Below are 57,671 nucleotides of genomic sequence, written 5' to 3'. Positions count from 1 at the left end.
TCAAGGAACTCACGTATCTGCACCGGTGTCGGGAGCTTCCCGACAGGTTCCGAATCCTTTTTGGTCCCTTTACGTCCTTTGGGATGGGCTGGCACATCTCCTCCTTCGGGGAAATAATCCTTAAGCAGACCTTCAATCTGAGCTACACAGTCGCTGCATATATACGCATCACCCAATGGACTTGGCACAAGGATGTCAGTATAGGAAGGCTCCTTTCCGCAGAACGAGCACTTCACAGTAGACGATCCTATGCCGCCGTTACCATTGTTGTTACCACTTTTCTTTGCCATTATTTCTTTTCAGGAAGAAGCACATTGTCAATCATACCATACTCCTTGGCTTCCTGGGCTGTCATCCAGTAGTCACGGTCGGCATCAGCCTCTATACGCTCAAGCGACATCCCTGAATGGTCAGCGATTATCCTATAAAGCTCAGCCTTGTACTTGAGTATCTCACGAGCTGTTATCTCGATATCAGATGCCTGACCCTGCACACCGCCGAGAGGCTGATGGATCATCACTCGCGAATGCGGGAGGGCAAGACGCTTGCCCTGGGCACCTGCCACAAGAAGAACCGCCGCCATGGATGCTGCCATGCCGATACATATTGTGGACACATCGCTCTTGATGTGCTGCATTGTATCATAAAGTCCGAGACCGGCTATCACTGATCCGCCAGGTGAGTTCAGGTAGATGGATATGTCCTTGCCTGGATCGACCGAGTCAAGATACAGGAGCTGTCCCTGCACAACGGTAGCAGTATAGTCGTTGACATCAGTGCTAAGGAAGATGATGCGGTCCATCATCAAGCGGGAGAATACATCCATCTGCGCCACATTGAGCTGACGCTCCTCGATGATGGTGGGGGAGATATATGACGATGTGATCTGCTGAGCAGCTGCCGAAGCATACTGGTCGAGAGCAAGACCATTCATGCCGAGATGATGCACGGCATAGTTTCTGAAATCTTTATTCATATATGTCTGGTGTGTTTATTTCGTAATGTAAAATTACAAAAAATCCAACTAAAATACAAATCCTTACGAAAAAAGTTTGTCGAGATGGGTGAAGAAGTGCCATATTGCAATCCCGCCCGACACAGACACATTAAGCGAATGTTTCGTGCCTCTTTGCGGGATCTCAAGACACACGTCACACTGGTTGACGATTTCCTGGTCCACTCCGTTGACTTCATGCCCAAGCACCAGCGCGTAACGCCTACCTGACTGGGGAATGAAATCCTGAAGTTCTATACTGCCTTTTACCTGCTCAAGGCAGCACAATGTATATCCATCGCGCTGCAATGCACCGATGCACTCGCGAGTATCGGAGAAATACCCCCATTCCACAGAATCCTCCGCGCCCAAGGCTGTCTTATGTATCTCAGGCGATGGAGGACAAGCGCTGATGCCGCACAGCAGAATGCGCTCAACGGCAAAAGCGTCGCACGTGCGGAATATCGCACCTATATTATTAAGACTGCGCACATTGTCAAGCACTATGGTCAGGCGCATCTTGGGCTGACGCCTGTAATGCTCTACATCTACACGATTAAGATCCCAAATACTTTTTTTCTCCATTCTTTCAAGCAGTGACTTGACACAAAGTTAATAAAACTTACACTCCCATACAAATACCGGAGCGAAAAAAGCGACCAGCCCTCCCGGATCTAAGCCGCGACAGAGGGTTGGCCGTGTGTGTATAAGGCTACGAGCTTTACGCGCCTATGCCTTATTCTTGATGATCAGCACCTCGATGATAGATACTGCTGTAGCTTCGGGGATCTGAAGTGACTCGGCGAGCTGGTTGATGATCTCCTTCTCCTCATCCTCCACAACACCATCGGCAAGTGCGATATCAACAGCACAAGCGAAAGCGGTAAGCTTCATATCCTCGGGAAGACCCTCTACAGAACATGCCACGAGCGCGCTGGCTCCCTGGTTCTTGAGGATACGGAACAGCTTATCAAACATCTTGTCGAAAGCCGGCCCTGAAAAATTATCATACAGACGCAGACGACGCAGATAGGCGCATATGCCGTCCCATTCTGACTGGGCGATGCTTCCGTCCGCCCCTGCCATAGCAAGAGCTATACCTGCAAACGATTCCTGCTTACTGAGCTTGTCCTCTTCGGGCACAGCTTTGAAAATCTTGTCAAATAGTCCCATTGTAGTATGTTTTTTAGATTGGATTGAATGTAATCTGTACCACAAAGGTAAACACTTTATTCTGAAATACCAATACCGCTCAGAATCAAAAATTCAATTTAACACCGCCAAGGGCAGTGAAGCCAGGCATATCGTAGCCTCGGTTAATTACATAGCGCGAATCGGTGATATTCTCCAACCTCATGAACACACAGGCATAACGGCACGCCTGATATGCCACCTTGAGATTCAGAAGCGCGTAAGATTGCCTGTCAACAGACTCGTGAACATAGAGACCGCCCACTCCTTTCAGGTCGGCACTTATATTGAGCCGGTCACTGGCATGCCAGTCAGCCCCGAGATAGTACTGATTGCGCGGAGCTCCGGTAAGATTTTCGAGCGAAGTGTGCAGATAGCTGTATGTGGCACTGAGCATAAGGCTGGAAAATGGATGGGATGTCAACGACAGTTCAACACCCTTGTTTATGAACCGACCTGTGTTCTGATTCTTCATGTCGAGAGTCTGTATCATATTGTCACCCTTGCAATAGTAGGCTGTCACCGAGGCTCCAAGATATCTCGAAAAACTCTTGCCTACCGATATCTCATAATTCATCATGGTTTCAGGCTCAAGCTCCGGATTAGCCATACGGTACAGATAAAGCTCTCGGAACGACGGATTTCTATAGCCCTTTGAGACTGAAGCCTTGATATTGAATCCGGCTCCGGGATTCACGGAGAATCCCGCCTGAGGTATCCATCGGGTGTCAAACTTGTCACTGCTACATATCCTCAACCCTCCGTTAATCACTATCAGTTCGCCAGATACAGCCTGCGAAATAGTTATATACGGAGAGTATTCAGTGACAGTCTTTCGGTCGATCGTCGTCACCGAGCCTTCCTCGTGAGGCTTTCCACCCGATATGGGTATCTTCCCTGAATAAGTGTTGAAATCAAACCCTCCCGTCATCTGTGCGCCACGCCACGGATGAAAGTTCTGATAAACAAGCACGCCGAGGCGGTCATCACTGCTACGGAAATGACGCGGATCATCGATCACATGATTCCCCCAGCTGTAATAAAGCATCGCGCTGCCGTTGGTCGAACCATGATTGTTAGTCAACGACAAAGACGCTTCGCCCCGCGTCACACTCTGATGATACACATCTTCCGACTCCGGATCGGAGAGCTTAGGATACACAGGGTCATCACCTTTGAAGTTGGTAAGAGTGAAATCGGCTCCCGCCTTCCACGCCTTACTTATGTCATACCCAATCTTACCATAACCGCCTGACTGCCTGAAATCAAACCCTTCCACATTACCGTCGGTACGATCGTATGACAGCGATACGAGCGATGAAAAACGCTCTGCCCTAACAGTGTTGGATATGGACGAAAGCCATGTGTTATAACTTCCGTACTGGGTTGACAGTGTAGTGCTGACACCTTGCCTTTCAGCATTGCGCGTTATCACATTGACAACACCCGCCATGGCATTGGAGCCATACAGCACCGACCCCGGGCCACGGAGCACCTCTACACGCTCAACCCTTTCCTTGTCATAGAAATCGGCTACATGATGGGAATAGATCCCGGCAAACTGAGGCTGACCGTCCACCATCATGAGCACTCCGCTTGCCCTGTCGCCACCGACTCCTCGCATCTTGATATGCCCGGAGCCGCCGTTGCTCACCCCGAAACCTATGATGCTACGCTGGGTGACAAACAGGCTCGGGACCTGTCCGGAAATAGCGGACAGCACCTGAGTCTGACCTGTGGCTTCAAGCTGACGATGGCTGACGACCGAAACCGTATAAGGGGTAAGGTCACGGCTCACAGCCTGATTGGAGCCTGTCACAACCACTTCATTGAGGATAAGGTCCATGGAGTCCGGTGTCTCACTATACGCGGCCGACATTCTTATCGGCAAGGTGATAGCTGACAATGACAACAGGATGATGTGAGATGTTTTCATGGTGGTAAATCTGTAACTGTTATGATAATAGGGTGACAACTTCTTTTTCCTGACACAAAGGTACGGAATAATCACATATTTTCACTAAGTTTGCACTCTCAATGCCATCACACGAGACATCATCTCAAACGTTATGCCTAAGAAACTTCTATCATTGCCACCCAATCTTGTCAACGATTTCCACAACGTCACAAGCCTCTCCGATAAAGAATATTTCTGCACCTCCGACCCGATAAATGCACGCCTCGGAAGCGGAGGAGGCACCTCCTGGCTACTCGAAGAGTGCCACAGAGCATGGGGAGGAGACGCTGATTTCGCAACCTGGCTCGCAGAGGAGAAACGCATACTTCTTCATGCCGGAGGACAGAGCCGACGCCTGCCGGCGTATGCCCCATCAGGCAAAATACTGACTCCTGTGCCAATATTCAGGTGGGAGAGAGGTCAAAAGCTGGGGCAGACTCTGCTCGACTTACAGCTCCCGCTATATGAGCGCATCATGGATGCTGCGCCCGACAGGCTTCACACCATGATAGTGAGCGGAGATGTGTACATACACACCTCCGAGGCGATCCCTCAGGTGCCTGATGCCGACGTAGTATGCTACGGACTATGGCTTGACGCGTCGATAGCACGCAACCATGGGGTGTTCTTCAGCCATCATGACACCCCCACGCGCCTCGAACGCATGCTTCAGAAACCATCGGTGGAAGAACTCAACACACTGCTACAGGAAGGATATTATCTCACGGATATAGGGGTATGGCTACTTAGCGACAGAGCTGTGGAGCTGTTGCGCAAACGCTCAAGGAATGCCGACGGCAATCTTTGCGAATACGACCTCTACAGCCAGTTCGGAGGAGCATTAGGCACTAACCCCACCAACCCCGATCCGGAGCTTGCATCCCTTTTGGTTGAGATTGTGCCATTGCCGGGGGGTAAATTCTACCATTATGGGACCACCCGCGAGATGATCACATCCACGCTGGCAATACAGAACCGAATAAACGATCAACGTGAGATAATCCACCGCGACTGCAAGCCCCACCCTTCAATATTCGTTCAAAACTCACTTTTATCCCGACGCTTCACCGGCGATAACACCAATATATGGATAGAGAACAGCTGCCTGGGTCCAAAATGGCAGTTGACAAAGGACAATGTTGTGACCGGAGTTCCCGACAACAACTGGGACATAACTCTACAAGCGGGACAGTGTGTTGACATTGTCCCTGTGGGGGACGACGGCAGATATGCTGTCAGAGTCTACGGAATAGATGATAAATTTGCTGGAGCAGAACAGCAACGCCGACGCTTCCCTGTGGTATCCACACTTGAGGAAATGGAACAAGCCATCAAGGATCAGCTGCAAGGGATTGAAAGCCTGACGGCTGAACGTATGATGAGCGCGGAGGAGCTGTCCAACGAAGCATCCTTGCCACGACTCGTGGCTCAGCGTCACAGATACCGCAACTCCAACTGGAAAGCCATTGCTGACAATCATGCCCACAGTGTGTTCTATCAACTTGATCTGCACGATGCCGCCAGGCAATTCGCTGAAAACGGCATAGAGCTGCCAGGAGAGCTGTCACAGTCGGAACCGTTGATAAAACTCATGAGCGACTCAATGTTTCGTGCCGAGGTATACCGTCATTGCGGCAAAAAGCATGACAACTATGAGGATAAAGCTTTCGAAATACTCCGTTCCGCACTCACATCCACGGTACTTTTCCGCAAAGAGCTTCCCATAAGAGCCGTATGCTCCGACCAGATCGTATGGAGCCGCTCTCCGGTACGTATAGATATCGCTGGAGGATGGACCGACACACCTCCGTATTGCCTTATGGAAGGAGGCAGTGTGATAAATATGTCAATCGAGCTCAACGGTCAGCCGCCGTTGCAGACCTATATACGTCCATGCAAGGAACCCCATATCGTGTGCCGCAGCATTGACCTTGGAGCAGCAGAGACCATCAGCACTTACGAACAGTTGCTCGATTTCAAGAAGGTGGGTTCACCGTTCTCCATACCCAAAGCGGCTCTCGCTCTTGCCGGGTTCCATCCGCAATTCTGCGCCGAACACTTCCCATCCCTGCGGGATCAGCTGTCCGGCATGGGTGGAGGACTCGAAATCACACTTTTCTCTGCCATTCCGGCAGGGAGCGGACTCGGCACAAGCAGCATCCTCGCATCAACCGTACTCGGGGCCATAAGCGATTTCTGCTCCCTCGCCTGGGACAAGACCGAGATATGCAAACGGACCCTGGTGCTCGAACAGCTCCTCACAACCGGCGGCGGATGGCAGGACCAGTATGGAGGTGTGATGGGAGGCGTGAAACTATTACAATCCGCCAAAGGTCTCGAACAGGACATCCTGTGCCGCAGACTTCCTTCCGATCTCTTCACTGACCCTCAGTACGCGCCTTGCCACCTGCTGTTCTACACAGGACTAACCCGCACAGCCAAGGATATACTTGCCGAGATAGTGCGCCGCATGTTCCTCAATCACGGAGCACAGATACAAATGCTCCGCGACATGAAACATCATGTATCAGACATGTATGACGCAATACAGCGTGACGATTTCAACCGCATGGGACATCTCATCGGACGCACATGGCAACAGAAAAAAGGCATAGATCCCGGCACCAATACACCTGCTGTAGAGGCAATCACACGCCTTGTGGATGATCTTTGCCTCGGGTACAAACTACCCGGAGCAGGTGGAGGCGGATATCTGTATATGGTAGCAAAAGACCCCGATGCGGCATCAAGGATACGTCATATACTATCCACCGCACCCGGGCTGCCTGATAACTCACGCATGGTGGATATGTCACTCTCACTGCGCGGACTCCAGATCACGCGCAGTTAGAAACTGCCTGTATATTTAACGCCATTACATCCGTCATTCCTCCTCAATCCCGACCGGAAGCTTGTTGAGCTGCTCGATATAGTCGAGCAGCTCCTCTTTACCGCGTCCATCCTCGCTTGAGGTAAGGAACACAGGAGGAAGCTCTTCCCAGGATTCGAGTAACTTGTTGCAGTATTTCTGCACCTTACGGCGTCCGGCATCATTGCCGAGCTTGTCAAGCTTTGTGAACACGATGGCGAAAGGCACCCCATTCTCTCCAAGCCAGTTGAAGAATTCAATGTCTATCTTCATCGGCTCATGGCGAGAGTCAATTAGCACAAAAAGATTGGTCATCTGCTCTCTACCGAGGATATAACCCTTTATCATAGTCTCAAGCTGCTCACGCTGTTGCTTGCCACGCATAGCGAACCCATATCCGGGCAGGTCGACTATATACCATTCTCCATTCACAAGGAAATGATTTATCAGAAGGGTCTTTCCAGGCGTGGAGGATGTCTTGGCAAGCTTGCTGTTGCCGGTAAGCATATTTATGAGAGATGATTTCCCCACGTTGCTTCGCCCGATGAAAGCATACTCATGCCTCATACCTTGCGGACATCGCGAGTGAGTGGAATTGGATATCTCAAACCGTGCTGAATTAATAATCATGATCTTTTTTGAAATATAATAATTTAATGATTGGCGGGACGTTCAGTCCAGCATAAGGCTTATCATGGGTCTTACCGATGGGAAACACATTATATCGCCTATCTCCGAGGACGAGAACGCCACATCTCCGAGCACATCTATAGGGACGTCCATGTCAAGACGCCCTGAATAGCTGTCGTCAATCTCACACCTGCCACCTTTGATGATGTAAGTATGAGAATTCACCTGAGGGAGAAGAGGGTCCGTGACGCGTATGCGTGATGCCCATTTCGGATTGGCTTGTGCCACAGTCTCCAGCAGCAAGCCCGCATTCACCACACGCGCCATGCCTCTTGGCATGAGCCTTCCGCCCATGGTGTCACCCGGACGACCGAGAAGAAGGAAAGGCACTCCGGGATGCAACTCCCTGAGCCTGCGTAGCGCGGCTGTGCGTGCCTCATCATCCTCACCCATGACATCCTTCACGAGAAGAAGATCATCAAGCCTCACTGCCCATGCCATAGATACGATGCGCGGACCAGAGTCCTCATCGTCAGCAGCCATAGCCACAAAGTCACCACTATCGCTGTCAAGATCAGCTCGAATGTTGTCCATATCCCTGCGAGTGTGTGTAATGTAGCTTTCGCGCTTGTGCTGGAAGCGGTCAAACGCATCCCACACATCATCGTCGGCTATATCCTCAACCGCATGGTATTCATTTTTTACAGGGAATGAATGAAGCGATGTGAAACGCTGCTCCTTGGTGAAGAACACGGTCGAGAACCCGAAACGCTTATAGTAATAATACAGCGCGCTTCTCGCAGGGATAAGCGAACAAAGCATATCCCCCCTCTGTGCCGAGACTTCAAGAGCCTCGCGCATCAGTTTCGACATATATCCTTTGCCTCGATGAGACCTGCGCGTAGCGGCTCCGGCCAAATAGCTGACAGGCACCTCGGCACCGTGAAAGGTCATACGGAACTGCTGTAGAAGCAGACTGCTGACTGTGACACCGTTATCATCCACATAAGTGAGTGCCTCGTCATCGCGATAAACACGGTCAAAATACATCGACACATATTCACGAGAATCGCTGAAACTCTCACGCCATATTCTTATAATATCATCTCTCTTGCTCATAGTAAATTTATAACAAGGGAGAGTGGAGAAATGTTATTGATTTAAATCCGCCAATTTTTGGAATTCATAATGCCGGACAATCAGGACCGCGGCATGCCGCGGTCCTGATTGTCCGGGCTGACTATATTCGGTGTATCTTGGTTTATCCCTGGTGGGCTGGACGCAGCAGATCGTTTACGGTCTTCACAGGATTGAAAGTGGAGACAGGCACCTCCACAAACACTGTGTTCCAATCGCTCATAGCACCGTTCCACAATCCAGGCAGCTCCATTGCACGAAGCTCCTTACCGTGGCTCGACTTCGAAGAAATAAACCCTGTAGCATGATCGACATACGAGGGCAGGTCAAACTTCTTGCCATGAATGTCCTTGATGTAGCACACAAGGTCGACAGGATTGAAGTGAGTAGCGGTAGCCATCATCTTCATGTACTCCTCGTTGGATGGATCGACCTGATTGCTCTCAAGAATCTGCGGCGATGAAGATCCGTCGGCATTGAATGCAATGAACGGGCCTCCGCCCGGTTCTCCCTCGTTGCGAACCATTCCACACACTCGCAAGGGACGGTTGAGCTTACTCTTAATATACTCTGCCACAGAGTCATCGTCCATATCATCAAGACGAGCGTCATTGACATTCAGCACATTTTTCAGATAGTCGACCATGCCTTTGAGGTCGGATGATGTATAATCCTTCTCTTCAAGGGCTATGAGGTCATCCTCTATCTGGTCGTGAACCTCAAGCAGAAGTCCGCCAAGGATCTCCTTGTACTTAATCGTATCGGCACGGCGTGCATCAGGCACCACATTGTCGATGTTCTTTATGAACACCACCGCGCTTTTTATATCGTTAAGATTCTGTATGAGCGCGCCATGACCTCCGGGACGGAACAGCAGGTGCCCATCCTCCCGGAACGGCGTGTTGTCAGGATTAGCGGCTATGGTATCGGTAGATGGCTTCTGCTCGCTCATTGTCACAAAAAATTTCTTGCCTGTGCGTGCCTCAGCCTGAGGTATCACCTCGTCAAGCTTAGCCTGGAAGAGATCACGATGGCTGGCAGACACAGTGAAATGCAGGTGGACCTCACCCTTTGAGTTGGCGGCTGTCTGCGCCCCCTCTGTGAGATGTTCCTCTACAGGAGTGCGCGACCCTTCGGGATAGCTGTGGAATTTCAATAGCCCCTTTGGCAAACCTCCGTAGTTCATGCCCTCCGCGCTTACTATTGCTGCGATCACATCCCGGTTGCGGCCGGCATCAAGAAGCTCCTTCAAGGCACAGCCATACAGCTTTTCGCAAGCGGCATTAAGCTCAGGAATGAATGGAAGCTTGTCTATATCGGCGATCAGCTTAGCCACAGGGGTCCCCTCAGCCAACTCATCGGTACCGCCGTCAACATACTCAAAAAGAGCCTTGAACATACGAGAAGCAGCCCCTGATGCAGGAACGAACTTGCACACCTCCCCTCCGTGGTCAAGATATTCATGCCATCTGTCCAATGCGGCGTTAACCTCCTCATCCGACAGTCGGAATATGCCGGCGTCAACACGCGCTGCATCTTTTATCTTTAAATATGGGAATCCTGTCACGAACCGGGACAGCTGCGCCTCAGCATCAGACTCGCTGATACCTTTCTGAGCAAGCAGTTCTTTATCTTGAGGTTTTAGCATAAGGTAATAGTGATTAGTTTTATATTGTAATAATTGATTATGCCTCAAATTTAAGAATTATTTTTTAAAATACGGCACGTTTTCACAAAAAAATCCGTATCTTTGCAGTCGCTTTTTAGCATCCCCGTGTGATGGGAAATTAAGGAGCATTCAGAAATCACTTAATTTTGAGTAACACAACCATTTAAACCAACCAAAGAAATGAAAACATTTCAGCTCAACGCCGAAGCCCGCACCGATCTGGGCAAGAAGGCTGCAAAAGAACTCCGTAAGAACAACCTCATCCCCGTTGTGCTCAACGGCGGCAGCATCATCGAGCTCCCCTTCGCAGGAACTCTCAAGCCCGGCGAGAAGATCATTGAAATCAGCAACGGCAAGGGCATCATCACTACTGACCTCGTTGTAAAGGCTGAGGATGTACGCAAGCTCGTGTACACCCCCGACATCTTCGCTATAGAGCTCACTGTCAACGGCGAGAAGCGCAACGCTGTCCTCAAGGACATCCAGTTCCACCCTGTAAAGGACAACATCCTTCACATCGACCTTCTCGAAGTATTCGACAACAAGCCTGTCACCATCGAGGTTCCTGTTAAGCTCGAAGGCCACGCTGAAGGTGTGAAGGCCGGTGGTAAGCTCACACTCTCCATGAAGAAGATCAAAGTAAAGGCTGTATACACCCAGATCCCCGAGCGTGTTGTCATCAACGTTGACTCACTCGGCCTCGGCAAGACAATGCAGATCGGCGACCTCCACTTCGAGGGTCTCGAACTCGTCAATGCCAAGAACGCAGTCGTATGCGCCGTTCAGCTCACACGTGCTGCCCGTGGTGCTCAGGCTAACGCCCAGTAATACGGACATCGCACACAATAGCTGTCAACCTAATTCTTCACAGGCTTTCACCACCACAGGTATGAAAGCCTGTGAATTTATATACATAGCTCCACAACCACAATCCCGCAATATAAATGAAATACCTCATAGTCGGTCTCGGCAACATCGGTTCCGAATATGCCGGCACACGGCACAACGCCGGATTCATGATAGCCGACGCGCTCGCGGCAACTGCCGGAGCGACATTCTCCACCGAGCGTTACGGCGACATTGCACATATGCGCGTGAAGAACGCTCAGATCACCATCCTAAAGCCATCCACCTACATGAACCTCTCAGGCAATGCCGTGAGATACTGGAAAGACAAGGAAGGGATAGAGACCGAAAACATCCTCGTGCTCGTCGACGACTGCGCCCTGCCCTTCGGAGCCATACGCGTCAAGCCATCCGGAAGCGATGCCGGACACAACGGACTTAAGAACATTGCCCAGATGCTCGGCACTCAGGCATATGCACGCCTGCGTTTCGGCATAGGCAACGACTTTCCGCGCGGCGCACAGATCGACTACGTCCTCGGGCACTTCACCCCTGAAGAACTCACAGCCATGACCCCACGCATCGATATCGCTATTGATGCCATAAAGGCATTCTGCCTCGCAGGAATACAGAACGCAATGTGCAACTACAATAACAAGTGATGAACGAAGTACGTATAGACAAATGGATGTGGGCGATGCGCATATTCAAGACACGCACCATAGCTACTGACGCGTGCAAGAAGGGGCGCGTGCTGATGGGAGGAGTTGCCGTGAAACCCTCACGCACCATCAAGGAAGGTGACATAATCAATGTGCGCAAACCGCCGGTCACCTACTCTTTCCGCGTCAAGGCTTTGGCGCAGAACCGTCTTGGAGCCAAACTGGTGCCGGAATATATGGAGAACATCACGCCAAAGAGCGAACTTGATCTCCTCGATGTGGTACGCATATCAGGATTCATCGACCGCCGCAAAGGTCTCGGACGCCCCACCAAGCGTGAAGGCCGTGACCTCGCCGAATTCACCGATTCCCTCTCCGACGGATGGGACATCGACTTCCTCGACGATGACGACGAATAACGCCAAGGGTATTTCCTCTGAATTTCATTATTGCGATTCTGCCGGAAAATGCCTAACTTTGCATCTCTTAATTTCATCCTCAAGATATGGGACTATTTGACCTGTTTTCGCGCAAGAAAGAGAAGAAAGAAACCCTTGACAAAGGGCTTGAAAAGACTCAGCGCGGACTATTTGACCGCATCTCTCATGCCATCGCCGGGAAATCTACTGTCGATGACGATGTGCTCGACAATCTCGAAGAGGTGTTCGTCACCTCCGACGTAGGTGTCGACACCACTCTGCGCATCATCGACCGCCTCCAGGCACGTGTTGCCAAGGACAAGTACGTGGGAGCGTCAGAGCTCAACCGACTCCTGTGTGAAGAGATATCCGAGATGCTTGCCGAGAACGGCGAGACATCATCACTCGATGACTTCTCTCTTCCCGAAGGGAACCGCCCCCATGTAATAATGGTGGTGGGTGTGAACGGTGTGGGAAAGACTACGACCATAGGCAAGATGGCAGCCCAGTTCAAACGGGCCGGCAACAAAGTCGTGCTCGGAGCAGCCGACACTTTCCGTGCCGCCGCAATTGAGCAGCTTGAGGAATGGGGCCGCCGAGCCGATGTGCCTGTAGTGAAACAGAAACTTGGTGCTGACCCTGCATCAGTGGCTTTCGACACACTCCAAAGCGCGATAGCTAACAACGCTGATGTTGTAATAATCGATACCGCAGGCCGTCTGCACAACAAGAAAGGCCTCATGGACGAGCTCACCAAGGTGAGAAACGTAATGCAGAAACTTATCCCGGACGCTCCTCATGAGGTGCTCCTCGTGCTCGACGGCTCAACAGGACAGAACGCCTTCGAGCAAGCCCGGCAGTTTGTGGCTGCAACCCAGGTCAATGAGCTCGCGATCACGAAGCTCGACGGCACAGCCAAGGGCGGAGTGGTAATCGGCATAAGCGACCAGTTCAAGATACCGGTCAAATACATCGGACTCGGCGAGAAGATCGACGATCTGCAAGTGTTCGACAAACGCGCTTTCGTGGAATCACTCTTCGGAGAAAAGAAATGAAAGGCGAAAAGATAGCCATAATATCGCTCGGATGTTCCAAGAATCTCGTCGATTCGGAACGCCTCATGCGTATGCTCGACAGTGTAGGCATAGAAGTAGTGTACCCCGATACCCCCGCCTCGGAAGCATCTTTCATGCGCAGCCGTAAAGGCAAGCACGTGGTCATAAACACATGCGGATTCATTGGCGATGCCAAGGAGGAATCCATAAACGAGATACTGAGATGGTCGAAGCTTCGTAAATCAGGCAGGATTGACGGTCTTTACGTGATGGGATGCCTGTCACAACGCTACATGGAAGAACTTCCCGACGAGATCCCCGAAGTGGACCGATGGTACGGTAAGACCGACTGGCACAAGCTTGTCAGCGACCTTGCCAAGAAACATCCGGGGTCAGTCCCATACGACCGTATCCTCACCACGCCGCGTCACCACGCTTACCTGAAGATAGCCGAGGGGTGCGACCGTTTCTGCGCTTTCTGCGCCATCCCCCTCATCACAGGCCGATACACATCTCGCCCTGTAGAAGAAATTGTCGACGAAGTGAAGATGCTTGTGGACCGTGGTGTGAAGGAGTTCAACGTCATAGCACAGGACCTGACCTCCTACGGCAGCGACCTCTATGGCAAGCCCGATATAGCAAGGCTTGTCGAAGCCATATCCGATGTTGAAGGGGTAGAATGGATACGTCTCCACTACGCCTATCCCAACGAATTCCCTATGGATCTGCTTGATGTAATGGCATCCCGAAAAAATGTGTGCCGTTACCTCGACATAGCCCTGCAACACATATCCGACAAGGTGCTCTCCAACATGAGACGTCACATCACCGGAGCCGAAACCCGATCACTTCTCGCAGAGATACGCCGGCGTGTGCCAGGCATACATCTGCGCACCACACTGATGGTAGGATTCCCAGGTGAGGGGGAAGAGGAGTTCCGCGAGCTCATGGACTTTGTACGCGAACAGCGATTCGAGCGCATGGGGGCATTCGCCTACTGCGAAGAGGACGACACCTATGCGGCGCGTCATTATGACGACTGCATCCCCGAAGATGTGAAGCAGGACCGCCTCTCTCGCCTTATGGCTCTTCAGGAAGAGATCTCAGCCGAGATTCAGGAGAGCAAGACCGGCACCGTTCAGCGTGTCATAATCGACCGTGAAGAGGCTGACTCCTATGTGGGCCGCACACAGTACGACTCCCCCGAAGTAGACCCGGAAGTGTTGATAGAAAAATCCGTCACCCTGAAACCGGGGGACTATTGTAATGTTAAAATCAAGACGGCTTACCCCTTCGAACTCGCAGGGGAAGTCGTGATATGACAATATATGAGCGTGTCAAGAGATATGCTGATAACTCCACTCCAGACAGAAGCTGCCGAAGAATGCCTCAGACGCAACATACCGTTTGTGCTCTATGCCATGCCCGGACAGGACACCTGCCGGTTCATGGCAAGCCTGCCCAACTCCGACGGCGAATGCCGACATTCCCATACTGACAACGCCGACAGCTTCTTCATAAGCAGATTCATTGCCGACGAGCCGTATATGGCAGGCATAAGCCACGACATGGACGAAGGTGGAATTATCGACTTCATTGCCTCCTGTCCCGATGTGAAAGGTGCGCCGTCAGCCGAACTGCCATACCTTACATCGACACGCCGCATAAGTTATAATCAGGCATTCGAAGGCATGACACGCCGTCTTAAGAAAGAGGGCGGCAAGGTGGTGCTTTCTCGTCACGAATCCATCTTCACCACACGCCATCTTCTTGACTCTGCCCTGGATTACTTCTCATCCTCACCATCCACATTCCGCTATCTCACATACACGCCTGAGACCGGTATATGGCTCGGGGCAACACCTGAACTTCTGCTTGAGACCGATCCGCATTCGGGCGAGATCCGCACAATGGCTCTTGCAGGGACCCGTCCGAGCGACACTGAAGAGAGCGAATGGGACACTAAGAACCTTATGGAGCATGGGGTCGTAGTCAACTTCATATCCGATATACTCCGGTCACACCACCTGAAAGTGGATACCGGCGGCACTCAGGAAATCACAGCCGGAGCTGTAACCCATCTGTGCACCCCGATCACAGCAACAGGCACTGTCAACGACATTACTGCTATAATCAACGACCTTAATCCAACACCCGCCGTAGCAGGATTCCCGAGGGACAAAGCCATCAGCGAGATCGATTACTTCGAGACCCATCAGCGCAGATGCTACAGCGGTATAGTAGGCGTACATGAGAGCAATGAATGGCATGTGTTTGTCAATCTCCGTTGTGCATTTACCGCACGAGCCACACTTGACGGAGCAGAGGGATGGCTATTTAACATATATGCCGGAGGAGGACTTATGCCAGATTCCCGTCTTGATGACGAATGGGACGAGACCGACCGCAAAATGTCGGCTCTGCGATCAACCCTTAGCTCCTCATCATCGGCAGTGACCGTCAATCCTACCAAAGCCAAAATCCTGTACTGACCACCATCATTCTGCTATGAAAAAAGGCAATCCCACATTCATAATACTTCTCGCTATAATATTTATAGTGATCCTCTCAGCACTGCCTCTGTCAGAATGGTCCGGCGGCAAAGTAAAGGATTTCTCACTGATAAGCGACATAATAAAAAAGACAGCCGAAATCACACCTGTCACCACCTCAGAGCAGGAACAGATCGATCCTGAACTTCTGAAAGCGATGGAAGAGGACGAGGCACACAAGGAACACAACATCCCCTCGGTTACAGACTCGGTGCCGGAAATCCCAGCCGATACCATAATCATACATCCGGCGAAAGCTCCGCGAGAAGGCGAACTTGTGATCATTGAGGACTATACCATAAGTCAGACAGGACTGGCAAGCCTTAAAAACGCAATCGGCAACGGAAGGATGGCCCGCATAGCTGTTGTGGGCGACAGTTACATCGAAGGTGATATATTTACACAGGACCTCAGGGAGAAGCTACAGACAGCCTACGGCGGAGAAGGTGTGGGATACGTAAGCATGCACACCGACTTCCCAGGATTCCGACGCTCGGTAAGGCAAGGCGGCAAAGGGTGGAAAACACATATGGCAAACAAGAAAGCCGCACGCAAATATCTCGATCTCGCGGAGCAATACGCCACGCCTACAGGGAAAGCCAATTCCTCCTACGAGGGAACAAAAGCCTTTCCGCACACAGGGGAATGGTCTCGGTCACGCTTCCTCTTCATATCTCCTGAAAATTCCATAATCTCTGTTAAATCAGGCAAAGGAGAATGGTCGGAGCGCAATATCACCGCTTCCGATTCCGTTCAGTGCATAGAGATTGCAGGCACCACCTCACGCTTTGAGCTAAAGACGTCATCACCAAGCCTGATAGGGCTGGGCGTATGGCTCGATGGCGATAACGGCATTAGCCTCGACTGCATGTCATCGCGCGGATTCTCAGGAATCACGCTCAGCAGAATCAATCCTGAGCTATGCCGACAGCTTGGAAGTGTGATCGACTACAATCTGATCATCCTTGAGTTCGGCATAAATGCAATGAGCTCATCGCAAAAGAACTATTCCGTATACTCCGACCGTATGGTAGGGGTAATCAACCATGTACGCCAGTGCTACCCACGCGCCGACATCCTCCTGATGGGAGTTGGTGACCGTGGAGAGAAGCGTGGCGGCGTAGTAAGGTCAATGGCTACAGCTCCGGCAATGATCAGCGCGCAGCGTGACGCAGCCCGCAAGGCCCACTGCCTCTTCTGGGACACACGCGAAGCCATGGGCGGAGAAGATGCCGTGGTGGAATGGTGCAACGCCGGACTCATAAACAAGGATTATATCCATATGACCCACAAGGGAGGCGCACGGCTCGCCGACGCCCTCTTTAATGCTTTACAGCACAGCCTCAAATGACACTGCATAACAACTACACGACCAAAACATTACTCATTTCAGCACTTCTCGGAGCCGCATCGTGGATCTCTGTAGGAGCAGCAAACCCTGTTGCCGGACTTGACGCAACAGCCAATAACGAGACACCGATCTCCGACATATCCGATCACCGTACATGCACAGCGGAAATCCCCGACGAAACGGACGACATCGACATCCCGATACCGTCATTCATCCGCACCAACTCCAACCATATAATATACAACGGAGCCGACTGGTCAGGATTACGCAAGGCATTCCTTGAGAGTACCACCTCACCGGTGTCGATAGTGCATATCGGCGATTCCCACATCCAAGCTGACATAAGCACCGGAACCACACGTGAACTACTGCAATACGACTTCGGCAATGCTGGCCGCGGGCTGGTGTCACCGCTTAAGATGAGCGGCACCAACGAGCCTCTCGACTACACATTTCAAAGCCGTAACCCATGGAACCCAGTGAAACTCATGAGCTCCACATGGCGACAGACAGTAGGCTTCACCGGCACATCCATACGCCCTACAAGCAACACATCGGAAATCACAGTCGGTACATCAGGTAAAGACGACTACAACCCTTTCAGCTCCGTGACCATATTTCATAACGGACGCTTCGTAATAAAAGATATAAGCGGAGAGGAGGGAGAGAGGCTACAGTACCGCGCCATACCGTCACGCGACTACACCCAGATAATGCTCCCGGCACCACACACAAAAATCACTATCAACTTCACCTCTGCCGGTGATCTCACTGTGTTCGGAGCCACACTCTCAGGCGACCGTCCAGGTCTATTCTATCACTCCATCGGCAACAACGGAGCTGCCTATGAGACATACAACCGCATAGGGAATGTAGGTGCAGGCATAAGCCCGCTCAAGCCTCATCTCGTGATAATATCACTCGGCACAAACGAGGCTTTCGGACGACTAAACACCGAATCGTTCACACGTTCTGTGGACCGTCTTGTCAAAAACATACGCACTGCCAACCCTGATGCCCTGCTCCTTCTCACAACACCAATGGAATGCCAAAAAAGCATCACAACTAAAAAAAGAGTAAAGGTAAGAGGGAAAAGCCGTAATGGACGCAAAGGCAAACTCCGCACCGTAACACGCTCGTCACGATCCTATACGGTCAACAAAAACATCGCCCCTCTACGTCAGGCAATTCTCGAATACGGAAAGAAGAACGGCGTAGCAATCTACGACTGGTATGAAGTGGCGGGAGGTCAAGGCGCAAGCTCATCCTGGATAAGCAACGGACTATTTGCCAACGACCGGGTGCATCACTCCCACAAAGGATACAATCTCGAAGGGCGCATGCTATACGAAGCTCTCCTGGATGCCCTTCGCACATCCGACTAATTTCCAAACATCAATCATTTCACACACGCATAAACCGTTTCAGAATTGGAACACATAGCTACAAGGCTCACTGAGCTGTACAATTCACTGCTCTCAGACTTAAGTGATATGGGCATAGACATCGCAAGCATAGGCGAACAGCTTGTATACAACAGCCGGCAACCGCTGCTGTTCAACACAGGTCTGTTCATAGTACTGTTTGCCTTCTTCATGCTCATCTACCGTATTCTACGCCCCTGGAGAATAGCGCGGATGATATTCACCATAGCATTCTCTATATACTTCTACTACAAGGCATCAGGTGAATGCTGCCTTATACTGATAGGGGTGGCAGTAAGCGACTACCTGTTAGGTCTCTGTATGCAGAAAGCCAGATCATTCACACGCTGCCGCGGCATATCCATGCGATCCATAGTCGCACTCAATGTGATAGTCAATGTAGGGCTGCTTGCCTACTTCAAGTACTTCGGGCTGCTGATCGACACCATCAACCGGTTCATGACCACACATATCGATCCTATCAATGTAATACTCCCCGCCGGAATCTCCTTCTTCACATTCCGATCCATCAGTTATATAGTCGATATCTACCGCGGACACATACAGGCATGCAGAAATCCGCTTGACTATATGTTCTTCCTCACTTTCTTCCCGCCACTTCTCGCCGGACCCGTGGTCCGCGCCAAGGATATGCTTCCGCAGATCAAGAGCAACCCAGTGCCATCGCGTGACATGACATCCGAAGGGGTATACCTCATCATATCAGGCATAATAAAGAAAATGGTTATCGCCGACTTCATATCCGGCAATTTTGTTGACCGAGTGTTTGACAACCCTGCCCTCTACAGCGGTTTCGAGAACCTCATGGCATCGATAGGATTCACCATCCAGCTATACTGCGATTTTGCAGGATACAGCGATATAGCCATAGGCATAGCCCTGCTTCTTGGCTACAGGTTCAAAGAGAACTTCAACGCACCATTCAAGGCATCCAGCCCCACCGAATTCTGGCACCGATGGCACATATCGCTTTCAACATGGCTAAGGGATTATGTCTACATTCCGTTGGGAGGCAACAGATGCTCCAAGGCAAGGGCATATTTCAACCAGTTCGCAACCATGGTAATCGGAGGTTTCTGGCATGGAGCCTCATGGATGTATGTGATATGGGGAGCTGCCCACGGCGCACTTCTTGTGATACACAAGATGCTGCGCGGTCTTATCCCGGCTCCCTCCACTACGGAGACTGTAGTCACTGAGTCAGGCGAAATAGAGATGGTGACAGTCCCCTCACGTTTCGCTCCTGTGACAAAATGTTTCAACATGGTGTTCACATTCCTCCTCATCGTAGCAGCCTTTATGCTGTTCCGAGCCCGCTCACTTGAGGATGTAGGCATGATGTGGCACCAGATCATCTATGACTTCCATCTGTCCGTCGCTCCTGAATTTGTGTCGAGCTATCTCGCTATAGTAGTTGCAATGGGTGTTGGATACTTTGTGCATATACTGCCGTCAAGAATCACCTCTCCTCTCAAACAAGGTTTCATGGCATCGCCCATACTACTCCAGTCCATCATGCTTGCAATAGCTCTGTTCGTGGCTATCCAGGTACGTTCAAGCGACATCGTACCATTCATCTACCTGCAATATTGACATCGAATTATAACCGGTGACATACCGGTATATTACAACAACGATCGCCCGCAAAGAATGGTCTTTGCGGGCGATCATTTATCTAAGCGTTAGTTGGAAGCGTGTTCGTATATACTTTCACTTATATTTATATACCGTAACAGGATGTTTAGTAATTCCACTGGCAAGCCACCATACGGAGGTTGTTGCAGGCGATTGTACGGAAGTCGATAATCTGGTTGTAACGGCAGTTGACATATGTAAGAGCCTGGTCGAATGATACATCAAGCATTGTCAGCTGATTGTTGTTACAGATAAGACGCTGAAGGAAAGTCTGGTTGGAGAGGGTCAGCTGGGTAAGGTCGTTGTAAGAGCAATCCACATACTGAAGATTGGGGCAACCGTCGACACTTAGAGTGGTAAGGTCATTGTAAGAGCAAACGAGGTCGAGAAGAGCCTGGCAGTCGCGCAGACCGAGGGTCACCATATTGTTGTCGGAACAGATGAGAGTGGAGAGCGAGGGCAGACCTGAGACAAGGAAATTGGAGATCTCATTGTCGTCACAGTTGAGGTTCTGAAGATTCTCAACTCCCGACAGGGTGAGAGTAGTGAGTTTGTTGTAACCGCAGTAAAGATTCTTCAGAGCAGTACATCCTCCTACATTAAGAGACTCAAGGTGACAGCCCTGACAGTTAAGGGTCTGTAGGTTATAGGAATTGTTGAGTTCAAGCTCTACAAAGAGATTGTTTGAAATGTTAAGGCTCTTTAGAAGAGGGGTGTTGCTGAGAGAGAGATCCGTGAGACGGTTCTTGTAGAGTGACAGATTCTGGAGGACACTGCAACCATCGAGGCTTACCTCAGTGAGCTTATTACGACCGGCGTTGAGCTGCTCAAGAGCTACGCAGTCGGACACATCGAGCGAAGTGAGGTTGTTACGTGACACATCCACCTTGGTGAGAGCTTTGAAGCCTGAGAGGTCGAGAGATCCGGTAAGCTTCTTGTCCTTCCACTGGATAGCAGTCACGTGTCCGTTCGATACTGAGACACCTTCAATGGATGCTACCGAGTTAGGGCTTGCTTTAAGAGCACTGGCATTGTGTCCCTCGGCGAGAAAAGCCTTGAGCTGCTTCGCCTCATTCTTGTCAAGATTCTGAGCAAATGCGGTCATACTTCCAAGCACAACTGCAATGATTAATAACGCTTTTTTCATAAAACAATAGTTGTTGGTTGTGTTAATTTTATTAGTCTAACACTGCTAACCGACAAAAGGTTTTACTCTCGTTAAGAAAAGTTTTTTTAGCCTTATTACAGCATATTGAGACCCATTCTCACATCAATAAAAAATTTTCAGATCCCCCATCCTTTCATATACCCCAAAAGCATCCAGCTGTTTTTACTATACCCTCAATAGTCAAGGTCTCGAAAATAATTCGTAACTTTGCAATATGCCATATGCATGCACTGACAAAGACTAATCTATGTAAGTAATAACTTATATCCATCATATTAAGTAACTTCCCTGTAAACACAAAATAGTTTGGTCGCTTGTCAACTCTACTCGGAAGTTCTTCTTTTCCAATATGACAATAAAACCATTGACATTCATAGACCTGTTTGCTGGTTGTGGCGGACTATCGTTAGGATTTGAGCAGTCCGGATTTAAGGGGGTACTTGCCATTGATTTTTGGCAAGACGCTCTTACGACTTATTCATATAATCGAGAACATTCCAAAACTTTATGTGGGGATCTGTCTGCTATTTCACCAGATGACGTCAAGAATGAATTCAAAATTTCTGATGTTGACGTTATAATTGGCGGACCTCCTTGTCAAGGTTTTTCTGTGGCAGGCAAACGAATCATAGATGATAAACGAAATGAACTTTATAAGTCATTTGTTAACTTTGTGCGCGTTTTCAGACCCAAAGCATTCGTAATGGAAAATGTTCCAACAATTCTCACCATGGGGAACGGAATTATTCGAGATGCCATTTTGTCTGATTTTACCGATCTGGGATATACTATTAATTATAAGGTTCTTACTGCATCAGATTATGGAGTTCCACAAAATCGAAGAAGAGCTGTTTTTGTAGGACTACTTGGTGGGGAGATTTATAATTTCCCAACACCTTCGATTGATAAACATATATCATCTTACGAAGCTTTGAGTGACCTCCCTGAAAATTCTCAACAAGATGGGTCTTCTTATATTTGTGAACCAATGTCAGAATTTCAGAGGTTAATGCGTAAGTATAGCCGTGGGGTATATAATCACAACATAACGATTCACACGGCACGGACACAAGAAATCATCGCAATGGTTCCTGATGGTGGAAATTACAAAGACTTACCAAAGGAATTATGGGATACCCGCAAAGTCCATATAGCCTGGACGCGGCTCAATAGCAAGAGACCAAGTTTCACTATTGATTGTGGGCATAACCATCACTTTCATTATAAATTCAATCGAGTGCCGACAGTCAGAGAATCTGCACGCCTCCAAAGCTTCCCTGACTCCTTTATTTTTTTAGGGAATAAGGGGAGTCAACTCAAACAAGTCGGAAATGCCGTGCCTCCTCTACTTGCTCAACAAATCGCTCTCCAACTCAAAAATTATTTATGATTTATCGTCCCGAAAATCAATATCGCTGTACTATAATTCGTGGTAAGTCTCAGACCGAGATGGAAGACCTGCTGCCAGTATATGCCAATATTGTTCATAAATATTGTCCATGCAATGAGGAAGCTTTCCGCAGATCAGCTTACTCTGATTTGTCATATGCTCTATTCCATGTCAGAGACTTTACTTCTCTATCTGATAATAATCTCAAAACCGTCAAGAATCACTACACCGAGATTATGGGGGTGCTTCTGGGATTATTCTATCCTAAATTTGACCAAGACACTAACGAGACCATAATCCACGAGTCTGACTCATGTAAATTTCTTATTGACAATAGCGACTTTCCTACATTTTTCAAGAACCTTTGCTTGAACTTTCAGTTCCCTAATGGTGAGAAGAAAGCAACTGTTGTTAAGTCAGAAGTGGAGCTTGGCATAAAGTTAAAACCGTTCTGTTTTGTAATAAAGCTTTTATTCATTGCTCAAAACAACAAACAACTATTAGCAAAACAAGAAATTGGCTACTACGCGCTAAACAATCTTGATGTATTACATGGAAATGTGTCTGCTCAGGAGGTTTTCGATCACATAATGGATGACCGCAAAAATGGCATCAAGCGCAACAAACTGACAGGCTCAAATGAATGGCAACATATAAAAGAACAATTCAATCTTCTTGAATTAGCCAACCTAATTGAGCATGATTCTGAAAGGATTTGGCTCAACTCCGATGAATCCAATGCTATTTCATTGTTCATAAAGAGTCTCGACGAACCATTTTTCAATGTGGATGCTTACGATCTCTCAACAATTGAAGGTCGTAAACTAATGGTCCAAGAATGGAAAGAATATAACGGACAATTCCATAGTGAATTTTTAGACATTGCTTTGACAGGTCTGCCCATATCCAAGCGTGAAGAACTAATAGCAAGAAAATCCGCTATTAAGTCAACAACAGATTTAGGAGATGAGGGTGAAGCTTTTGTATTCAGATTAGAGCAAGATAGAGTCAGAGCTTTTAAAGAACGTCTTGTAAACAAAGTCCTTCTATTAGGAAAAACAAAAGGTCTTGGTTACGACATCGCATCCATTGAAGCTGACGAGAACAAGCATAACCCAGAATTTGCTCGTTACATAGAAGTTAAAACTACTAAAAGGACTACTCGTCCCTCATTCAATCTGTCATGGACGGACTCATTGAACATAACACGAAAAGAATGGATTGCTGCAGAACAATTTGGTCCTGCATATAATATTTATCGAGTCTATTTTACTAAAAATGAAGTGATAGTGATTCGTATCAACAATCCTTTTGCTCTTTCTAAAGAAGGTAAAATCGAAGTTATTCCCACCATTTATCAAATGGATTTTGGTTCAGACGTCATTGAATCGCGTTACCCTTTATAGTTACCCTTTTAATATGCTGAAAGTTGCTTCATTATTTTGTGGTTGTGGAGGTTCTGACTTAGGGCTGTTGGGTGGATTTACTTATCTTGGTCATCACTATCCACGTTTAGATTTCGATATAGTATTCGCTGTAGATTTTGATAAATGGGCAGTTGATACTTACAATCGAAATTTTCTTCATCATGCTGTTTGTGCAGATGTTTCAGATATTGATTTTCATACAATTCCAGATGTAGATGTGTTAATTGGAGGGTTTCCATGCCAATCATTCAGTACCGTCAATCCAACAAAGGACACCAACGATGAAAGAGCCAACTTATATAAACAAATCGTTCGTTTTCTACGAGAGAAATCTCCAAGATTTTTCATTTGTGAAAATGTAAAGGGGCTCATAACACTCCAACGCGGAGCAATCATACATAAAATTGTTTCTGAATTTGAGAGTGTGGGCTACAAAGTTCAATTCAAACTCATGAAAGCTGTTGAATTTGGGATTCCACAGAAAAGAGAGCGTGTCTTTATTGTAGGTATTCGAAACGATCAAAACTGTGAATATTCATATCCTCAGCCAATAAATACTTTTGAAAATGCAGTTCCTTTAAGCACTGTTATTGAACGACTGGATATTACTGAACAGAAATACTACTTTTCTGAAAGGGCTGTACAAGGCATGAAAAATGCCAAAAATAATATGAAACGTGGATTATGGCAAGACTTGAATGGTCCATGTCTTACCATAACTTCTCATTTGGCAAAAATCAGTATAAACTCTCGCGATCCGTTACTGTTGGTAGATCCAGCAAAAGAACTGTATCGTCGCTTTACGCCTCGTGAAGCTGCCAGAATTCAATCTTTCCCTGAAAATTTCATTTTAAATAACTCGGAATCTAAATCATATAAACAGATAGGCAATGCAATACCTCCTGTTCTAATGTGGCATATCGCAAAATCTCTACAAGATGCTGCTATATACAATGCAGAAATGCAACCTGAAGATGAGGCATCATCATATTTTATCTCTAAGATCTTCGAGCCAACTCAAAATCTATTTAATTACAACTCCAACCCATTCACAGAGACTCTTTTTAATGAGCCTACATCTCCTTATGGGAAAAAAATTGTATATTAGATAAAATCTTATAATTCTTTATTACACTAAGGATTAATTGATCGGAGCAAGCTATTTCAGAAGCATTTAGTCTTTTCAGTCATGCATTTGACAGGAAAGGTTAATGTATGTGTCCATATGTATTAGTAGATACGGAAAATCAATAGAATTTAAAGCTGTTTTCATAATTACTCAATTCTGTATGAAGTATTTCTGTTAGCAATAATATGCGTATTGCTGTTTTTTATACATTGGAATATCTGTGTTATAGGCATATTTTTCGTACCTTTGCAGGAAAGTAAAATGTATTGGGACTTTAAATCTAAAACAACCATAAAATGAAGAATTGCAAATATCGTGGCGTGGTGGTGCCTATGGTCACACCTGTCACAGAGGATGGCATGCTGGATGTTCCGGCTATAGAACGAATAATCGAGTTTTTCGCACAGAACAATGTGGCACCGCTCCTAATGGGCACCACAGGTGAAGGCAACAGTGTATCAGCATCCGACGGACTGCTAATGGTAGAGACCGCCGTAAAGGCCTCTAAAGGACGAATACTGATCTATGCCGGGCTCACAGGCAACTGCTTTGCCGAACAGTTAAGACAGGCAGAGGCATACACCAAAGCGGGAGCCGACGTGATTGTAGCCACACTCCCTTCCTACTATGCCTTGACTGACGAACAGATGTATGGATACTACAAGACTCTTGCCAATTCCATCACAGGCCCCCTCATGCTTTACAACATACTGGCAACAACCCACATGACCATACCGGTCGAGGTTGTGAAACGTCTTGCCGACCATCCGAATATTGTCGGGCTGAAGGATTCCGAACGCGATCTGGAGCGTATGCAGCAGTGCATCGCCATATCCCGGGACCGAGAGGATTTCGCTTACTTCTGCGGATGGGCGGCACAGTCAGCCTACTCGCTGTCGATAGGTGGTGACGGAATAGTTCCGAGCACAGGCAATTACGTACCTGAAATGTTCAACGACCTGTACCGCGCCGCATCGGACGGAGACATGACCACCGCCAACCGCCTACAGGACGAGACCAACGAGATAGCAAAAATCTATCAGGCAGGGCGCACACTGGGACAGTCACTCACCGCTCTCAAGGTGATGATGCAGACCAAAGGTCTCTGCGAGCCATGGATGCTCATGCCTCTCACACGTCTTTCAGCTGAAGAAGAGCAATCCATCAAGTCAAGACTATGAATGATATACATTGGATAGACTACCTCATAGTCTTTGCTTCGATTGCATCGGCAATCGGGGTAGGGGTATATTTCGCCCACAGGCAGAAAGACACAAGCACTTACTTTGCAGCCGGCGGTAAAATTCCGGCATGGGCTGTAGGCATGTCGATATTCGCCACTCTGATATCAAGCGTGACATTCCTTGCATATCCGGGAGCCGCTTATGCCGGCAACTGGATACTTCTTGTCCAGGGACTCATGGTGCCTCTGGTGCTGCTGGCACTCATAGGGGTCATAGTGCCATTGTTCCGCAAAGTGGTGAAGCTTTCCACCTATGAGTATTTCGAACGGCGATTCGGACTTTTTGCCCGCATGTACAGCTCGTTCGCTTTCACTCTGGGACATTTCTCCAAGGCAGGCACAGTATTCTTTCTCGTGTCTATGGCATTGGCGACATTTCTTGATTTCAACATCTACGCCATAGTGATAGTGCTGGGCATCACAATCATCATCCTTACACTCCTGGGTGGCATGGAAGCCATAGTATGGATGGATGTCGCCCAAGGAGGCCTGCTTATAGGCGGAGGTGTGATATGCGTGATATTGTTACTGTTTCTTCCCGAAGGAGGCCCTTCAGAAGTGTTGCGCATAGCCGGTGAGTACAACAAGATTGATGTTGGTCCTTATGACTGGGATTTCACTCAGCTCACATTCATAGTCATGGCTCTTAACGGTATATTCTACGCACTGCAAAAATACGGTACGGACCAGACCATCGTACAGCGTTATCTTGCTGCCAAAAACGACCGGGATGCCAAGAAAGCGGCCTATATAGGAGTTATGATGAGTGTCCCCATCTGGACCATGTTTATGTTCATAGGCACATGCCTGTTTGCGTATTATCACACATCCGGAGCCCCTGGCCTGCCCGACGGACTGAAAGCCGACGAAGTGTTCCCTTATTTCATCAGCAACCAGCTCCCGGTAGGCATACGTGGACTTATAATAGCCGCACTTGCCGCAGCTGCCATATCAAGCCTCGACACAGACCTGAACTGTCTTTCTGCCATAGCTGTACAGGACTACTACGTGCGCTTCAAAAAATCAAGCACTGATCGCCAACAGCTCCGTTTCGGACGCATTATGGTAGTGCTGTCTGGTGCAGGAGCCGTCGGAGTGGCCCTCCTCTATATCTCATGGGGAGGAGAGGGTGTACTGGGCGCACTGTTCTCACTGTATGCCATATTCTCGGCCGGCATTGTGGGAATATTCCTTCTCGGACTGTTCAGCCGCCGTGCCAACAAACAGGGACTATACATAGGCATAGCAGCATCGGTGCTATTCACCGCCTACGCAGTCCTGACCTCCACCAAACTCGACCTTCACGGAACAGGTATCAAAGAGACTATCCTTGACCTCGGCTCCTGGAATTTCACACAGCACAAATATATGCTTGGTGTTTACAGCCATCTTATAGTGCTTGTGGTAGGTTATATGGCAAGCTTCCTGTTCGCAGCCCCGCTTGCCGAGAAGGAACTGACCATATACGGTTATCTTGAAGACAAGAGAAAAGAAAAGCAAATGGATATCGAACCAGCCTGATATCTGTCAAGTTTTTGATTTAAAATAACAGTCTATAAATGAAACCAATCACAATCTTGCAGCCACAGAAAACCGTATTCGGTTCAGGCTGCATACAGACATTTGTCGACGACTATCTTTCACTCGGACACAGACGCCTTTTCATCCTTACAGCCCCCCCGATACTCCCTCTGATTGAACCGGCTATCAAACAGCTGAAAGACAATGGCGTAAACGTCGAAGTGTTCCAAAATATCCTTGCCGAGCCGACTCTCAACGACTTCAACACCATACTCAGTATCGCTCGTGAATTCCGAGCCGACAGTGTAGCCGGCATAGGAGGAGGATCGGTGCTCGATATCGCCAAACTTGTAGCAGCATTCATCGACAGCGATCAGAAGGCTGAAGATTGCTTCGGCACAGGATTCATCAAGAAGAAAGGACTGTGGCTCGCATGTCTCCCCACCACAGCCGGAACTGGGAGCGAAGTGTCACCCAATGCCATCCTTCTTGACGAACGCGACAAACTCAAGAAAGGAATAGTAAGCCCTTACCTGCTTGCCGACACTGCTTATGTCGACCCAATGCTCACAATGACCGTGCCTTCCAAGGTAACAGCCGATACAGGCATGGATGCTCTGACACACTGCATTGAGGCTTACACCAATAAGTTTGCTCACCCTGCGGTGGACATCTACGCTCTTCAAGGCATAAGACTGATAGCAGCCAATCTGTTGCGTGCGGTCAAGGACGGCAGCGACATAGAGGCTCGCGAGGCTCTCGCCCTCGGCTCTCTCTACGGCGGACTGGTGCTCGGTCCTGTCAATACAGCAGCGGTACATGCCCTCAGCTATCCCTTGGGAGGTGAGTTCCATATACCTCATGGACTATCGAATGCAATACTGCTCCCATCGGTCATGAAATTCAATCGTTCTGCCAATCTCCGTAAGTATGCCGAAGTGGCTATAGCCTGTGGCGCACCTGTCGGAAAGGACGACAATGAGACCGCACAGAATGGTGTAGACTTCATATGCGAACTGTCAAAGGCTGTCGGCATCCCACAGAAACTCTCAGACCTCAACATCCCTCAGAGCGCGGTCGACGGCATGGCAAAAGCTGCAATGGAGGTTCAACGTCTGCTCAAAAACAACCCTCGTGAAGTCACAGAACAGGATGCAAGGGACATCTACAACTCTCTTTACTGATATGAAACCGATCTTAGCTGTCACCATGGGCGATCCTGCCGGAATCGGCCCTGAGATTGTGGTGCGTGCCCTCAGCCATAAGGACACTTACGAGAAATGCCGTCCGATAGTCACAGGCGATGCAGCAGTGATGCAGGAGGCTGTGAGCCGTCTCGGCTATGATTTCAAAATCAATGCAGTGGGACGCATTTCCGACGCAAAATTTGAACATGGCACAATCGATGTCTACGACCTGCATTGTGTAGACATGAGCACATTCCGATTCGGAGAGGTACAGGCACAATGTGGCAACGCCGCATTCGTAAGCATAAAAAAAGCCATCGAGCTTGCCATGGATAATGAGGTGGACGGGACTGTCACAGCTCCGCTCAACAAGGAGGCTCTTAACCTTGCCGGACACCACTTTGACGGCCACACTGAGATATACGCCACATTCACCGGCACCAAGAAGTATGCAATGATGCTTGCCGATGAGAACATACGGGTGATACACGTATCCACCCATGTGCCTCTGCGCAAAGCATGCGACCTCGTGAAGAAAGCCCGCATCATTGAAGTCACCGAACTGATTGCCGACGCGTGCCGTCAATTCGGCATCGAGAATCCGCATATAGGCATTGCCGGACTCAATCCCCACAGCAGCGAGAACGGCATGTTTGGTGACGAAGAAGCCCTTGAGATAATTCCGGCTATCGAAGAACTGAACGCCCGCGGATTCAATGTCGACGGTCCGGTGCCGCCGGATTCGATCTTTGCAAAAGCCAAATGCGGGAAATATGACGGCTGCGTGGCAATGTATCATGACCAAGGGCATATCCCACTGAAAGTATGTGCTTTCAACTGGAACAAGGAGACCGGAAAGATGGAGAGCGCAAACGGTGTCAACATCACCCTCGGACTCCCGATAATCCGTGTCAGCGTGGACCACGGCACCGCATTCGACGTAGCCGGCAAAGGTATAGCAAGCGATGATGCGATGGTGCTCAGCATCGATTATGCCACACGGATGGCAAAATACCGCTTAGGAATCAAAGAATAATGATTGCCGTTATAGCCGACGACATCACAGGAGCAGCCGAGATGGCGGGCATAGCCCACCGTCTCGGTCTCTCTGTAAGCATGTCGACCAATCCTAAGGATCTTCCACCATGCGATGTGTCAGTCATTGCGACCGACACCCGCTCCATGACCGAAACCGAGGCTGCTGAAGTGTCCGCTAAAACTGCTGTCGCACTGGCGGATATGAATTCTGTGGAACACATATTCAAGAAAACCGATTCCGCTCTCAGAGGGCACGTAGTTGCAGAACTGGAAGCATTGCTGAGATGTTCCCAATACATACAAGCACTATACATACCTGCCAATCCATCAAAAGGAAGAATCATTCGTGACGGCGTATATTATATCAGCGGGACACCTCTTGATGAGACAGACTTTTCTTTCGACCCTGAATTTCCGGCACTCTCTTCAGTTCTTACCACGCGGTTTCCAGATGCCGGAATGAAAAAAGTGCTGTTTGCCGACGCTGTGAGCGAAGAAGACATAAATAAGGAAGTAGACAATGCCGACGGCTATACACTTCTTGCGGGAGCCGCCGATCTGTTCACTGCATTTCTTAAGAAGCATTGCCGGTGCAACACTGTCGCTCAAAAACGACCTGACATCAATCTTCATGACGCTCTTATAATATGTGGCAGCACACAGAGCCGCCCTATCGACTGCAGCGTAGATACGTTCCATATGCCCACCGACCTTTACGAAGGGACCTCAACCCCTGACAAATGGATCAAAGAGCTCTCTGGCAAATACTCCATATCCCATTCCATGATACTTGCAATCCGCGACCGTCATCGCATCGGGAAAGAGAGCGCAATATATCTACGCGAGACAATGGCTGAAACAGTGCGTGGCCTTACAGATATCCACACTCCGCGCGAACTCATAATCGAAGGGGGTGCCACAGCCTATGCCTCATTACAGAAATTGGGATGGGACACATTCACCATCACTGACGAGATAGCCCCCGGAGTGATACGCATGCGTGCCCCCAATGGAACACATGTCACCATGAAACCTGGCAGCTATCCTTGGGGCGGACTTTTCCCCAGTAAATAAGGCTGAGACATCACATAAAAAAGACGGGACCTGCTCACGCAGATCCCGTCTCATCAACTTAGAGAATCGGATTCTCAATGCAAACACTGAGAATCCGGCATATCATACATATTTAATATCCATTGGTACCAAATTCATTAGGATTGGCGATAGCATCAAGGAAGCTCTGAGGTATCGGGCGAACAATGTGCTTTGCCTCATCAAAGAAAAGGATGTCAGGATTGGTGGCGGCAAAGAAACTCTTTGTGAGCTTGCCACAACGCTTCAGGTCATACCAGCGCACCTGTTCACCAGCAAGTTCGCGCGCACGCTCCTGAAGGATGAAATCGATGGTCATATCAACCTGATTGACCTTCATCTCAGCCTGACGTCCTGTCACAGCAGCACGGTCACGTAGAGGCTGTACGTATTTTAGAGCTTTAGCTTGGTCATTGCTTGCGCGGAGTGCAGCCTCGGCTGCCACAAGATATATCTCTCCGAGACGTATCACAGGGACATCACCCTCCCACTTCTGATTGTCCTTTATCCACTTAATGGACGAAAACTTATTCATTGACGGATAAGTGTTCTTATATATGGAGCCTAAAACAGGATCGGTGGTCTCTGTCACCCATTTTCCGTCAGCAGTAAACATATCGGACGGATCAACACACACAAACGGAAGCATAGCTTTCTCTGCCGCCGACATAGTATAGTTAGGGGTCAGCACGGAAATTCCGTCAAGCCATCCGTCACCATTCTCGTCCACCATATTGCAGTTGCCGGAAGAATTGTTCTGATAGAACACAGTACGTCCGCCATAGTACACCTCACCGGGCTTATATGTTCCGGCTGTATTCTTGATCACATGTTGAAGCAGAGAGGCGTCCTTGCCAAACTGATCAATCATGGACTGGGAAATCTTCTTATCAGCCCAGGATGAATTATAATACTCGGTAAAGAAGGTGTTGGCAAAACGAGTATCGGCAGGATCCCTGACAGGTTCAAACACAGTGGTCAGAAGATACTTCGTCGGCTTGATGCCGATACTGTTGGAACGACCGTACCATGCACAATTCTTCTCGGCAAGACCCCACGCGATATAATTCTGTAAACGCATCTCATAATACTGGCGTGTACGTCCACGGTTGTTTCCCTCAGGATTCTTGTCACCTTCATGGTCAATAGCTTCGATGAAAAGGAACTCTGTGTTATTCTTGTTGTTCTCACCATCCCAAAGCTTAGCATAACCTGACTTATCGGCATCACTAGTGTAAAGAGCGCAATTGTATTTTGAAGCATTATTTATCAGTTCTTCAGCTGTCTGTAGAGCCAGACGTGCATACTCTTCCGCATTAGCCTCTTTAAGTCGGGTCCGTTGTAGATACACCTTGGCAAGCATTGCCAAGGCAGCCTTCTTGCTGACACGACCACGATCATCTCCCTGGGAATAAGGGAGATGATCCTTAGCAAAATTCAGGTCACTTATGATAAGATCGTAGAAATCACTCTCCGAACTTCTTACAGGACTGTTGTTTATACCGGTCACAGCCGAAGACGTGGTGTTGAGCACCACTCCGCCAAACTGCTCCACAAGATGCCAGTTAGCCCATCCACGGAAAAAATAAGCCTCTGCAAGTTTTGCATAAAGTTCATCCTGAGAAGCATAGCCTGTCACAGATGAGGCATAATATATCGCAGTGTTCGCATAGTTTATTGTAGAATAGAATCCCTCCCAAAGAGTCTTAAGAGTGCCCAATTGGGTATTCATATTCGAGTTATACTGTGTGAAACCGCTCTCAAATGATTCGCTTATCCAAAGATCCGTACCAAGCTCCATGGCACCAATACCGTCAATCTTACCATACAGGTAGTAGTAACCGTCATAGCAATAATTGATCAGGCTCTCAAACCCAGGACGCTCGGCATAAGCCGTCTCCACGTCGACAGTCGACGGATTCCATTCGTCAAGACTGCATCCGGTGAACATGCCGGCGCAGAGCACTACCGCCAATGTTTTTCTAAATATATTTTTCATATTGAATTTCTAAGCTATAAATTTTAGAATGAGAGGTTTATACCAAACACTATCTGCTTGTAAAGCGGAAATCCGTCTGTTCCGCCAGTCTCCGGATCAACATCTCGTAGAAGTTTATCCTTTGCAAACACAAACGGATTACTTATAGTGCCATAGAAGCGGCAACGACTCATGCCTGCCTTATCAAGCACATTCTTCGGGAGTGTGTATCCAAGAGAGATAGTCTTTATTTTCCAGTAGGAACCATCCACAATACCAAGTCCGAGATTGGATGCTGAATGGCTTGTGGAGCGTGACATATACGGACGAGGGAAATCATTGGTTGGATTGCTTTCTGTCCAATAATCATAAAAATCAGGCATTGCAACTCGACCGAAATATCCGAGAATCGGGCTCTGAACAGTCTGTCCCCAACGCGCTGTGATAAACACATTCAGATCGAATCCCTTATAGTAGAACGAGTTGTTTAGACCTGCTGTCCATGACGGTGACTTATGACCGATAAGCTCCTTGTCCTTTTCTCCGATCTGATAAGGATTCTCGGCAGTGTACTCGGTCACAGTACCATCCTCTTCAGTGAGAGTCCAAAGTCCGTCGCTCACCTTTACGAGCCTGGTATTCACTTTTGAGTCACCGGGAAGAAGCCCGAACACAGCTGCATCAGCCTCTTCACCCTTCTGCCATATACCGAGTTTACGGTAGTTATAGATCATGTCCTTGGGATTGTCCATAAACAGTCCGAGCGACACGAGATTATCTACAGTAGTACCACTGCCAAGATCAATGGATTTAACTCGCTCCTTGTTAGCTGCGAATGTCAGGGTCGTTGTCCACTGGAAATCCTTTGTGACAATATTACGGCTGTTGATAGTCATTTCAAAACCAGTATTGCGCATACGAGCTACATTGCATACCATCTTATACGGATTCTTCGGTTTGAATAATCCTCCTGTCGATGGCAGATTACGCGAATACAGCACGTCCTTGGTATCGGTATCATAGAATTCCAACGCACCGTCGATACGGTTATTGATTATGCCGAAATCAACACCGATATTCCAGTTATAGGATTTCTCCCATCCCATCTCCACATTACCTACGGCCTGCGAAAGCACACTAGACGTGATGGGACCCGAACCGAAATTGATATTATCAAGACCATTTGACGTAACCTCTGTACGTGACACATAAGCATCGACATTAGGATTGCCTGACACACCATATCCCACGCGAAGTTTCAGGTTGTTGAGCCAGTTGCGTGTCGATTCCATGAAAGGCTCATCGGATATGCGCCATGCCAATGCTGCAGCAGGAAATGTGTCCCAATGGTTATAAAGCTGTGACACACCGTCCTGACGAACGGAAGCTGTGAACAGGTAGCGTCCGAGATAGTCATAGTTGACACGGGCCGCATAGGACATACGTTTGGTCTGAGTGTAAGAGGAGGATACGGAAGGATTGGTGCCTGATGACAGCGAATACCAAAGGAACTTGTCATAAAGGAAGCCTTCATTGTAGGCAGTATGTTTCTCCTTCTGATTATAAGCCCACGAGGTGATAAGAGTCAGCCCAAGATTATGGGTGTTGTTCCAGGATTTACGGAAATTGAGTATATTCTCCCAAGTATAATTGTAGCTGAGGGTGGGATCGAGAGAAGCCTTGCGTATTGCCGTCTCCGATCCTGTAAGCATCATGAATGTATCATTGCTTTTGAATTCACCGGTACGGCTGCTGCTCACCGATGTGCCGAGGATCGTACGGAATGTGAGCATCTCGGGTAGAATAGTTACATCAAGATATGGATTGGCAGTGAAGGCAAATGTCTTGGAATTCTTTTTGTACACGCCCTCACGTTCATCAGCCAAGAGGCTCACCTGATCCTGCAGACCATCCACAGGATAAATGTTGATATTTCCTTCAGCATCGTACACATCTCCCACCGGAACATAACTGAATGTACGGTTAAGACGTGTGGAACGATTGTCAACATCACGGAAAGTCAATCCGCCCTGCATTCCTGCAGTCAGCCACTTATTGATCTTGAGATCCATACCGAAACGAGAGGTATAAAGATCCGACTTATCGTCACGGTATATACCTTCAGTACGATTATAGCCTAAGGAGAAATTACCTTTGAAACGCTCATTGCCACCTCTGATTGACACTGAATAGTTCTGTTGAGTACCGGTCTGGAGAGTCTCGTCGACCCAATCGATCCATTTGCCCTGCTCAACATAGGGTCTGATCACATCGGCATTATAGCCATAGCCGTTGAAGAGCTGTGTAAGATCGGAAGCCTGATTTCCGGTTGTGGCATAATATCCTTCCTTGAGATAGTCAAGCCAAGCGTCACCGCTGAGAGCCTTGGGATACTTGGCAAAACCGTTCCATCCAAAATAAGTGTCAAGATCCACCTGCACCTTACCTTCCTCAGCCTGCTTGGTAGTGATCATGATCACACCGTTGGCACCGGCTGAACCATAGATGGCTGTCGAGGAGGCATCCTTAAGAATGTCGATCGACTGAATGTCGTTAGGATTGAGATTATCAATTGATCCGGGAATACCGTCGATCACAAAAAGCGGGTCCTGACCTGCTGTAAGGGAGCGATTACCGCGAAGCAGAATCTTTGTGCCCGATCCCGCCTGTCCTGACTCTCGTGTAATATCAAGACCAGCCACTCGGCCTTCAAGTGCCTCAGTAGCACTCGCTACAGGTGTCATAGTCAGATCTCCGCTCTTGACCGATGCTACAGCACCTGTGAGATCTCGTTTCTTTACAGTACCATATCCTACTACCACCACCTCATCGAGCATCTCACGACTCTCTTTGAGGGTCACATCAATCACGCTACGACCATCAACAGGAATTTCCTGTGTGACATAGCCTACATAACTAATAGTTAAAACACTGTGGGGGGGGTATTTAGGGTATATTTACCGTCAATATCGGTAGCTATCCCGACCTTGCTCCCTTTTACCATGACAGTCGCTCCGATGACCGGTTCGCCTGTTTCATCAATCACTGTTCCGCTGACGGTCTTATCCTGTGCCGATACCATTAAGGCTATCAGAACAAAAATCACCGAGAAGCAGACACGCCCAAAGTGATAACAAAATTCACTTCGGGAACCTCTGATTTGTAGAGATTTCTCGTTTCTCATTGTTAAAATTTAAGGTTAATATATTAAGTGTTATAATTGCAATACCACAATACATCCGACCGCAAAGATACAACATTTATGTTAATAAATTGCAATAATTTTAAATTATTCTCCAAAGAAATCAACAAATGTCACAGAAACCTTAGAACAATCCGACTGAATGCCAATTAAAATAATAAGAAGGCATGACTATTAATGGAAAGTATAGTGAAGCATGCTCCGCCATACTTTCCATTATTAAATTTCTACATAAATCCTCTTAATTGGAACAAACATATCCAATATATCCGGATGACCCATCACCTATCTGGCAATGAATGTATATTCGGCTCCAATCTCAGTAGGGACATCATAAAGATTAGTTGCTGGCAGATTCAATGCCGGTATCTTATCGGGATTACTTATCACCGGTGCGGATATCATATACACACTATTGAATGGATTGGGGTTGACCCCTTTGGCTCGTATAAGCCGCTTACCATCCGAATCATAGAGAGATACAGAAGAACGGAGTCGCAGATTGCCTCCGAGAGTTGATTTTATAGTCACCGACGAGAGTTTGCCATCGCTCCACTTCATATCAGCGATCTCAAACCCGCCACGAGCCTTCAGCCCTTTGACTTCACCCTTTGACCACACATCAGGAAGAGCGGGAAGCAGGTGAACAGCCCCATCGTGACTCTGAACAAGCATCTCGGCTATACCTGCCGTACATCCGAAATTACCATCGATCTGAAACGGAGGATGAGCATCAAACATATTGGCATAAGTACCGCCGTCCTGCGACTTGATTGTCACATTCGGGTCCATCAGTTTGAGCTGATTCGATATCAGTGTGTGAGCATGATTTCCGTCAAGCAGTCTCGCCCAAAGGCACACCTTCCATCCCATCGACCATCCACGGCTCGCATCACCTCTGCCTGTCAGGGACTTCTTTGCAGCCTGAAACAACTGGGGATGGGAGTATGGAGATATCTGATTGCCAGGAAAAAGCCCCCACAGATGAGACACATGACGGTGACCACTCGTCTCTCGGTCCCAGTCCTTGAGCCACTCCTGCAATTGACCGTACTTTCCGACATGCATCGGCGGAAGCTGCATCCTTAGGTCATCAAGTTCTGAGGCAAATTCCTTATCCATGCCCAATTCACGAGCAGCGTGTATGGTGTTGCTGAGCAGATCATACACCATCTGATTATCCATCGTCACACCGCTGAACTGGGCCACATTCTGTTTCTTACCATTGTCATCGACATACGATCCGAGTCCAGGATGATTCTCCGGAGAATTGGATGGCGACACTACCATATATCCCGAAGCAGTATCCCTGACAAGGAAATCCTGATAGAATTCGCAAGCGGACTTCAATATCGGATATACTCCGGCAAGATATCCCTTGTCGCCTGTATAAAGATAACGCTCCCACAGATGCGAGGCAAACCATGCATTACATGTGGGCCACACACTGCACGATGCATAGTCAACCGCTCCGGTGGAACGCCACAGATCGGTGTTATGATGAAGCGTCCATCCGCGCGCCCCATACATCTCAGACGCAGACTCCTTGCCTGTCACACTCACATCCCTTACCATCTGTAGAAACGGTTCATGACATTCGCTAAGATTGGTGACCTCGGCTGGCCAATAGTTCATCTCCACATTAATGTTTGTCGTGTACTTGCTGTCCCAGGCAGGATACTGACCGGCACTCGGATTCCATATGCCCTGTAGATTAGCAGGCTGTGTGCCAGGCTGGGAACTGCTTATAAGAAGATAACGTCCGAACTGGAAATACATGGCGGCAAGCGACGGATCATGAACCGTAGAGAATTCTCGTATACGCACATCCGTAGGCTTAGCCTCCTGCTCATGATTGGAACCGAGATCGAGGCTCACTCTCCCGAACTGTCCGCGATACTTCGCCACATGATCACTTTTGGCTGTAGCGTAATCCTTGTCGAATCTCTTGATAGCCGACATAGCCTTTTCTTCGCTATCGCCTGAAATGTCTCTATAATTTTTAAAATTAGTTGCAGCCGAGACATATATTGTCGCTGAATCCGCACCATTGACCGATATGCGTCCTGACTCATCATCAGGCGTAACCGTTCCGCCGTCAGCCATAACTTTAATTATTGCAGTAGCATGCAGCCTGTTAGGGATGTTCTCCTCCGCCTCTCGGGCATGAGCACAACTCACCCTAAGCATATTGTCAGTGCCATCCACCACCTCGGTCACTGCCACGGTCCTGTTCTTCTTTAAAGGGCCTGTGAATGATGTGGCAAACGTCACCTTGCCAGGTTTTGAGGCAGTAATGCGTATTATGATCAGATCGTCGGTAAGAGATGTGAACATCTCACGTGTATAATCCACACCGCCCACAGTGTATGTCACTTTGGCAACGGCACTTCCAAGGTCAAGTTCACGGCGATAATTATCCGGAATACGCTCCACACCCGGAAAATCAAGTATGAGATTGCCTATCGACTCATATATCATACCGTGAGCCGTAACACTCCTGTCAGCAGTGATATTAGCCATCGACAGTTTCTGAGCCTCGGCATACTCACCTCGGTCGATAAGCGACTGTATCTCCTTTAGCTTTCCTTTGGCTTTGGGATTATAGTTATTATAAGGGCTTCCGGACCAGAATGTGTCCTCATTGATCTGAACAGTGTCTCGCGATGCTATCCCATACATCATCGCACCGAGATGACCATTGCCAAGAGGCAATGCCTCAACCCAATAGTCGGCAGGCCGGTCATACCATAGTTTCAAGTCCTGATCCGAACCATTTACACCGTATGAAACGAATGTAACGAATGGCAACAGGAGCAAAAGCAGATATTTATTCATTCTATGATATATTATTATTATTATTTCAAATGCTTGTCAAGAAATTTAAGGCATTCCGACTGCTCCTTCTTATGACACTGATGACCTATGTCCCATATCTCTGTGCGTAGATTGTCGGAAGCACCCTGACTCTCCCACACCTTGCGCATCTCGCCGAACGCCTTGTTAACGGCTACAGTCGGAAATAGCTTGTCGGTCTCTCCATTAAGGAAAAACATAGGCTTCGGACAGGCAAGCGAGGCTACATGCGGATAATCGAGATAGTTGCGAACACCGAGAAGACAGTTGGCAAAACCACCCTTCTCCCTGCCATACTCCCAGGACAGCTGGATGTCGGTAGTAGTCATCCAGCACACAGCCACACCGGCTTTAATGATTGGCGAAAGGGCTGCAAGCATCCAGGAACGATACGCACCCATGGACAAACCTATGCAACCTATCCTCTCAGGGTCCACCTTAGGAAGAGTGGCAAGGAACTCGGCGGTGTACATATCCTCAAAGTTCATCCACGCACTCATGTTGCGTCCGAGCATCTGGAAATTACCTGCAATATTGGCATGCTTGCTCCCGTCAGGGCCCTCCTTGCGCCCACGGTCACCCCAGAACAGGGCATCCACAGAAATAACCACATAACCGTTCTTCGCAAGATAGTCACCAAGATACTGACCCTCATAAAGATTGTCGGCCCACTTGTCGGCATCATCGTACACCCAAGCATCAACCTCAAACGGACGTATCATCTTCTCCTTTCCTATAGTGTAGTGTCCGCCATGGTCATGAAGAGCCACCAAGGCTGGGAAAGGGCCATCTCCGTCGGGAGTGAGCACATAAGCCTCGACACGAGAATAGTCAGTAAGATTGAATGCCACCTTCTGGGCTGTGTAACCGTCGCGCTTCTCCTCTGCCACAACCTCAGGAGCCCACGAAGAGGAATGCTTGGGAGGCGTGAGCATCAGCTCTATCACTTTATCCCTTGCTGTCCGGTTCCAGACACAGTAGTCCTTGATATCACTGTTTCCCCATGCCAGAGGATAGGTCAGCTCCTCATGTATCCGGTCAAGAAATGTGGGCATGTCCCTCTCGATCTCATATCTGGAAGAGTGTGGCACGTCCGACTTTTTAGACTGTGCCGATGCTCCAAAAGCCAATGCGGCAATGGAGAAATATGCAATAAATCTTTTCATGGTACAACTATTATATTACTGATTTACAAAATTAGCAAAATTCCAGGTATATCACAGCATATTACACAAAAATATGGGTCCGAAATCACATCGGACCCATATCTCCCTAAATATACCTTATATTTTGATATATTAACCTTATTTCACCAAGTTCTATTATTCCTGACGGAAACCATAACCGTTGGTCATGCCTGAGTTCAGAAGATCCTGATATCTGAACGGACGCACAGTGACAGGTGACTTGCGTGCCTGATAATCGGCATCCGTAATACCTGCAAGTACCTTATAGGCGTGAGTCTCCCAGTTCTTCTCATCCTTGATCAGATCGATCCCCCAGTTGGTCATGACATATCCTTCCGCTTCCCAAGCCTGAGCCTGAGAGGACCCCGGAGCGACATACTCAAAAAGACCCTTTATAGCGACGTTGGTGAGAGTCTTGTTGACGAGGCTGTAGCCAAACGATCCAAGAACTCCGTCCCAATCATCATGCACACCACGCCATCCGGGATAAAGCACCGGATCATCTTCCTGACCGGCAGGAGTGCCGGCAGTAAGGCGATAGCCATTCATAGCACGGCTATCCACAGTCTTTACCCATACATAGGCAGGCAGCTGATTGCCATTTTCAAACTCGGCATATCCCTTGCTCTGGATATCCTGTAGAACCTTGGTCATGTCACGGCGGTTGTTCACAGCTGCTTCAGGAAGAAATCCGGTGCGGATAAGGTCGAAGCGACGAACACCCTCCCCTACAAACTCCAAGGCACGCTCCTTGATAACAGCCTTGTACATGGCACTCCATTCTGTGGACTTAAACTCATTGCCACAGGCGGCAATCCAGGCATCGAGCTTGCTGTCAACACCACCTGGGAAGTTACGGTTGTGAACTTTCTGAAGCCAGGTCTTTGCCTGACCGTCCTGTCCGAGAGCGGCATACACCTCAGCAAGCATCAGATACACATCAGCCATACGCATATAGCTTACATTGATTGCCGAGTTGCCATATGTAGCGGTGTCAGGTTTCTTCATACGGTTCCAGTCCCACTTGTTGCAAGTGATACCCTGGCTGCCCCAGGCTCCGCAGTCGAATGTCAGCAACACTTCCGCACCGCCATTACTGCCGGTCACACAACATGAAGCGTCTCGGCGGGCATCATCCGGATCAAACCATCCGTAATAGACATGAGGCTGTATGCGATTCTGTCCGCAAGCCGCACACGGAGCACCGTAATTTCCACCCTGAGGAGCCGCACGACCTATATAACCGGGACGGTCAGCACCACCATTGTACATGAAAGGTATCTCATACACACTCTCGTCAGCTATATCGATCGAATTGTCCTTATGCATCTGATTGAACATATACTGTGAAGGACAATTGTAGACACGTCCCTGAGAATCCGTGCCACGCGGATCGGAAAGATAGAACTGAATACCTCCGGGCTGCTGTGCGCAAGCCTCAAGGTAAGGACGAGCCTCTTCAAGAATATTGCGCCAGTCGGCACGTCGGCCATACACGGCCTTATTCTGGGTATCCTCAACACAAAGGTCATCAAAGGAAAGCACTTCGCCGTCGCCATCAACATAGAATCCGGCGTCAAGATCGGTGCGGCGGGTACAATATCCGGAATTGAAAAGAGCTATACGCCCGATGAGACCCTGCACATAATTGCGGTTCATCACATCGGCACGCACACCGTTCTCCCCCACCCTGTACATGTGAGGTTCAACATACTTAAGTTTGCTGACGCACCAGTCATAGATAGCGAAACGTGATTTTATCCCTTTGGCACTCTCTCCGGCATGCTCCACCATAGGAACATCGCCGTAATAGCGGCATAGCTCAAAATAGCATGTGGCACGAAGAGCCACTGACTGACCGTAGATGTCAGAAAGGGAATTTGGCTCGCCGCTCATCAGTTCATTAAAATTAGGAAGAGACTCGAAACTGTCAATAAGCGCATTGCACACACCTATTGTCTTATAAAGATCGCCAAACACTTCCCATCCTTGCAGACCGTTGATATTGACAGCCGAAGTGCCTGTAGGATAGAACCCCTTCTCCTGCTGTCCGGTATCACCATCAGAATAAGCATCCTGCAATCCCTCCATGTCAGATCCCCATATAGGGCTCCAATAGATACCCACGGAATGGATGTTACGATTGGCACGAAGCAGTTCGTAGCCATAATTGAGGGCACCGCGTGCCGACTCCTCGCTTGAGAATACAAACTCGCGGTCGGAAATACTCGGCGAGTTGGTGTCGAGGTAGTCCTCGCAGCCAGTGGCACAAAGTGCAAAAGCTGAAACGAGTGCTATATTTAGAAACTTGTTCATATTATGGTATCGTATTATTATTGTTTAAGGTTTATTCGATTAGAATGACAGTGATGCACCGATGGTCCATGTGCGGGCACGAGGGTAAGTGCCGTAATCCATGTTGAACATCGGGAAATTACGAATATTGCTGCCGAAACCAACTGTACCTGCCGTATTGGTATTGACTTCAGGATCAAGTCCGCTATAACCTGTGATGGTAAAGAGATTGCCTGCTGTCACATAAAGACGGAAATTGGATATATGCGCTTTCCTGGTCAGCTGCTGAGGCAATGTATATCCAAGTGTGAGGGTCTGGAGTCGAAGGTATGAACCATCCTCAAGGAACTCGGACGACACAATGCCGCTCTGATGATATGGAAGTGCGGAGGAGGCATTGGCGTTGAGAGCATTGAGAGCTCCAGGCTCGGTCACGGCATAAAGCTCACCGGATTTGTCAACGTCATAAACCCTATAGCAGTCAGCTCGCCATGCACCATACTGACGTGTGAGACCATCATACTCATTTCCAGAAGCATCCATCATGGCATTTGCATTGTAGACCTTGCCTCCGTAAGTCCAATTGAAGTTGGCGGAGAGATCCCATCCCTTGTAGCCGAAATCAAGATGGAAGCTGCCTGTGTGGCGAGGACGCACCTCCCCGAGATTCACAGCATCTTTAGCATCGATCTTTCCGTTATCGTCCGTGTCCCTGAATTTGGGTGCTCCTGGGAATGCCACCTGACCATTGGGGAGAGTGAACGGATGCATATAAGTTGCGGTGATGTCCTTTGTCAGATCAGGGACACCATCCTTAAGTGTGTATGTGCCGTCGGAGTAATTGAAATCAGCTGTCGTATAGAATCCGTCGGCAATATAACCGCGGACAATGCCTATAGGCTGGTCCACTGCAAGCATCCAGTCCATAGCTGGAGTCTGAGCCGACGATCCCCAGTAGGAGGAGTAGATGTACTGGTCGGCATTCTGCATCTTGTCGAGGTTATTGCGGTTGTAATTGTATATGGCACCTGCACTGAAGCGGAAATCCTTGTTGCGGTAGATGTCAGCATTGACTGATATCTCCACACCACGATTGGAAATCTGCCCGAAGTTCTGATACTGATGGGAGTATCCGGAAGTATTGTCAACCGGAACGAGCATAAGCAGATCCTTTGTAGTGTTCCAGTACACTTCCACAGCACCGTTGATACGGCTGTTGAGGAAACCGAAGTCTACACCAAGGTTGCGTGACACAGTGGTCTCCCATTTAAGATCGGGATTAGCTTTCAGACCGTCAGGACGATAGAACGGACCGAACTCGCCATTGATAGGAAGCTTGTTGTTGGTAGAACTTGACCATGTCTCGCGCCACAGATTGGAATTGATATTGTCGCTTCCGGACTCACCCCATGACAGACGCAATTTAAGATTGGACAGCCAGTCACGAGTACCCTCCATGAAATTCTCCTCCGAGATGCGCCATCCTGCTGCCACTGCGGGGAAATAACCCCAGCGGTTGTTGGGCGCGAACTTTGAAGAACCGTCGGCACGGAATGTTGCGGTGAAGAGATAACGGTCAAGAAGTGTGTAGTTGAAACGTCCGAACCATGACACAGTGCGGTCAGGAACTCCGAACGTATTGTAGAACGAGCTATTGTAAGTAGCTGTGTGCATCATTGCAATAGCGTGATCATAGTCAAACGTGTCAGGGAATCCGCGGCCTTCAGCATACATCGATTCGTTCTCGCTTCTGAGAAGCTCGTAACCGGCAAGAATATTGAATGAATGGATATCCTTCACATCAAACATATAATTGGCTGTGGTGACCCAACGAAGCCCCTTGGATGTCCCACGTGAGATATTGGCACGTTTGTCACCATTGGTGTATCCGTTCTCATAGTAAGTGTTCCTGGATGAGCCGCGTGTCATAGCTATTTCCGAGCGGGCTGTAAGTCCGGAGATAATCTCCCATGTCAGAGCTGCGTTGCCACGGAAATTGCGATAGAAAGTCTCGCTTGTTATATCATTTATCAGCTCAACAGGATTATGTGAGTCATCAATGTTCTTTATACCGAAACCAAGACCTGAAATCTCGGAAGCCGATACCCCTCCGAGGGGATTGTCTATAGGCTTATAATGATAAGCCCCTGAGGTGTAACGGGCTCCGGCGCCGTTGAGTGTAGATTCATCATAGCGAGCCTCGGCATTGAATGTGAGGTTGCTGAATAATTTCTGCTGGATCTTGAGAGAGGTGGTGAAACGGTCGTAGTCGGAATTGATGCGGATACCTTCGTCATCGATATAACCGATGTTGAACGCCATCCTGGTATTCTCCGATCCACCGGTGATATTCAGGTTATGATTGTGAGAGAATCCTGTGCGCAGGATGTCATTGTCATACTGATGGGCAGCGACATTGGCATATTCAGCATAGTGGTTACCATATTTCGATCCGAGACCGAAGTATTTTTCAACAGCCTCCTTAGGACCTGAGCCACGAGTGGTAGCGTAGCTCCAGTTATCAAGCACATACTCCTGGGCTGAGAGAACATCCTGTTTTTTAGCGACATTCTTGAACTGCACATAGCCTTCATAAGTGACTTTTGCCTTTCCTTCCTGTCCACCCTTGGTGGTAACAAGGATTACACCGTTGGCACCGCGCGCACCATAGATAGCTGTAGAAGCAGCATCCTTGAGCACATCTATCGACTCTATCTCGGAGGCTGCAATGTTGTCGATATTACCCACAGGAAAACCGTCAACAACATAAAGAGGCTCATTGCTTTGGGTGATTGAGCCGCCTCCGCGCACACGCACCGATACCGAGGCTCCGGGACGGCCGTCCTGCGACACTACATTGACACCAGGAAGACGTCCTTGAAGAGCCTGCGCCACATTGGATACAGGATTGGCTACAAGGTCGTCTCCTTTTACAGAAGCCACCGCTCCTGTAAGATCCTTGCGCCTCATTGTGCCATAACCGATCACAACTACCTCCTCAAGACTCTGAAGATCTTCACTCATTGTAACATCAATAAGTGAACGACCTGCCACATCTATGTCCTGACCTGTAAAACCGGTATAGGTGAACACAAGCGTACCTTGCGCCGGCACTTTAATTGAGTATTTTCCATCAATGTCAGTGATGACACCGTTGGCAGGATTGCCTTTTTCAGTTACAACGACCCCAGTGAGCGGTTCTTGCTGCGGATCGGTCACTGTGCCTGTCACTGTGCTGACCTGGGCATAGACAGCCCTGGAAAACAGCATAGCCATGACCAAGCAAAACAGTCGGATAAAAGTTTTTTGATTGGTTCTCATACTATAAGTGGTTATTAGAATAAGGGAATTAACTTATTATATTTTCATTTCTACACGTTCCCGAGTGAGCCGTAGGCATTGACCGCCTGCACTTTCACACCACCCTCCGGGACCCGGCTCAATGTGCAGCGGTTACCTGTAGTAAACCCTGCCACCTCATCTCCGTCATACACGATATAACCGCGGGCATCATTGACTGCATCCCAACTTACAGTCACATCATCTACTCTGATATTGGCAGGTACAGGAAGCTTCGACATCATACCTCTGGGGTCCCATCCATCCTCACCGGGAATCATATTGGCATATGTCAGCGCGGAAGCCTCATTCTCGGTAATGGATGTTCGTGATTCTCCTGTTATATTCTCACCCTCACGGGATGTGTAGTTATATATTGTCTTACGTGAAGAAAGGTCAATGGGCCGTCCGAGAGAATCCCTACTGCCGAATTCGGCAAAAATACCTGGAATCGCCCCCATATTGGTCCACCCCTCAGGAGCCACAGGAATACGCATCACAGTGTTCACGAAACGTGCTTGCGGACTGTTGTGCCAGGGCCGCCCCAAAAGAGTAGTGCCGTCAGCAGCCGCATTGTTGCCGTCAACCACGCAATTGCGCATCACATAGCCATATTTCGCTTTGGTATGGCATGGTGCCACAATAACCGAGCCACTGCGGACATTATAGAATGTTGTGTTCTCCACCAACACATCACCCCCTCCATACAGATAGTCAACAGCACCCTCTATCCAACAGTTGTTCACATAATGACGGTGTTCATCCTTGGTTGAAGTCATCCATGTGTCCTGAAACGATCGGAATATGCAGTTATTGAACGCCGCACAGTCAGCCCTGGTTTTCATAGCCAATGCCTGAGGACCTGTCTGAGCCGACACACCGTAATCGTTCACATACGATATGTTTTCAGTATAGAAGTATGGAGCCTTCACCAATACCACCGAGCCTGACTCCTCGAACGGATGGGCAGGAGATTCGGGGTTGTGCACAGAATATTTCCAATACTCCTCATCCTTATTCTCCGGTTCGGAACCGACATTAAGCTTGTAATGTATGATGGTCTGCTCCTTGTCCTGACCTATCAGATGAATGTAAGGTTTCGATTCAGGCACCACGACATTCTCCTCGTAAGAGCCATTCTTTATAAAGATGAGATATGGCGAGGTGAGGCTGTCGGGCGCGGCATTAACAGCTTCCTGAACTGTAAGGAAGTCACCACTCCCATCCTGGGCAACAACTGCATGAAACGGATTGGTCAACGATTCCTCGGCACAGCCACACAGCATCAATAATGCTACAGCCGCCAACGATGAGGATATACTTGCAGATAGATTCATGGACATTAAATTTCAGTACTGAAACTAAATTAAACTTTTAATGCCCGAAATTACCAATTATCTATATACCAGCGATTAAACTTTTTAATTAAATGATTGCACTTTTTCTCACACCCATGATCGGTGCAAAAAAGTGCAATCTTAATGAGAATTTTTACAATCACGCTTGCTGCCCTACAACAGATGCTTTGCAAGAGTTCACGCGCCATTCCGAAGGCGTGCAGCCATAGTGCGACTTGAACACTCGATTGAAATATTGCGGAGAGGTGAAGCCACAGCGATACGATACCTCAGCTACGGTCAGATCTCCAGAACAAAGAAGCGACTCGGCTCTTTTAAGACGCATCGCAGAAAGCAGTTCAACCGGAGTTACATTGAACAGAGACTTCACTTTGCGGTTGAATACCGTCCGTCCCATATTCATTGACGATGCAATCTCATCTATCGTAAGCTCCGGGCGTGATGACTCACGCTCGATATAGTCTGACAAACGGCCGACAAACTCTGTGTCAAATCCGGTCAGCATCGGCAAATCATCCCCTTCCGCTACTTTTTCAGCAACATTCCGCACCGGATTTCCAGCCACAAGACAATCCTTAAGCCGTGTGCGCTGACGTATCAGTGACCTGATGCGCGCTTTCAGATATGACGCGCTGAACGGCTTGGTGAGATAATCGTCAGCACCACATTCCAGCCCCTCTATGCGCTCGGCAACAGATGACTTTGCCGAGAGCAGTACAAACGGGATATGGGAACGAGCACTGTCCGACCTCACTCGCTCCAGGAGTTCAAGACCATCAACCCGAGGCATCATTATGTCGCTTATTATCATATCTGGAAGCAACTCATCCATCTTATCGATAGCCTCCTGTCCGTCACAAGCCTCTACTACACTGTAGCCGTCGGCGAGCATACGGCACAGCATACAGCGTAACTCGTCATTGTCCTCCACAACAAGTATCCTGAAATCATCGCCAGATGTCCTGTCAGTGTGATCAGAATCAACAACAGTGGTAGCGATCTCTCTCGTATTGCCATCATTGAGTATCAGCTCCACATTTGTATCGTTGCAGTATGACTCATAACCGATAGGCAGTATCACAGAAAAAACACTGCCTCGGTCAATCTCGCTGCTCACTGAAATGCGTCCGTGAAGCAACGACACAAGCTCCCTGACCAACGACAGTCCTATTCCGCTCGAAGGCCCCTTGACCTTCCTTCCAAGTGTCTCGAACCTGTTGAAGAGCCTGGATTTCTGACCCTCGTCCATGCCCTGCCCTTCATCACTGACTGTTATTTTAATTGCATTACCGTCCATAGTCAGCCCGAATGCCACATTTTTCCCATCCGGAGTAAATTTGAACGCATTGGAAAGCAGATTGAACAGAATCTTCTCAAGCTTGTCGACATCAGTATATATCTTGCATTCCTCAGTATGGCACGACAATGAAAAGCTGATGCCCTTCTGGTGTGCCAATCCACTGAAATCCCTATGTATGCGGTGGAACAACGGTACAATGTCGACCATCTCAAGATATACTTTCATCTTGCTGTTCTGAATCCTGCGTATATCAAGAAACTGGTTTATAAGGCGCAACATACGGTCAGTGTTGCTCTTTACCATCATCATATAGTCACGAGATACAGGCGAAAGTGACGAATCGGACAACACCTCGTCGACAGGATTGACTATCAGGGTCAGAGGTGTGCGCAACTCATGTGACACATCTGTGAAAAACCTCAGCTTCAGGCGGGTTAGCTCCTGCTCCATGTTGATGCGACGCTGTAGCCGGAGAATATATACCGAAACAAACCATATGGCAAGCCCCACAGCTATAAAAGCAAATATATACAGCAGCTTTGCCCACACAGTCTCTACAAATGTAGGCTCAACACGGATCCTCATACTGTAAACACGGTCATTCCACGCACCCTCGCAATTGGTTGATTTCACCTCAAGCTCGTAATCGCCGGCAGGAAGAGAATAGAATGAAGCCTTATTGGAATGTCCGTTGTCTATCCAATTGTCATTAAGCCCCCTCAGACGATAGGAATATGAGATATTCTCGGTATTCCCATAATCAAGGGCGGCAAACGAAATAGCAGCATTACGCTGGTCGGGACGCAGCACAAGCACACCATCCTTTACAGGGACCCTCATGATACCGCCTCCGTCAGTGTTGACCTCGGCGTCATAGAAACGTATCTCCGGAATATAATCACTCTTTTTAAGATTTTCCAGATCCAGACTCAACAATCCGTTGACCAGAGCCAGCGTAGCCCTGCCATCAGCATCTATTACAAACGGCACCTCAGTGGTAACAAACGGTATATGAAAGTCATAGCGGTCATACGTGACTATGGAATGATCCTTGGGATCATATCTGCACAGTGCCGTTTCAAGAGCCATCCACAGATATCCGTTCCTGTCCTCACGTATGGAGTAAGCCATATCGGAGGGCAATCCGTTCTGCTTGTTTATATAACTGAACCTAAGATTGTTGCCCAACACGCTCCCGCTTTCAAGCTTACATATGCCTCCCGCCATCGTAGTCAGGTATATATCATGGCGGCTGTCCTCATAGGCATAAAACACATCACTATCGCTCAGAGTAGAATCGCGGGTGATATCACTCCAATTACGGTAGAAACGTATGTCGCGTGGCGATGTGAAATCACTGTCAAATGTAACGAATCCACCTGTGGTACACAGCATAATGTCCCCATCCGAGTTGGCTGTGACATACCTTACCTTATCGCATGACACTATAGGATAGGTAGGCAGACCTCCGTTGCGGGCATGTATGAACCTCATAGACCCGTCCTTACCCTCGTCAACGAGATTAAGACCGCCACCGTACGTGCCTATCCATACCCTCCCTTTCTTATCCTCGAAAATAGAATATACTCCCGAATCACTCAGAGACTCCAAGTCATCCAGCCGTCGTGTGTAATGATCTATCCTATAACTATCCACATTATTGGGTGATATTTTTTGCGGAGTAGCGACATAGATACCGTCACCCTTGGCACCCAGCCATATACGCCCCTTTGAATCCTCCATCATAGTATAGACCGAAGCCCCGAATTTCATATCCGGACTGCTGACAACATTACCCGAAGGAGTAAGATTACCTATATAATTATAATTACGGTCAAATATCGACACCGACTTTTCCTTGCATGTAGCCCACAGGTTGCCGCGACTGTCAATAAACAGTCCTCGATATTCCCCGGGATTCCCGATCACAGTGGCACTTCCGCCTACTGAAAATGAAAACTTCTGAATACCCAGAGGGGTCCTGCCCCATATGTTCCGGCGATCATCGAAAAGGAACGATGAAATGTCAGGGGTGACAACACGTCCGTTCTCAGTAAGAATGCAAGCCCGCTCAAGTCGGCGAACGGATGTATTGTAATGACACAGATGCCCATTGTGGGGATAGACCCATATATCACCGTTACCATCCTCATGAATGAACTCCATATCCAGGCTCTCTGATGAATCGGTGTAAGGCTTATCCAACCTTTCACATATCATTTGCGACAGATCAAGCCTCAGGACATCTGACCGTGTGAGCATCCATAACACATGTCCGTTTTTGCCATCCGGCTTCTGTTCATAATATTCAGTGATGATCTCTCTTCCTGGAAGAGCCACCGTTTTTACAGTACTGCTCATTAGATCCAATAATGCTACCAAACCATCCTCAGTGCCTATAATTATCTTACCGTCACTAAGAAGGAATGGCCGTATGTCGGTCCGCACGCTAAGCCCCGGCAATACATCCTTGAGTGAACCGTCTCCGGCAGAGTATGCAGCCATTTTCCCATCAGAATCAATCAGCAGCAGACCGCCGCTGATTGCCGATGCCTGCACAAACTCACGAAACCCCGAAATATCTTGCCTGCCGTGCACCCAGTAGCCGTGGTTGCTCAACACCCATTCACCGCCATTGCCGTCAGTATATATCCCATATATTGTTTCACCCCTCTCCGGACGTGTGGGCTGGAAATATTTCAACGCACCATTCTCACGATACCTATCACCCTCCAATCTCCATAGAGAACCATCGCGGGCTGACATCCATACCACACCGTTATCCAGATAGAATGTCTGTTTTACCTCTTCGCAGGCCTTTATACCGGGATGCAAGGAAAACGGATCGACAAACCTCTCGTTAACCTTGTCGAACACATAAAGCCTGGAATCGAATGTCTCACACCACAGTCCATTCTTAGGTCCGGTAGCCACATTGACTATTCTGTTATGTTGCAACCGCACAGAATCGGTAGGATAAGTCTTGAAATTACGGAATGTATAGCCGTCAAATTTTTCCAGGCCGTTCCATGTGGCAATCCATATGAAACGGTCTTCGTCCTGCACCATGTTCTGTATCATCTTCTGCGACAGACCCTGACCTATCGAATAGCTGTGCACTTCAACAAAATTGCTGGAAAGTTGCGCATACGAAACAAAATCGCACAACAGCACAATCAATGAGACTATAAATATATTATTATTATTATTCACGAATATCAGTTAAGGTATTAATAAAGATGCACATAAAATGTATGCACACAACTATAAAACATTTTTTAAGACGCATAAAGTTACACTCTTTTCCTCAATTTTCACTCATTTTAATAGATTTTTAATAAATATTTTTAAGCCTTTTTCATACTTTTGTAAATTGACATATTTTTGTTTTCATATAAATCAATCTCAAATAGAATAATAATACCATGAACTGCCATACCGTATCGCGTCTGATGTTATCGGCTCTTTTTCTGCTGTCAGCAACCATAGTTTTCGCCGCCACAGAATCAATACACACCATTACTGTGGCTCAGGACGGCTCAGGAGACTACAACACTGTAGGGGAAGCCTTGAAAAAAGTGAGAGGTGACATGGACTACACTACCAGGATATTTATAAAGAACGGAAGATATCACGAAAAACTGACATTGAATGTCACAGCACAGAACCTCATCATTGAAGGCGAGAACCCTGACAGCACAATAATCACATATGACGACTACGCCTCTCTGCGAAACATGGGCACCTCCGGCTCATACACCTTCAAGGTTGAGGGAAACAACATAACATTCAGAAATATAACTGTCGAAAATGCAGCCGGCCCTGTTGGGCAGGCTGTGGCGATGTTCACCACAGGCGACTGCATAAAATTCTTCAACTGCCGGTTTCTCGGCAATCAGGACACTCTATACACCGGAGGCAGGCTATCGCGACTGTATTTCGAGAATTGCTACATAGAAGGCACCACAGATTTCATATTCGGAGCCGCAACCGCCCTATTCAACAAGTGCCACATACATGGAAAGATAAACTCCTATATCACGGCTGCATCAACCTCTTCGTCAAACCCCATAGGATATGTGTTCCATAAATGCAAAGTGACCGCCGCTCCAGGCGTCGATGCCCTCTATCTAGGCAGACCTTGGCGTCCAAACGCCTCCACATATTTCATAGAATGTGAACTGCCATCATCCATTCATCCGGCAGGATGGCACAACTGGGGAGATGCAGCCAACGAGACCACAGCCCGCTACGGCGAATACCGCTGCACAGGTCCCGGTTCTGACGAATCAAAACGAGTGAAATGGCGCAAAAAACTATCTGCTGAATCAGCAGCAACACTAATCAACCCCGACTCCATATTCGCCCGCACACTCCGCTGGAATCCCTGACACAAAAGATAACATAAGGACAAAAGAAACAGAAGAGCCGGAATCTTTGTAAGATCTGGCTCTTCTGTCATTAATTGGTATTCCCGTAGGGAGTCGAACCCTAATCGTCGGAACCGGAATCCGATATTCTATCCATTGAACTACGGGAACGTCTTGGCGATATGTCACACGCTATACCTTAGTAAGAAATATCTATAGCGATTGACAAGTGCAAAGTTAGGATTTTTTTAGTACTTTTGCAAGAAAAATTTTTACAGACTATGAATGTGAGGATTGAACCTTCATGGCACAGCGCGCTTGCAGGCGAATGGGAAAAGGATTATTTTGCCAGACTGACCGATTTTGTAAGGCGTGAGTATTCTACTGCCACCATCTATCCGCCAGCCGGAAAGATTTTTGCAGCATTCGACTCCTGTCCGTTTGAGGATGTCAAGGTAGTGATACTCGGGCAGGACCCTTACCACGGATTCGGGCAGGCAAACGGTCTGAGTTTTTCGGTAAATCCTGGCGTAGAGATTCCACGATCACTGCAAAACATCTACAAGGAGCTACAGTCCGACCTCGGCATCACACCTCCGCCGTCAGGCGACCTGAGCCGATGGGCGCAGCAGGGCGTGCTGCTTCTCAATGCCACACTCACAGTGAGAGCCGGCAGTGCGGGATCACATCAAAATCAAGGATGGGAAGAATTCACGGATGCGGCGGTAAGAAAACTCGCCGAAGAGCGCGAAGGGCTTGTATTCATTCTGTGGGGTGCCTATGCCCAACGCAAGGGAGCGTTCATTGACCGTTCGCGCCACTGTGTCATCGAATCCCCCCATCCATCACCCCTCAGCGCATCAAGAGGGTTCTTCGGTTCACGGCCGTTCTCACGTGCAAACGACTATCTCTCATCCATTGGGAAATCCCCCATTGAATGGTAAACAGTCATAATAAACCACATCATCAATGAAATATACTCTCGACCAACGCGTCAACCTGGCTTGCGAACTCAGAGCCAAAGGATACAACTGCGCACAATGTGTGCTGATGGCTTTTGAAGATTTCATATCAGAAGGGGAAACAGCCACTCTAAGCCGTGCCGCCCATGGATTCGGGTCGGGCATAGGTGCTTCAGGAGAAGTATGCGGAGCCATATCAGGAACTGTCATGATACTCGGAATTGCCCGCGAAGGTGTGGCACGACCTGAACTTTACCGTGAAGTGCGCGAAGCTATGGCTGAATTCGAACAGCTTGAGGGATCGCGTCTGTGTCGCGACCTTAAGGGCCCGGGACGAAAGCCATGCCTTGAACTGATCACCGACGCCGTCACTATGCTTCATAACCGCCTTGCGCAATCTGCCGTCAACTGATGTTAAGGCTCCTCGCTGCCATATCACTCATAATCGCGACACTTGCCTCGGCACAAGGGGAAGAATCCGACACAAGACAGGGGTGCATATCCCCTACATTCAGGACTCTTCATATAAGGCATGCCGATGACATGTGGGCCCCGCCGGTAATAAATCTAAACAATAACAGCGAGAGAATCGCAGTGTCGTTTGACGAGCTTGCCGATGAGCATCGTTACCTGCGCTATTCACTCACCCACTGCGATGCGGAATGGATGTCGGAAGGGCTCGTGGATTCGGAGTTTCTCGACAGCTTCAATGAAGGGACTGTCGACAATTACGAATATTCCCAAGCCACTGTTGTGCACTATGTGCATTATGCCATCACAATCCCTAACAACCAGATACGCATCACCCAACCGGGAAACTATCTGCTCAGAGTCTATGATGAACGCGACCCTGACAATACTTTGGTACAAGCCCGCTTCGGAGCTGCGGATTTCTCTGCTACAGTCCGGGCAACAGTAAGTTCACGCACCGACATTGACAGCAACAAGTCCCATCAACAGCTTGACATATCCGTAGATACACGGCATGTGAATGTAGAGGACCCTTTCAACGACATAAAAGTGGTGATAACACAGAACGGACGTTATGATAATGAGGCGATAATAACAGCACCGCAACGCATCCTCGGAAAGGATATAGTCTACGAGCATATGCGACAGCTCATATTCCCAGCAGGCAATGAGTACCGACGGTTCGACATATCCTCGGTCAACTATCCCGGCACAGGAGTAGAGCGGATGATTCATGATGCGCCGATATACAACGCTGTGCTTCACACTGACGGACCACGCAGTAATGAGAGCTATCTCTACGACCAGACCCAGCATGGAAGATTTCTGGTGAGAAGCACCGACACGGAACACCCCGATACAGAGGCTGACTATGTACTCACCCATTTTACACTCGACATGCCTCCGATTGCCGGGTATGACATATTCATTGACGGAGACATCACATCAAGAACGTTCGGACCATCATCCAGAATGATCTACAATCACGCGTCAGGATGCTACGAACAGTCACTGCTGCTCAAACAGGGTGCCTACAATTACCAGTATCTTGCAGTCCCAGCCGACAGGACAGAAGGAGAGACTGCCCCGATAGAAGGTGACAAGCATCAGACAATCAATGAATACACCATAAAGGTGTACCATCGGCCGAAAGGCACCCGATTTGACCGACTCATAGGGGTCACAAGCGTAACATCCGGCATATGACAGGCTCTGCCTCATGCCATATACAGCCCTATTTGCAACCAAGATTACTTTATGGAAGAAACAACCGAAGAAATTATGCTACAGATACAGGACACACTCGTTTCGCTCGATCTGGCGGAACAATTCTTTTGCTGCGACATAGATGCATGTCTCGGCGAATGCTGCATCGAAGGTGATGCAGGAGCCCCACTCACAGCCGCCGAGCGCGACGAGATAGACCGCCTGCTCCCTGCCTTCGAGGACAAGCTGCTGCCATCGGCAAAAGCACGCATAACCGAAGCCGGAACAAACTATCTTGATCCGGACGGTGATCTTGTGACCCAGATCGTGGACGGACGTAACTGCATCTATACCTGCTATGCTCCCGGAGGAGTGTGTCAGTGCGCCATAGAATGTGCATTCAACGAAGGCAAGACCGGAAAGTTCCGAAAGCCTTCATCATGTGCCCTCTATCCTGTACGGCTCACCGAATACCCTACATTCACCGCTGTAAACTATCACCGCTGGAACATTTGCAAGGCTGCGGAAAAGAAAGGTAAAGAGCTCGGCATACGCCTGTATCAGTTCCTTAAGGGCCCTCTCACCGACCGCTTCGGTGAAGCATGGTACTCCGAACTCTGTGAAGCCTGCGAAGCATATCTTGATGAATACGGTGACAAATAACGCCCCCAACAAGACTATACAGCGATACCACAACACATTGAGGAAACAAAATACAAGACAACCGGATTGAAGCCCTGTCAAATCCGGTTGTCTTTTTATGATACGTCTGATAAATCAGCACATTAATCCACCCTGTGCAGATCATTGTCGGGAAGAGAAGCTGAAGGCTCAATGCCGTCACGCTTCAGAAGAGCGTCAATTGTTGCATCGTGACCACGGAAACGACGATAAAGCTCGGCAGGATCTTCCGTGCCTCCTCGTGAGAGAATGTTCTTACGGAATGAATCGGCAGTAGCGCGGTCAAATATGCCATGCTCCTTGAAATGGGCGAATGCATCAGCATCAAGCACCTCTGCCCACTTGTAGCTGTAATAACCTGCGGCATACCCACCAGAGAAGATATGACCGAATGTTGGCGCAAACATCGTGCCGGCTATAGGCTCAAACATTGACACTGATTCAAGGGCCTCGTTCTCAAACTTCTCTGGGTCCTGAACAGGAGCTGTGATAGTGTGCCATGCCAAATCAAGCATACCGAATCCGAGCTGACGGAAGCAGGCATAAGCCGCTCCATACTGTGATGAGGCAACTATACGGTCGATAAGCTCCGAGGGTATAGGCTTGCCGGTCTCGTAATGCTTGGCGAAACCGTCAAGGAACTCTTTCTCTGTAAGATAGTTTTCGTTGAACTGAGACGGCAGCTCTACAAAATCGCGGAGCACATTGGTCCCGGCAAGAGATCCGTATTTTGAGTCGGCAAGCAGCCCATGGAGAGCATGTCCGAACTCGTGGAGGAATGTCTCAACCTCAGAAGGAGTGAGAAGTGACGGCTTGGTGGAGGTCGGCTTTGTAAAGTTCATCACTATTGTGACATGAG

42 protein-coding genes and 1 tRNA gene (2 of these 43 running past the window's edge) are annotated in these 57,671 nt (G+C 48.5%); 23 read left to right on the top strand and 20 right to left on the bottom strand.

The window, feature by feature from the left end:
• The 5 genes from clpX to EZ315_RS07335 form a co-directional block, all read right to left on the bottom strand.
• Positions 1-290, bottom strand: the 5' portion of a protein-coding gene (gene clpX, locus EZ315_RS07355) for an ATP-dependent Clp protease ATP-binding subunit ClpX (protein ID WP_135471514.1). 1,000 nt of this gene lie to the left of the window's left edge; the window shows 290 of its 1,290 coding nt (coding positions 1-290); the start codon lies at positions 288-290; its stop codon lies beyond the left edge, outside the window.
• Positions 290-976, bottom strand: a complete 687-nt coding sequence (clpP, locus tag EZ315_RS07350; protein WP_135471513.1) for an ATP-dependent Clp endopeptidase proteolytic subunit ClpP — start codon at positions 974-976, stop codon at positions 290-292. The genes clpX and clpP overlap by 1 nt, the downstream gene beginning before the upstream one ends.
• Before the next feature lie 63 nt (positions 977-1,039).
• Positions 1,040-1,579, bottom strand: a complete 540-nt coding sequence (locus tag EZ315_RS07345) for an RNA methyltransferase (RefSeq protein ID WP_135471512.1) — start codon at positions 1,577-1,579, stop codon at positions 1,040-1,042.
• A gap of 144 nt (positions 1,580-1,723) precedes the next feature.
• Entirely contained in the window at positions 1,724-2,167 is a 444-nt protein-coding gene (locus tag EZ315_RS07340; RefSeq protein ID WP_135471511.1) for a tellurite resistance TerB family protein, read from the bottom strand.
• Positions 2,168-2,252: 85 nt separating this feature from the next.
• Positions 2,253-4,121 (bottom strand): TonB-dependent receptor, encoded by a 1,869-nt coding sequence (locus EZ315_RS07335; RefSeq protein ID WP_135471510.1) that lies wholly within the window; start codon positions 4,119-4,121, stop codon positions 2,253-2,255.
• A gap of 133 nt (positions 4,122-4,254) precedes the next feature.
• Here EZ315_RS07335 and EZ315_RS07330 point away from each other — a divergent pair, with 133 nt between their 5' ends.
• On the top strand, positions 4,255-6,993 hold the full coding sequence (locus EZ315_RS07330; RefSeq protein ID WP_135471509.1) for a bifunctional fucokinase/fucose-1-phosphate guanylyltransferase: 2,739 nt from the start codon (positions 4,255-4,257) through the stop codon (positions 6,991-6,993).
• A 33-nt stretch (positions 6,994-7,026) separates the two neighbouring features.
• Here the strand turns inward: EZ315_RS07330 and yihA are convergent, their stop codons facing one another.
• The 3 genes from yihA to EZ315_RS07315 form a co-directional block, all read right to left on the bottom strand.
• Complete coding sequence (yihA, locus tag EZ315_RS07325) at positions 7,027-7,641, bottom strand: ribosome biogenesis GTP-binding protein YihA/YsxC (protein ID WP_135471508.1); 615 nt, start codon at positions 7,639-7,641, stop codon at positions 7,027-7,029.
• A 42-nt stretch (positions 7,642-7,683) separates the two neighbouring features.
• Complete coding sequence (locus EZ315_RS07320; RefSeq protein WP_135471507.1) at positions 7,684-8,760, bottom strand: GNAT family N-acetyltransferase; 1,077 nt, start codon at positions 8,758-8,760, stop codon at positions 7,684-7,686.
• A gap of 142 nt (positions 8,761-8,902) precedes the next feature.
• Positions 8,903-10,426: a DUF4301 family protein gene (locus tag EZ315_RS07315; RefSeq protein WP_135471506.1), complete on the bottom strand. Its 1,524-nt coding sequence runs from the start codon at positions 10,424-10,426 to the stop codon at positions 8,903-8,905.
• Between the two features lie 201 nt (positions 10,427-10,627).
• Between EZ315_RS07315 and EZ315_RS07310 the strand changes: the two genes are divergently transcribed.
• From EZ315_RS07310 to EZ315_RS07270, 9 genes are all read left to right on the top strand, one after another.
• On the top strand, positions 10,628-11,275 hold the full coding sequence (locus EZ315_RS07310) for a 50S ribosomal protein L25/general stress protein Ctc (protein ID WP_135471505.1): 648 nt from the start codon (positions 10,628-10,630) through the stop codon (positions 11,273-11,275).
• A gap of 116 nt (positions 11,276-11,391) precedes the next feature.
• Positions 11,392-11,955 (top strand): aminoacyl-tRNA hydrolase, encoded by a 564-nt coding sequence (pth, locus tag EZ315_RS07305; RefSeq protein ID WP_135471504.1) that lies wholly within the window; start codon positions 11,392-11,394, stop codon positions 11,953-11,955.
• Entirely contained in the window at positions 11,955-12,374 is a 420-nt protein-coding gene (locus tag EZ315_RS07300; protein WP_135471503.1) for an RNA-binding S4 domain-containing protein, read from the top strand. Before pth ends, EZ315_RS07300 begins: the two co-directional genes overlap by 1 nt.
• Before the next feature lie 86 nt (positions 12,375-12,460).
• Complete coding sequence (gene ftsY / locus EZ315_RS07295; protein WP_135471502.1) at positions 12,461-13,429, top strand: signal recognition particle-docking protein FtsY; 969 nt, start codon at positions 12,461-12,463, stop codon at positions 13,427-13,429.
• Positions 13,426-14,751: a 30S ribosomal protein S12 methylthiotransferase RimO gene (rimO, locus tag EZ315_RS07290; RefSeq protein ID WP_135471501.1), complete on the top strand. Its 1,326-nt coding sequence runs from the start codon at positions 13,426-13,428 to the stop codon at positions 14,749-14,751. Before ftsY ends, rimO begins: the two co-directional genes overlap by 4 nt.
• A 24-nt stretch (positions 14,752-14,775) precedes the next feature.
• Entirely contained in the window at positions 14,776-15,921 is a 1,146-nt protein-coding gene (locus EZ315_RS07285) for a chorismate-binding protein (protein WP_170957488.1), read from the top strand.
• A 16-nt stretch (positions 15,922-15,937) separates the two neighbouring features.
• Positions 15,938-17,332: an SGNH/GDSL hydrolase family protein gene (locus EZ315_RS07280; protein ID WP_135471499.1), complete on the top strand. Its 1,395-nt coding sequence runs from the start codon at positions 15,938-15,940 to the stop codon at positions 17,330-17,332.
• Positions 17,329-18,717, top strand: coding sequence for a GDSL-type esterase/lipase family protein (locus EZ315_RS07275; RefSeq protein ID WP_135471498.1), 1,389 nt, complete (start codon positions 17,329-17,331; stop codon positions 18,715-18,717). Before EZ315_RS07280 ends, EZ315_RS07275 begins: the two co-directional genes overlap by 4 nt.
• A 108-nt stretch (positions 18,718-18,825) precedes the next feature.
• On the top strand, positions 18,826-20,370 hold the full coding sequence (locus EZ315_RS07270; protein WP_135471497.1) for an MBOAT family O-acyltransferase: 1,545 nt from the start codon (positions 18,826-18,828) through the stop codon (positions 20,368-20,370).
• A 148-nt stretch (positions 20,371-20,518) separates the two neighbouring features.
• On the opposite strand, the gene EZ315_RS07265 is transcribed toward EZ315_RS07270, so the two are convergent.
• Positions 20,519-21,559 (bottom strand): leucine-rich repeat domain-containing protein, encoded by a 1,041-nt coding sequence (locus EZ315_RS07265; RefSeq protein WP_135471496.1) that lies wholly within the window; start codon positions 21,557-21,559, stop codon positions 20,519-20,521.
• A gap of 370 nt (positions 21,560-21,929) precedes the next feature.
• Between EZ315_RS07265 and EZ315_RS07260 the strand changes: the two genes are divergently transcribed.
• From EZ315_RS07260 to EZ315_RS07225, 8 genes are all read left to right on the top strand, one after another.
• The gene (locus tag EZ315_RS07260; RefSeq protein ID WP_135471495.1) at positions 21,930-22,970 is read left to right on the top strand and encodes a DNA cytosine methyltransferase; all 1,041 of its coding nucleotides are present in this window, start codon (positions 21,930-21,932) and stop codon (positions 22,968-22,970) included.
• Complete coding sequence (locus tag EZ315_RS07255) at positions 22,967-24,376, top strand: protein NO VEIN domain-containing protein (RefSeq protein WP_135471494.1); 1,410 nt, start codon at positions 22,967-22,969, stop codon at positions 24,374-24,376. Before EZ315_RS07260 ends, EZ315_RS07255 begins: the two co-directional genes overlap by 4 nt.
• 13 nt (positions 24,377-24,389) lie before the next feature.
• Positions 24,390-25,505, top strand: a complete 1,116-nt coding sequence (locus EZ315_RS07250) for a DNA cytosine methyltransferase (RefSeq protein WP_135471493.1) — start codon at positions 24,390-24,392, stop codon at positions 25,503-25,505.
• A 317-nt stretch (positions 25,506-25,822) separates the two neighbouring features.
• A complete protein-coding gene (locus tag EZ315_RS07245) occupies positions 25,823-26,707 on the top strand; it encodes a dihydrodipicolinate synthase family protein (RefSeq protein WP_135471492.1) in 885 nt (294 codons plus the stop codon).
• Positions 26,704-28,290, top strand: coding sequence for a sodium:solute symporter family protein (locus EZ315_RS07240; protein ID WP_135471491.1), 1,587 nt, complete (start codon positions 26,704-26,706; stop codon positions 28,288-28,290). The genes EZ315_RS07245 and EZ315_RS07240 overlap by 4 nt, the downstream gene beginning before the upstream one ends.
• 38 nt (positions 28,291-28,328) lie before the next feature.
• Complete coding sequence (locus EZ315_RS07235; protein ID WP_135471490.1) at positions 28,329-29,474, top strand: iron-containing alcohol dehydrogenase; 1,146 nt, start codon at positions 28,329-28,331, stop codon at positions 29,472-29,474.
• Between the two features lies 1 nt (position 29,475).
• The gene (pdxA, locus tag EZ315_RS07230; protein ID WP_135471489.1) at positions 29,476-30,513 is read left to right on the top strand and encodes a 4-hydroxythreonine-4-phosphate dehydrogenase PdxA; all 1,038 of its coding nucleotides are present in this window, start codon (positions 29,476-29,478) and stop codon (positions 30,511-30,513) included.
• Positions 30,513-31,589, top strand: a complete 1,077-nt coding sequence (locus EZ315_RS07225) for a four-carbon acid sugar kinase family protein (RefSeq protein WP_135471488.1) — start codon at positions 30,513-30,515, stop codon at positions 31,587-31,589. Before pdxA ends, EZ315_RS07225 begins: the two co-directional genes overlap by 1 nt.
• Positions 31,590-31,701: 112 nt before the next feature.
• Here the strand turns inward: EZ315_RS07225 and EZ315_RS07220 are convergent, their stop codons facing one another.
• From EZ315_RS07220 to EZ315_RS07180, 9 genes are all read right to left on the bottom strand, one after another.
• Positions 31,702-33,606 carry a RagB/SusD family nutrient uptake outer membrane protein gene (locus EZ315_RS07220; RefSeq protein WP_135471487.1) on the bottom strand — a complete coding sequence of 635 codons (1,905 nt, stop codon included), beginning with the start codon at positions 33,604-33,606 and terminating at the stop codon, positions 31,702-31,704.
• 23 nt (positions 33,607-33,629) lie between these two features.
• Positions 33,630-36,476 (bottom strand): SusC/RagA family TonB-linked outer membrane protein, encoded by a 2,847-nt coding sequence (locus EZ315_RS07215; protein WP_242452568.1) that lies wholly within the window; start codon positions 36,474-36,476, stop codon positions 33,630-33,632.
• Positions 36,477-36,508: 32 nt separating this feature from the next.
• Positions 36,509-36,769 carry a carboxypeptidase-like regulatory domain-containing protein gene (locus tag EZ315_RS07210; protein ID WP_135471485.1) on the bottom strand — a complete coding sequence of 87 codons (261 nt, stop codon included), beginning with the start codon at positions 36,767-36,769 and terminating at the stop codon, positions 36,509-36,511.
• A gap of 303 nt (positions 36,770-37,072) precedes the next feature.
• Entirely contained in the window at positions 37,073-39,625 is a 2,553-nt protein-coding gene (locus tag EZ315_RS07205) for a glycoside hydrolase family 95 protein (RefSeq protein ID WP_135471484.1), read from the bottom strand.
• 20 nt (positions 39,626-39,645) lie between these two features.
• Positions 39,646-40,809 (bottom strand): dienelactone hydrolase family protein, encoded by a 1,164-nt coding sequence (locus tag EZ315_RS07200; RefSeq protein WP_135471483.1) that lies wholly within the window; start codon positions 40,807-40,809, stop codon positions 39,646-39,648.
• A gap of 156 nt (positions 40,810-40,965) precedes the next feature.
• A complete protein-coding gene (locus EZ315_RS07195; RefSeq protein WP_135471482.1) occupies positions 40,966-43,146 on the bottom strand; it encodes a RagB/SusD family nutrient uptake outer membrane protein in 2,181 nt (726 codons plus the stop codon).
• 39 nt (positions 43,147-43,185) lie between these two features.
• A complete protein-coding gene (locus tag EZ315_RS07190; RefSeq protein WP_242452532.1) occupies positions 43,186-46,401 on the bottom strand; it encodes a SusC/RagA family TonB-linked outer membrane protein in 3,216 nt (1,071 codons plus the stop codon).
• A 95-nt stretch (positions 46,402-46,496) separates the two neighbouring features.
• Positions 46,497-47,801: a pectinesterase family protein gene (locus EZ315_RS07185; protein ID WP_242452531.1), complete on the bottom strand. Its 1,305-nt coding sequence runs from the start codon at positions 47,799-47,801 to the stop codon at positions 46,497-46,499.
• 160 nt (positions 47,802-47,961) lie between these two features.
• Complete coding sequence (locus EZ315_RS07180) at positions 47,962-52,242, bottom strand: hybrid sensor histidine kinase/response regulator transcription factor (protein WP_135471479.1); 4,281 nt, start codon at positions 52,240-52,242, stop codon at positions 47,962-47,964.
• A 305-nt stretch (positions 52,243-52,547) separates the two neighbouring features.
• On the opposite strand from EZ315_RS07180, the gene EZ315_RS07175 reads away from it, so the two are divergent.
• Positions 52,548-53,513 carry a pectinesterase family protein gene (locus EZ315_RS07175; protein ID WP_135471478.1) on the top strand — a complete coding sequence of 322 codons (966 nt, stop codon included), beginning with the start codon at positions 52,548-52,550 and terminating at the stop codon, positions 53,511-53,513.
• A 75-nt stretch (positions 53,514-53,588) separates the two neighbouring features.
• Here the strand turns inward: EZ315_RS07175 and EZ315_RS07170 are convergent.
• A tRNA-Arg gene (locus tag EZ315_RS07170) sits at positions 53,589-53,663 on the bottom strand.
• A 110-nt stretch (positions 53,664-53,773) separates the two neighbouring features.
• On the opposite strand from EZ315_RS07170, the gene ung reads away from it, so the two are divergent.
• From ung to EZ315_RS07150, 4 genes are all read left to right on the top strand, one after another.
• Positions 53,774-54,436, top strand: coding sequence for a uracil-DNA glycosylase (gene ung / locus EZ315_RS07165; RefSeq protein ID WP_135471477.1), 663 nt, complete (start codon positions 53,774-53,776; stop codon positions 54,434-54,436).
• Between the two features lie 25 nt (positions 54,437-54,461).
• Positions 54,462-54,866 (top strand): C-GCAxxG-C-C family protein, encoded by a 405-nt coding sequence (locus EZ315_RS07160; protein ID WP_135471476.1) that lies wholly within the window; start codon positions 54,462-54,464, stop codon positions 54,864-54,866.
• Positions 54,866-56,131 carry a type IX secretion system plug protein gene (locus EZ315_RS07155; protein WP_135471475.1) on the top strand — a complete coding sequence of 422 codons (1,266 nt, stop codon included), beginning with the start codon at positions 54,866-54,868 and terminating at the stop codon, positions 56,129-56,131. Before EZ315_RS07160 ends, EZ315_RS07155 begins: the two co-directional genes overlap by 1 nt.
• Before the next feature lie 75 nt (positions 56,132-56,206).
• Positions 56,207-56,794 carry a DUF3109 family protein gene (locus tag EZ315_RS07150; RefSeq protein ID WP_135471932.1) on the top strand — a complete coding sequence of 196 codons (588 nt, stop codon included), beginning with the start codon at positions 56,207-56,209 and terminating at the stop codon, positions 56,792-56,794.
• A 122-nt stretch (positions 56,795-56,916) separates the two neighbouring features.
• Here the strand turns inward: EZ315_RS07150 and EZ315_RS07145 are convergent, their stop codons facing one another.
• Positions 56,917-57,671: the 3' end of a M3 family metallopeptidase gene (locus tag EZ315_RS07145; protein WP_242452530.1), read on the bottom strand. The gene runs 1,330 nt beyond the window's last position; only the last 755 of its 2,085 coding nucleotides appear in the window; the start codon falls outside the window, past its right edge; the stop codon is at positions 56,917-56,919.

Source organism: Duncaniella freteri (assembly GCF_004766125.1).
GTDB classification, from domain to species: Bacteria; Bacteroidota; Bacteroidia; order Bacteroidales; family Muribaculaceae; genus Duncaniella; species Duncaniella freteri.
The sequence above is the reverse complement of the archived record's forward strand: the minus strand, read 5'-3'. Positions and strand labels throughout refer to the sequence as shown.

Bases quoted from the DNA above. Each gene is read 5' to 3' on its own strand.
- clpP (WP_135471513.1), bottom strand. From the start codon at position 976: ATGAATAAAGATTTCAGAAACTATGCCGTGCATCATCTCGGCATGAAT.
- EZ315_RS07345 (WP_135471512.1), bottom strand. From the start codon at position 1,579: ATGGAGAAAAAAAGTATTTGGGATCTTAATCGTGTAGATGTAGAGCAT.
- EZ315_RS07340 (WP_135471511.1), bottom strand. From the start codon at position 2,167: ATGGGACTATTTGACAAGATTTTCAAAGCTGTGCCCGAAGAGGACAAG.
- EZ315_RS07335 (WP_135471510.1), bottom strand. From the start codon at position 4,121: ATGAAAACATCTCACATCATCCTGTTGTCATTGTCAGCTATCACCTTG.
- EZ315_RS07330 (WP_135471509.1), top strand. From the start codon at position 4,255: ATGCCTAAGAAACTTCTATCATTGCCACCCAATCTTGTCAACGATTTC.
- yihA (WP_135471508.1), bottom strand. From the start codon at position 7,641: ATGATTATTAATTCAGCACGGTTTGAGATATCCAATTCCACTCACTCG.
- EZ315_RS07320 (WP_135471507.1), bottom strand. From the start codon at position 8,760: ATGAGCAAGAGAGATGATATTATAAGAATATGGCGTGAGAGTTTCAGC.
- EZ315_RS07315 (WP_135471506.1), bottom strand. From the start codon at position 10,426: ATGCTAAAACCTCAAGATAAAGAACTGCTTGCTCAGAAAGGTATCAGC.
- EZ315_RS07310 (WP_135471505.1), top strand. From the start codon at position 10,628: ATGAAAACATTTCAGCTCAACGCCGAAGCCCGCACCGATCTGGGCAAG.
- pth (WP_135471504.1), top strand. From the start codon at position 11,392: ATGAAATACCTCATAGTCGGTCTCGGCAACATCGGTTCCGAATATGCC.
- EZ315_RS07300 (WP_135471503.1), top strand. From the start codon at position 11,955: ATGAACGAAGTACGTATAGACAAATGGATGTGGGCGATGCGCATATTC.
- ftsY (WP_135471502.1), top strand. From the start codon at position 12,461: ATGGGACTATTTGACCTGTTTTCGCGCAAGAAAGAGAAGAAAGAAACC.
- rimO (WP_135471501.1), top strand. From the start codon at position 13,426: ATGAAAGGCGAAAAGATAGCCATAATATCGCTCGGATGTTCCAAGAAT.
- EZ315_RS07285 (WP_170957488.1), top strand. From the start codon at position 14,776: ATGCTGATAACTCCACTCCAGACAGAAGCTGCCGAAGAATGCCTCAGA.
- EZ315_RS07280 (WP_135471499.1), top strand. From the start codon at position 15,938: ATGAAAAAAGGCAATCCCACATTCATAATACTTCTCGCTATAATATTT.
- EZ315_RS07275 (WP_135471498.1), top strand. From the start codon at position 17,329: ATGACACTGCATAACAACTACACGACCAAAACATTACTCATTTCAGCA.
- EZ315_RS07270 (WP_135471497.1), top strand. From the start codon at position 18,826: ATGGGCATAGACATCGCAAGCATAGGCGAACAGCTTGTATACAACAGC.
- EZ315_RS07265 (WP_135471496.1), bottom strand. From the start codon at position 21,559: ATGAAAAAAGCGTTATTAATCATTGCAGTTGTGCTTGGAAGTATGACC.
- EZ315_RS07260 (WP_135471495.1), top strand. From the start codon at position 21,930: ATGACAATAAAACCATTGACATTCATAGACCTGTTTGCTGGTTGTGGC.
- EZ315_RS07255 (WP_135471494.1), top strand. From the start codon at position 22,967: ATGATTTATCGTCCCGAAAATCAATATCGCTGTACTATAATTCGTGGT.
- EZ315_RS07250 (WP_135471493.1), top strand. From the start codon at position 24,390: ATGCTGAAAGTTGCTTCATTATTTTGTGGTTGTGGAGGTTCTGACTTA.
- EZ315_RS07245 (WP_135471492.1), top strand. From the start codon at position 25,823: ATGAAGAATTGCAAATATCGTGGCGTGGTGGTGCCTATGGTCACACCT.
- EZ315_RS07240 (WP_135471491.1), top strand. From the start codon at position 26,704: ATGAATGATATACATTGGATAGACTACCTCATAGTCTTTGCTTCGATT.
- EZ315_RS07235 (WP_135471490.1), top strand. From the start codon at position 28,329: ATGAAACCAATCACAATCTTGCAGCCACAGAAAACCGTATTCGGTTCA.
- pdxA (WP_135471489.1), top strand. From the start codon at position 29,476: ATGAAACCGATCTTAGCTGTCACCATGGGCGATCCTGCCGGAATCGGC.
- EZ315_RS07225 (WP_135471488.1), top strand. From the start codon at position 30,513: ATGATTGCCGTTATAGCCGACGACATCACAGGAGCAGCCGAGATGGCG.
- EZ315_RS07220 (WP_135471487.1), bottom strand. From the start codon at position 33,606: ATGAAAAATATATTTAGAAAAACATTGGCGGTAGTGCTCTGCGCCGGC.
- EZ315_RS07210 (WP_135471485.1), bottom strand. From the start codon at position 36,769: ATGAGAAACGAGAAATCTCTACAAATCAGAGGTTCCCGAAGTGAATTT.
- EZ315_RS07205 (WP_135471484.1), bottom strand. From the start codon at position 39,625: ATGAATAAATATCTGCTTTTGCTCCTGTTGCCATTCGTTACATTCGTT.
- EZ315_RS07200 (WP_135471483.1), bottom strand. From the start codon at position 40,809: ATGAAAAGATTTATTGCATATTTCTCCATTGCCGCATTGGCTTTTGGA.
- EZ315_RS07195 (WP_135471482.1), bottom strand. From the start codon at position 43,146: ATGAACAAGTTTCTAAATATAGCACTCGTTTCAGCTTTTGCACTTTGT.
- EZ315_RS07190 (WP_242452532.1), bottom strand. From the start codon at position 46,401: ATGGCTATGCTGTTTTCCAGGGCTGTCTATGCCCAGGTCAGCACAGTG.
- EZ315_RS07185 (WP_242452531.1), bottom strand. From the start codon at position 47,801: ATGAATCTATCTGCAAGTATATCCTCATCGTTGGCGGCTGTAGCATTA.
- EZ315_RS07175 (WP_135471478.1), top strand. From the start codon at position 52,548: ATGAACTGCCATACCGTATCGCGTCTGATGTTATCGGCTCTTTTTCTG.
- ung (WP_135471477.1), top strand. From the start codon at position 53,774: ATGAATGTGAGGATTGAACCTTCATGGCACAGCGCGCTTGCAGGCGAA.
- EZ315_RS07160 (WP_135471476.1), top strand. From the start codon at position 54,462: ATGAAATATACTCTCGACCAACGCGTCAACCTGGCTTGCGAACTCAGA.
- EZ315_RS07155 (WP_135471475.1), top strand. From the start codon at position 54,866: ATGTTAAGGCTCCTCGCTGCCATATCACTCATAATCGCGACACTTGCC.
- EZ315_RS07150 (WP_135471932.1), top strand. From the start codon at position 56,207: ATGCTACAGATACAGGACACACTCGTTTCGCTCGATCTGGCGGAACAA.